Raw genomic sequence first — 57,671 nt, 5'->3', positions numbered from 1 at the left:
GCGCAGGCCTTCGAGTGCCGGGGCGCGGTGCGGCTCGACGACGGGCGGTTCGGTGACGCGGTGGACCTGCACAAGGCCCGCTTCGTGCTCGCCGACCGCGAGGAGCTGTCGCTGCGCCGGATCGTCACCCCCGAGCTGAGGTTCAACGCGGAGCGGCCGCGGGAGGGCCGGGTCGTCCTGAACGGCGCGAAGGTCGTGACGCTGATCGACGTGTCGACCAGCTGGCCCGGGCCGGGCGGTCTGGCCATGGGCGGCTTCGTGTACGAGAACCTCGTCCCGTACGGCCACTTCCCGCTGTCGCGACGCCTGGAGTGGGTGCTGGCCGCGACCCCGGAGTACGTCCCCGAGCCGTACGAGCGCCTCGCCGCGGTGCTCCGCAGCTGCGGTGAGGACGCGGACGCCCGCGAGGTACTGCTGGCCAAGCAGCGGCGGCGGCGCGAGACGCTGCCGCCCGCGGGGCGGATCTGGGGCTATCTCCAGGACTGGGCGGTGGCGTACGGCTACCGGCCGGGGCGGGCCCTGGTCTGGATGGCGGTGCTGTGGGCGGCGGGCGCGGTGGCCTTCTCGCAGTACCGCCCGGAGTCGATCAAGGGGGACGAGCATCCGCAGTGGAACCCCTCGCTGTACGCGCTGGACCTGCTGGTGCCGGTGATCGATCTCGGGCAGGACGGCTACTGGCTGCTGGAGGGGGGCTGGCAGTGGGTGGCGGCGGCGCTCGTGCTGCTGGGGTGGATATTGGCCACGACGGTGGCGGCGGGAGCGTCCCGGCTCCTGCGGCGCGGCTGACCCGAGGCCGGCGCGCCACCCGTCCGGTTCCCTGTCGGCACACTGGTCGAAAGGCCGGTCGAGGTCCGGCAGGGCGGACGGGATCCGGCGACGGGACGGTCGGATTCGAGCCGCTCACGGCCGCTTCCTTTGCCTTTTCTTGACCTCGCCCAGGGCAACCCTTCCACTCGCTACAGAAGCTTCACAGGGCTCCTCTGGCGCCGCCCCCACCTGGGCTTTTCAATGGTCTGCACCATGGCTTTCCTCCGTGCACTGCTGAGTTCCGCGCGCACGTTCCGGTACGGCCCCGGGCTGTCGGCCGGGTTGCCGGCGGACGACGCGGTGCTGCTCGACGCCCCCGACGCGTGGCTCTCCCCGGCGCTGGTGGCGGCGGCGCTGGGTGAGTTCGAACCCGCGGCCAAGCTCCTCGCCACCACCCGGGACGCGGCCGACTGGGAGACGCGCGACCGCACGCTGGCCAGGCTGGTCGCCTTCGCGCACGGCCGCGACGACTGGCTCACCGGCTGGCTGGCCGCCGCCCCGCGGGATCCGGACGCGCTGCTGGTCAAGGCCGCGCTGGCGGTGCGCCGCGCCTGGGCGTCCCCCGCCCACTCCGAGCTGCTGCGCGAGGTGGGCCCGCTGATCACGGCGGCGGCGGAGGCCGACCTCCGTGATCCGGTCCCGTGGCGGCTCGCGCTCGACCACGCCCGCGGCACGCACGCCCCGCACACGGTCTTCGAGTCGCTGTGGGAGCAGGCGGTACGCCGCTGCCCCCACCACTACGGCAGCCACGTCGCCGCGCTGCGGTACCTCTCGGCCGAGTGGTACGGCTCCCACCGCGAGTGCTTCGACTTCGCCGAGCGGGCGGCCGAGGACGCCGCAGGGGACTCCTTCGTGCAGGCGTTGCCCGTGCGGGCGGCGTTCGCCCTGCTGCGGGACGAGGAGGCCGCCGCCCGGGCGAACTCCGTGCAGGCCGACCGGGTCGACGCCGCCGCCGACCTCGCGATCGGTCTCTCGGCCGGATTCCCCGCCGGTGACCCCTGGCCCGCGGAGGTCCGCAACCTCCTCGCCTACGTCCTGGCGGCCAGGGGCCGCACGACCGAGGCCCTGGAGCAGTTCCGGCTGATCGGGCCCTGTGCGACCTCGTTCCCGTGGGCTTCGGTGACCGGGGACGCGCTCGGGGGATTCCTCGACGCGCGGGCGGACGTCCGGCTCCGGGTGGCCTCTTCCACACCTCTGTGCGGGAGGCCGGAACACGGCGGGCGCCGCGGCCATTAGGCTTGGCCGCTGTGACCACCGCTCGCCTGCCCCTCTTCCCGCTGAACGCGGTGCTGTTCCCCGGCCTCGTGCTGCCGCTCAACGTCTTCGAGGAGCGCTATCGCGCCATGATGCGCGGGCTGCTCGAGATCGACGAGGACGAGCCGCGCCGCTTCGTGGTGGTCGCGATCCGCGACGGCCGCGAGACCGCCCCCACGGCGACCGGGATGCCGGACACCGTGGCCTCCGCGCCTCCCGCCGAGCGGGCCCCGGCCGACGGCTTCGGGCCGGATCCCGTCCAGACCTTCCACCGGGTCGGCTGCGTCGCGGACGCGGCGAAGATCCGTGAGCGCGCCGACGGCAGCTACGAGGTCCTGGCGACCGGCACCACACGGGTCCGCCTGCTCTCCGTCGACGCGAGCGGTCCGTTCCTGACCGCCGAGGTCGAGGAGCTGCCCGAGGACCCGGGAGCCGCCGAGGGCGAGGACACGGCCACGGACGAGGCGGGAGCCCTGGCCGAGGGCGTCCTGCGTGCCTTCCGCAGCTACCAGAAGCGGCTCGCGGGAGCGAGCGAGCGTTCGCTGACGACCGGCGCGGATCTGCCGGACGACCCTTCCGTCGTCTCGTACCTGGTGGCCGCCGCCGCCGTCCTCGACATCCCGTCGAAGCAGCGGCTGCTCCAGGCCCCGGACACCGCGACCCGGCTGCGCGAGGAGCTGGCGCTCCTGCGCAAGGAGACCGCCGTCATCCGGCACCTGCCCTCGCTGCCCGCGGTCGACCTGACCCGCGACCCCACGCACCCCAACTGATCCGAGGACCTGCCCGGTGGCGAAGAAGTCCAGGAAGCAGCAGCCCGGCGGTACCCCGGCCACGGTCGCGCTGACCACGGCCGGCACCGCGTTCACGGTGCACTCGTACGACCACGATCCCGCCTCCCCCTCCTACGGCGAGGAGGCGGCCGAGGCACTCGGGGTGTCCGCCGACCGGGTGTTCAAGACCCTGGTCGCGGACGTCGACGGCGAACTGGTCGTCGCGGTCGTGCCGGTCGCGGGATCGCTGGACCTGAAGGCGCTGGCCTCGGCGGTGGGCGGCAAGCGGGCGGCCATGGCGGACCCGGCGGCGGCGGAGCGCACCACGGGGTACGTGAGGGGCGGCATCTCCCCCTTGGGCCAGCGCAGACGCCTCCGTACGGTGCTGGACGCGTCGGCCGGTTCGCATTCCACGATCTGCGTCTCGGCGGGCCGTCGCGGTCTGGAGGTCGAACTCTCCCCGTCCGACCTGGCGTCGCTGACGGAGGCGTCCCTGGCCCCGATCGGCCGGGCGTAGCGGAGCCCACAGGGCCCGGAATGCGGACCTCGGGTGAGGCCGTTGTCGCAGAGGTGAACACCTTCTACCCCACCGCGGGCGACCGTGCCTCCGTCCGCGGACGGCTGGACGCGGAACGCCGCGACACGGAATCCCGTATCGCGGCGCTGCACGGTGACTTCGACGCGATCGTCGAGGCGAACGCGCTGGTGGCGGTCGACGACGAGCACGATCCGGAGGGGGCGAGCACCGCCTTCGAGCGGGCTCACGTCGCCTCTCTGCTGGCTCGGGCGCGGGACCACCTCGCCGAGGTGGACCGGGCGCTTGAGCGGCTGGAGCGGGGCGACTACGGCCGCTGCGAGCGGTGCCGTGAGCCGATCCCACCGGGCCGTCTGGAGGTGCGTCCGGCGGCGACGGCCTGTGTGCGGTGCGCCACGGGCGCGGACCGCTGATCCTGGCCGCGCCGGTCCGGAAGAGCCTCTCCCCAGGCGTCCTTCAGTGTTTGAAGGCGTCCTTCGACTTCTCCTTGGTGTCCCGGCCCTTGCCCCGGGCCTCCAGCGCCGCGCCCTTGGCCGCCGTGGTCTCGTCACCCACCGCGTGGGCCACCTTGCGGACGGCCTTGCCGACGATCTGCTCGGTCTTGGCCTTGGTCTTCTCTCCGGCACTCATGTCGGTCCTTTCGTCGGTGCTCATCCACGCACCTGCCCTGGGCGACGCCGCGGAAACACACCGGCTACCACCGGCAGGGGGATGCCGGCCGCGGAGGACGGCCCGCTCAGGCGGAGGGCCGCGACGGACCCTGGCCGGTCCCGTCCGCAGGACCGTCCCCGGCCTCCGGTCCACCGGCGTGACCGGGCGCCGGACTCCCGCCGCCGCCGGACGCCTGCCCGGGCGCGCTGCCGGGCCCCTCGTCCTGCGTCCCGTACGGGAAGGCCCACTCCGGCTCGGGGTCCCGCGGCCCGAAGAGGGCCGTCAGGCCCAGGTGGACGATCATCGCAGCGATGGGCCAGGCCAGCACCGCCGCCCCGACCGCGTGCAGCTTCAGCGGCGCGTCGAAGGTGACTCCCTTGCCGACCTCCTTGGCATGGGCCACCACGTCGGACGTCGGCCCGAGCCAGGTACCGAGCCCCCACGCCAGCAGGGAACCGAGCAGCCCGCCCAGGGCGAGGCCCACCACCAGCGGGATGCCGCCGCGACGGCGGAGGAGGAAGACCGCGGCCGCCGAGACGAGACCGAAGGCGAGCGCCAGGAGCACGAAGGTGCCGTCGGCGCCTATGGCCTCCTCGCCCTCGCTGTTCTTGAGGAACACGGCGGTGTCGTCGGAGACGAGCGGTACGCGCGGCGCCAGCCACACCCAGAGGAGCCCGAGGAGGACTCCCGCGACCGTCAGGACCGCGGCGGTCAACGCGCCCTGCCGGAGTTCGGCCCGCCGTTCCTCAGCGTCCGGATCCTTGCCGGGCACGACGTGCGACCCGGACGGCGGGGCCTGCCACGGGTCGTTCGGCTGGGGCTGGTGCGGCGGCGTCAACGGTGCGGTCACGGTGCCATCGTGCCAGGCCGCCGCGATCACTGCCTCACCGGACCGCCGCACGCCGGTACGCCCAGGTGGCCACGGCCAGCGAGAGCACACCGACCGCCGCGCAGACCGCGAGGTCGAGGGCCACGACCGCCCAGTCGGGGTGGGCGTCGAAGGACCGGGACAGCGCCTCGACGCCGTAGGTCGACGGCAGCAGGTCACGTGCCCATCCGACGGGTCCGGGCAGCCGCTCGGCCGGGAGCACCCCGAGGAGCAGCGCGGCGGACATGCCCAGCTGTCCGAGCAGCGTCGCCAGCTCCTGCCGGGGCGCCAGCAGTCCCAGGGCGGCACCCAGCCCGGAGAGCGCGGCTCCGGAGAGCGGGATGACGGCGACGAGCACCCACAGATGCGTCATCGGAAGTCCGAACAGCGCGCTGCCCGCCACCGCCGTGACGATCGTGCCGGGCACGGTGAACGAGGCGTACGCCCCCGCCGCCCCCAGCACCACCGCGGCGGGCGGCACCGGCAGCGTCGCGTAGTGGTCGAGCCCGCCGCCCGCCCGGAGCTGGCCGAAGTACTGGGCGAGCAGATTGAGCGCCACGAACGCCACGACCAGCACGCTGGACCCGGCGACGACGGCCCGCGCCTCCGAACCGCCGTCGACGACCCCGCGCATCAGCACCATGATCCCGACGGACTGGAACGTCGCGACGAAGAGCAGTGGGATCCGCGCGACCCTCGCCCGGGACAGCTGGGCCCGGTACACGGCGGCGAGCGACGGCAGCAGCCTGGCCCTCGGCGCGAGCGCGGCGGGGGCGGTGCGGGCGGCCCGTACGGCTGCACTCGCGCCGGGGGCCCGGCCCTTCGGCGCCGTCTTCGCGGACTCGGTGGGAACGATGCTCGTCACCTGGCCGTGCTCCCGTTCGTCTCCGACACGTATCCCGACACGTTCACCGTCCTGATCACGCCTTCACCAGTCCCTCGGTGGCCCTGGCCGCGTCCCCGCCGAGCGCCAGGTAGACGTCCTCGAGGCTGGGGGTGGCCAGCGTGAAGTCGTCGAGCGAGGAGAAGGCGGCCCCGCCGGTCACCGCGGCCACGGCGGCCCGTGCCTCGTCGGGGCAGAGCCGCAGTACCCACCTGCGCCCCGATTCCTGGGCGGACTCGCGGAGCGCGGCCACCTCCGGGACGTCCAGCGGCGCCCTCTCGCGCCACACCAGCTCGACCCGCACCTCGCCGGCCACCTGTTCCTTGAGCCCTGCCGGGGTGTCGCAGGCGATCACCCTGCCGCCCTCCATGACGGCCACCCGGTCCAGGACCGTCTCCGCCTCGATGACGTTGTGGGTCACGAGCAGCACCGTCGCCCCGTGCTCGGCCCGCCGCCGGTCGACGGCGGACCAGACGGAGCGCCGGGCGACGGGATCCATCCCGGTCGTCGGCTCGTCGAGGACCAGGACGGGGCGTTCCCCGACGAGCGTCGCGGCGAAGCAGGCGAGGCGGCGCTGTCCGCCCGAGAGCTTCTTGATGGGACGCCCGGCGAGCCCGGTGAGGCCGAGCTCCTCCAGTACGTCGTCGCGGGCGGCGCGCGCCGCCCGCACCGGCAGGCCCCGCAGGCGCCCGGTGGTCTCCGCGGCGAGCGACACCGTCAGTTCGTCGAGGGCGGTGGACACCTGGCCGAGGTAGCCGATGAGCCGGGAGGCCCGCTCGGGATGGCGTACGAGATCGTGTCCCAGCACCTCGACGCTTCCGGAGTCGGGACGCATCAGTCCGGTGAGCTGGCGTACGAGGGTGGACTTGCCCGCGCCGTTGGGTCCGAGCAGCCCGAAGATCTCTCCGCGCCGGACGTCGAGGCGGACACCGTCGGTGGCGCGCACCTCCGGGGTGGCGGGGCGGCCGCGCCGGCCGCGCACGGCGGGGTAGGTCTTGACCAGGTCACGCACCGCGCACACGGTGCCGGTCTCCGCCTGTGCTGCGCCCGTAGCCTGTGCTGTGCCCGTACTCACGAGGAATGAGACTACGGGGTCGGATGCCCCGTATTGCGTCCGGGGCAGGGCAGTGCCGCCCCGCTCACTCCCCCGCGGGGGCGTGCTCGGCGGCGGCCCGTACGTCGATCTCACGCCAGAACCCGGCCCGGATGGCATAGCGGTCGTGCTCGTCGATCTGGTCGTCCTTGTGCGCGAGCAGCCCGAAGCGTGCCGCGTACCTGAGGAGTTCGCCGTCGATGCGGTGCGGGATGCGGGGGTACATCGTGGACAGCTTCTGCAGGTGGACCGTCTCCGGCAGCCGCTCCATCCAGCGCCGGGCGAAGACCTGGCCGACCTCGAAGGGGTCACCGCCGACGGTGGTGATGTCCTCCTCCCGGTCCGCCCAGCGCTGTTCGGCGCTGGTGAGCTGGGCGAGGGTCGGCAGGGAAGCGGTCTCGGCCGGCTCACCGAGCGGCCCTCCGCGCTCCACCCAGCCTCTGTCGGAGGACCAGCGCAGGGTCGCGTTGCCGAGGGGCTGCGGTACGGGCTGCTGCGCGGCCGGCGCCCCGGGCGCGCGCAGGCTCGCCAGGTCCTTGGGCGTGGGCACGCCCTTGTGGCCGGGGCCGGGCTGCGGGTGGGGGACGGACGCGCCGGCCGGTGTGACGGTGGCGTCGTCGCGGGCGACCGCGGCCTGTGCCTCGGACGCACGCTCGGCGGAGGCGGCGAGGGCGGCCTCGGGCAGAGGCGCCGAGAGGATCGCGGCGATCTCGGGCCGGGGGGCCGGCGGGGGCGGGCACACACCGCCCGTCTCCTTGGCCCGTACGGCCTGGGTGATCCAGGCACGGTCGAGCACCCGCCGCTCGTCGGCCTCCGCGACCAGGTCCTCGGACTGGTTGTAGTCGCCGTCGGCGGCCTGGACGGCCCACAGGTGGACGGCGACGCCGTGTTCCTTGGCGGACATGAGGCCGGGCAGCAGATCGCCGTCGCCGGTCACGAGCACCACGTCGGAGCAGGCCCGGTTCCTGGCCAGTTCGGTCAGCTCGGCGTGCATGGCGGCGTCGACGCCCTTCTGCGCCCACCGTCCGTCACTGCGGGTGAGTGCCCCGAGCCGGACGGTCACCCGCGGCATGACCCGCAGCCTGCGGTGCTCGGGCTGCGGTACGCGGTCGGGGGCGCCGTCGAACCAGTAGATGCGCAGCAGGGGCTGTTCCGTGTCGGCCTCGGCGCGCTCGCGCAGACCCTGGATCAGGGCGGCGTGGTCGACGGTGATGCGGGAACGGGCGGGCTCTCCGGCCAGCAGGCTCGCGGCTGCGCCCAGCAAGTAGCCGGCGTCCACCAGGACGACGCAACGGTCCACGCGTTCCACCCTCTTCCAATTCGGCGGCGGACCGGCGGGCCCGGACATGGGGGGCGGGTCCGCCGACCCGGGGTTGGCTCACTCAGGGTTTCCTTCGAGTCTGCCCGACGGCACCGGCCTTGAGGTCCGGAACTCGATCATCGGCGTGGCGGATCGGAGAGCCGCGCATGATACCTCCCCTACTACGCTCAGTAATGATCCAACATGCGTCCTTTGCGGTGCTATGTGAATCTGACAGCGGTTCTGGACCCCCAGATCTCCCACAGGAGGCATCACGATGGCGAAGAACAAGAACCGCAAGCAGGGCGGCCAGCACGACCGCGCATCCGCCGCGGAGCGTGGCGCGGAGGAGGCCAGGTCGACGGCGTACGAGTCGCAGACTCAGGCCCAGTCGCAGGCCCAGGGCAGCCCGGCCGACGTCGCGCGCAAGCACCAGAAGCGCTTCGGCCACAACTGACGGTTCGCACGGCCGACAGGCCGAGAGGGGCGCCCCGCCGATCGGCGGGGCGCCCCTCTCGCGGGTCCGGGTCCGGGTGTCAGCCGGCCAGGCAGGACGGGCCGAGCAGCACCTTGAGGTCGCCGAAGAGGGCGGGGTCCGGCTTGACGCGGTGCCGGTCCAGCCGGAGCACGGTGGTCTTGCGGGGGCCCTGGAGCCTGATGCGCACCTCGGTGTCGCCGCGGTGATGGCTGAGGACCTCGCCGAGCCTGCTGACCATGGGCGGGGTGACGCGGACCGTGGGGATGGTCAGGACGACGGGCGCGTTGGACCCGGCGTTCGAGATGTCGGGGACCTGCATCTCCATGGCGACCAGGCGCGGCACGTCCTCGCGCTTGTCGAGGCGTCCCTTGACGAAGACGACGGTGTCCTCGACGAGCTGGGTGGAGACCAGCTGGTAGGTCGCGGGGAAGAACATGCACTCGATGGAGCCCGCGAGGTCCTCCACGGTGGCGATGGCCCAGGCGTTGCCCTGCTTGGTCATCTTGCGCTGGAGGCCGGAGATGATCCCGCCCACGGTGACGATCGCGCCGTCGGAGTGCTCGCCGCCGGTGAGCTGCGAGATCGCCGCGTCCGACTTGTCGGACAGGACGTGCTCCAGGCCGAAGAGCGGGTGGTCGGAGACGTAGAGGCCGAGCATCTCGCGTTCCTGCGCGAGCAGGTAGGACTTCTCCCACTCGATGTCGGAGAACTCGACGTCCAGGCCGAAGCCCGGCTCGTCGCTCGCCTCGTCGCCCATGCCGCCGAAGAGGTCGAACTGCCCCTCGGCCTCCTTGCGCTTGACCTGCACCACGTTGTCGATCATCGGCTCGTGATGGGCGACGAGTCCCTTCCGGGTGTGCCCCATCTCGTCGAAGGCACCGGCCTTGATCAGCGACTCGACGGTGCGCTTGTTGCAGACGACCGCTTCGACCTTGTCGAGGAAGTCGGGGAAGGTGGAGTACTTCCCCTTGGCCTTGCGGCACCTGATGATCGAGTCGACCACGTTCTGTCCGACGTTGCGGACGGCGGTCAGCCCGAAGAGGATCACGTCGTCGCCCTGGGCGGCGAAGTTCGGCTCGGACTCGTTGACGTTCGGCGGGAGCACCTTGATGCCCATGCGCCGGCACTCGTTGAGGTAGACCGCGGACTTGTCCTTGTCGTCCTTGACGGACGTCAGCAGGGCGGCCATGTACTCGGCCGGGTAGTTCGCCTTGAGGTAGGCGGTCCAGTAGGTGACCAGGCCGTACGCGGAGGAGTGCGCCTTGTTGAAGGCGTATCCGGCGAACGGCACGAGGACGTCCCACAGGGCCTTGATCGCCGCGTCGGAGAAGCCGTTCTTCTTGGCACCGGCCTCGAAGAGGACGAAGTTCTTCGCCAGCTCGTCGGCCTTCTTCTTGCCCATCACGCGGCGCAGGATGTCGGCCTCGCCGAGCGAGTAGCCGGCGACGATCTGGGCGGCCTTCTGCACCTGCTCCTGGTACACGATCAGGCCGTAGGTGAGCCCGAGGACCTCCTTGAGGGGCTCCTCCAGCTCCGGGTGGATCGGGGTGATCTCCTGCCGGGCGTTCTTGCGCTCGGCGTAGTTCGTGTGCGAGTTCATGCCCATCGGGCCCGGCCGGTAGAGGGCCGAGACGGCGGAGATGTCCTCGAAGTTGTCGGGCTGCATCTGGCGGAGCAGTGAGCGCATGGGCCCGCCGTCGAACTGGAACACCCCGAGCGTGTCACCGCGGCACAGCAGCTCGTAGGTCTTGGGGTCGTCCAGGGGCAGGGAGAGCATCTCCAGGTCGACGCCCTTGTTGGCCTTCACCATCTTGATGGCGTCGTCCATGATCGTCAGGTTGCGCAGGCCCAGGAAGTCCATCTTCAGCAGGCCGAGCGACTCGCACTGGGGGTAGTCCCACTGCGTGATCGTCACGCCGTCGGTGTGCCGTACCCAGATCGGCGCGTGGTCGACGATGGGCTCGCTGGACATGATCACGCCGGCCGCGTGGACACCCATCTGCCGGACGAGGCCCTCCACGCCCTTGGCGGTGTCGATGACCTTCCGGACGTCGGGCTCGTTCTCGTACATCCCCCGGATCTCGCCCGCCTCGCTGTAGCGCGGGTGCTTCGGGTCGGTGATGCCGTTGAGGTCGATGCCCTTGCCGAGGACGTCCGCGGGCATGGCCTTGGTGAGCCGGTCGCCCATCGCGTAGGGGTAGCCCAGGACGCGCGCGGAGTCCTTGATCGCGTTCTTGGCCTTGATCTTGCCGTAGGTGCCGATCATGGCGACCTTGTCGGCGCCGTACTTCTCGGTGACGTACCTGATCACCTCGACGCGCCGGCGCTCGTCGAAGTCGATGTCGACGTCGGGCATGGAGACGCGCTCGGGGTTGAGGAAGCGCTCGAAGATCAGCCCGTGGGTGATCGGGTCGAGGTCGGTGATGCCCATGGCGTAGGCGACGATCGAGCCGGCGGCGGAGCCACGGCCGGGGCCGACCGCGATGCCGTTGTTCTTGGCCCACATGATGAAGTCGGCGACGACGAGGAAGTACCCCGGGAACCCCATCTGGATGATGATGTCCATCTCGTACTCGGCCTGCTTCTGCCGGTCCTCGGGGACGCCTCCGGGGTAGCGGCGGCCCATGCCGACCCGGACCTCCTCCTGGAACCAGGTGATCTCCGTGAAGCCGTCGGGGATGTCGAACTTCGGCATCAGGTCGCGCTTCTCGAACATGCCGGTCGTGTCGATCTGCTGTGCGACGAGGAGGGTGTTGGCGCAGCCCTCCTGCCAGGCGTCGGAGGAGTCGACGCCGTACATCTCGTCCGTCGTCTTGAGGTAGTAGCCCGTGCCGTCGAAGCGGAAGCGGTCGGGGTCGGAGAGGTTCTTGCCGGTCTGGATGCAGAGCAGGGCGTCGTGCGCGGTCGCCTCGTTGGCGTACGTGTAGTGCGAGTCGTTCGTCACGAGCGGCGGGATGTCCAGCTTCCGGCCGATCTCCAGGAGCCCGTCGCGGACCCGGCGCTCGATCTCGATGCCGTGGTCCATCAGCTCCAGGAAGTACCGGCCCTCACCGAAGATGTCCTTGTAGTCGGAGGCCGCCTGGACGGCCTCGTCGAACTGCCCGAGCCGCAGACGCGTCTGCACCTCGCCGGACGGGCACCCGGTGGAGGCGATGAGGCCCTCGGACCACTGGGAGATGGTCTCCTTGTCCATGCGGGGCCACTTCTGCAGCCAGCCCTCGGCGTACGCGTCCGAGGAGAGCTTGAAGAGGTTGTGCAGCCCGGTGCTGTTCGCCGCCCAGATCGTCTTGTGGGTGTAACCGCCGGAACCCGAGACGTCGTCCCGCTTCTGGTGCGGCTGGCCCCACTGGACCTTCCGCTTGTGCTTGCGGGACTCGGGGGCGACGTAGGCCTCGATCCCGATGATCGGCGTCACCCCGGCCTTCTTCGCGGAGTGGAAGAAGTCGTACGCCCCGTGGAGGTTGCCGTGGTCGGTCATCGCGATGTGCGACATGCCCATGTCGTTGCACGCCTCGAACATGTCCTTGAGCCGCGCGGCACCGTCCAGCAGCGAGTACTGGGTGTGGACGTGCAGGTGCGTGAAGGGCGGCTTGCTCACGGCGCTGTGCCTCCGGGGCGGTGTCTTCAGGGCGGCGCTGAGCGCCTCGATGAGGGGTGACGGTGGGACGACGGGTGGGAGATGGCGGGCTGGGGGGACAGCGTGGAAGTCTACGTCGCCGAGGTCACGGACGACGGGCACTCCACGGTACGGTCGCGCGTTGGAAGACCGGGGACGCCCGTCCCAAATGTCATGAACGCCATGTACCAGGAGGCACCCAGCGATGTCGGACACGCAGACCGGCGCAGAGCAGCGCGGGGAGCAGATCCTCGCCGTTTTCGACACCGCGTTCGGGCAGCTCCTGGCCGCCGACCCCGCAGCCTTCCGGGTGAAGTTCCGCAAGATGGCGGGCTCGGCCTTCGCGTTCTACCGGGGCTCGGCCGGTCTGTTCTACTCCGATCTCGACCGTGAGCAGCACACCGGTCCCTACCTGGACGAACGAACGAGCCGGGTGTGGATCCACGGTGACCTGCACGCCGAGAACTTCGGCACCTACATGGACGCCAACGGCCGGCTCGTGTTCAACGTCAACGACTTCGACGAGGCCTATGTGGGTCCCTTCACCTGGGACCTCAAGCGCTTCGCCGCGTCCGTCGCCCTGATCGGCTACGCGAAGGCCCTCGGCGACGACCAGATCACCGAGCTCGTGCGTGTCTACGCGGCCGCCTACCGGGAGCGGATCCACGCCCTGGCGACCGGCGCCAAGAACGACGAGGTGCCTCCGTTCACCCTGGACACCGCCGAGGGCCCGCTGCTCGGTGCCCTGCGTGACGCCCGCGCGCTGACCCGGTTCGGGCTGCTCGACTCGATGACGGAGATCCGGGACTTCGAGCGCCGGTTCACCGACGACGGCGGCGCGATCGACCTGGACGCGGCGACGCGCTACAAGGTGCTCGCGGCGTTCGACGGCTATCTGGAGACGCTGCCGGAGTCGAGCCTCACCCGGCCCGATTCGTACCGGGTGAAGGACGTCGTCGGCCGCCGGGGCATCGGGATCGGTTCGGCCGGTCTCCCGTCGTACAACATCCTCCTGGAGGGCAACAGCGACGCCCTGGAGAACGACGTGGTGATCTACCTCAAGCAGGCGCAGACGCCGGCGGTGTCCCGGCACATCAAGGACGCCGCCGTGCGGGACTACTTCCAGCACGAGGGGCACCGCACGGTGATCTCGCAGCGCGCGCTCCAGGCGCACGCGGACCCGTGGCTGGGCTGGACCGAGCTGGACGGGTCCGGCCAGCTGGTGGCCGAGGTCTCCCCCTACGCCGTCGATCTGGACTGGTCCGACATCGACGAGCCGGAGGAGATCGCGGCGGTGGTCGCCGATCTCGGCCGGGCCACGGCCACGATGCACGCGGCGGCGGACGACGAGAGCGGGCACTCGCTGGTGCCGTTCTCCACGGAACGCGCGATCGACGCGGCCATCGCCGCGGACGAGGAGGGCTTCGCCGGGCTGCTGGTCGACTTCGCGCACAGCTACGGCGCCCGGACCCGGGCCGACCACCAGATCTTCGTCGACCTCTTCCGCAACGGCCGCATCCCGGGCCTGTAGGACCGTCCGTGGGGCCCGGACACCGGGTCCCGCGGATCCTCACGGCTCGCTTACGGGAACGCATGACACACTCTCCGGCGATGGACGTATCAGCGACACGGATCAGAGCGGTACGCGCGGCGCTGTTCACCGCGCTCGTCGTCACGCTCTCCACCGCGTCCCATGTGCTGCTGTCCCGGGTCCCGCTGCCGCTGACCGTCGTCGCGCTGCTGGCCGGGGCGGTCTTCGCCGTGGCGTTCGCGCTGGCGGGCCGGGAGCGCGGCTTCGGGGCGATCGCCGGTCTGCTGGTTCCGCTGGAGCTGGCCGCCGACACGGTGTTCACCACCGGCCAGCACCTCTGCTACGGCGCCGCGGGCGGCCCGATCGCGGGCCCGCTGCGTTCCGTGGGCGTCGACGTGCTGTGCGGCGGCGAGGCCGGGTCCGGGGCCGACGGGCTCTCCGGCGTGGCCTCGGTCGGCGCCCCCCTGGCCGGGGTGACGGGGAACGGCGGCCATGCCGCCGCCCTGCTCGCCTCTCCGGGCCCCGCCGTCCCCTGGCTGCTGCTGGCCGCGCACGTGGCGGTCGGCCTGCTGGCCGCCGCCTGGCTGCGGCGGGGCGAGTCGGCGCTGGCGGGCCTGCTGTGCGCGGCGGCCGCCGTCGCGTTCCGCCCGCTGCTCACCGCGGTCGCCGTGACCGGCACGGCCCGGCGCCGTGGACGGCCCGGGGCCCTCCGCGCCGGCCGCCCGCACCCGCTCGCCCCCGTCCGCTTCCTGGTGCACTCCGTGGGACGGAGGGGTCCGCCGTACTCGGCCTTCACTCCTGCCTGAGTACGCGGTACGCCCCCTTTCGAGCCACCCCCACCTACGGAGCATCCCCATGAGCAAGCGCAACAGCCAGGCCAACAAGTCCGCCGCCCGCGAGCGGCTGCGCGCGGAGCGCGAGCGCCAGGCCAAGAAGGACAAGGCACGCAAGCAGGTCGTCGTCGGCGTCTCGGTCGTGGCCGTGCTGGCTGTCGCCGGCGCTGTCAGCTACGGCGTGATGCAGCTGAACAAGCCCTCCGCCTGGGAGGCCGCGGGGGACGCGAAGAACGTCACCGCGCCCAAGAACACGTCGGGGGACGACGGCACGACCGTCGTGATCGGTGAGTCGAGCGCCAAGAAGACCCTGGAACTCTACGAGGACTCGCGCTGCCCGATCTGCGCCACGTTCGAGCAGACGGTCGGCGAGACCGTGTCCAAGGACGTCGACGCCGGCAAGTACAAGATCAAGTACGTCGGTGCGACCTTCATCGACAACTCGGACAGCGGCGAGGGCTCGAAGAACGCCCTGAGCGCGCTGGGCGCGGCGCTCGACGTGAGCCCCGAGGCCTTCCTGGAGTACAAGACCGCGCTGTACTCCGCGAAGTACCACCCCGAGGAGACGAACGACAAGTTCGCCAAGGACAGCTACCTGATCGAGGTGGCGGACTCGGTGGACGCGCTGAAGGGCAACAAGGCCTTCCAGAAGGACGTCGAGGACGGCACGTTCGACGCCTGGGCGATCAAGATGTCCAAGGCGTTCGACAAGAGCGGGGTGCAGGGCACGCCGACGCTCAAGATGGACGGCAAGACACTCACCGCGGAGGGCAGCAAGAACGCCCCCATGACGGTGGCCGACTTCAACACCGCGATCACCAAGGCGCTGAAGGGCTGACGGGAAGCCTCCGGCCTCCGCGTGACCGGAGGCACGGCTTCGGGTAGCGGATCACCGACAGGCGGGCGAACCTCTCAGGTTCGCCCGCCTGTTCGCTCTGCGCGTCGGCAGGGCGCCGCCCCGGGGCCGTCGGTGGTTCCCGTGTCCCGGGGCCGTCGGTGGTTCCCGTGTCCCCGGTCCGCGCGGACCGCGGCGCAGCACAGCGGCATCCAGAAGGCCCCGACAGGCGCCCAGCGGGAGCTCGACCGATCAGTTTCAGCCATCGCCGAACTCGCGCAGAGCGGTAACACCGTCGACGGCGAACGGTGCCATCCATGGATCGAATCCGGACACACCACCCGTCCGGAAAGCGCCAGACGTTACGCATTCATCTCAACCCCTGGGACGCGCCGAGAATTTCGCCCCCCTTTGCCCTGGTTTACGGAAAGACCAATTGGCTTGATCAACTCTGCTCAGGCGTGACATGGCCACGTAATCTCCCGGCGGCGGGAGAGGAAGTTCCTCTCACCCACACGCCCGCTAGGAGTCACTGTGCGCGCTCTTGTCCGCATATCACCACGTCTGCGCCGTCACGCCCTGAGCACGGCCTTCCTGGCCGGAACTCTTGCCCTGGCTCCGCTCTCCGGCGCCCCCGGGGGCGCGGTCGCCGCGGCGTCGGCGTCACCGACCGCACAGGAGTGCGCCGATGCCCCCGAGGCAGGTGCGACGGCCCGTCAGACACGCCCGGGGGGCACCGGTCACGCGGCCGAGCCCAACGAGGTCAGTGCCGCCAAGGCCAAGGCCATGGACGCGGATCTGCGTGAGAGACTGGCCGACCGCCGGGTCGCGGGCTCGACAGCCGCTGCCGGAGCGAGCATTCCGGTCTACTTCCACGTGATCCACTCCGGGACGACCGGGAAGCTCTCCTCGACCGCCGTCGACAACCAGCTGAGCGTCCTCAACGCCGCCTACGGCGGACAGGGGACGGGCAACACCGACTCCGGCTTCCGCTTCACGCTCGCCGGCACGGACTACACGGACAACGCGTCCTGGTACAACCTGAGCTCCGGCTCCACCGCGGAGAAGGCCATGAAGTCCGCGCTCCGCCAGGGCGGCGCCGACGCGCTGAACGTCTACAGCGCCAACCTCGGCGGCGGCCTGCTGGGCTGGGCGACCTTCCCGAGTTCCTACGGCTCGAACCCGTCCATGGACGGCGTGGTCGTCCTCGACACGTCACTGCCGGGCGGCTCCGCCACCAACTACGCCGAGGGCGACACCGCCACGCACGAGGTCGGTCACTGGCTGGGGCTCTACCACACCTTCCAGGGCGGCTGCAACGGAAACGGCGACTACGTCGAGGACACCCCGGCCGAGAAGAGCGCCGCCTACGCCTGCCCGACGGGCCGCGACACGTGCGTCAACAAGCCGGGCGCCGACCCGGTCCACAACTTCATGGACTACACGTACGACGCGTGCATGTACCAGTTCACCGGCGGCCAGGTGCAGCGCATGAGCGACAGCTGGACCGCCTACCGGGCCGGCTGACCCCACAGCGGGGACGGACACGAGGGCCCGAACCCGTTCGGGCCCTCGTGTCGTGCGGGCGGCCTACAGGGTCGCCAGGAATCCGAGCGAGACCTTCCAGGTCAGTTCTGCCGCGTCCTGGTCGAAGTCGGGCAGATCCGCGTCGGTGAACAGGTGCCCGGCCCCCGGGTAGCGGTACACCTCGACGTCCGCGCCGGTCCGCTGCATCTGGAGGTACCAGCTGGTCTGCCAGTCGTGCGACTCGAACGGGTCGGGGTCGGCCACATGCAGCTGCACGGGCAGTTCGTCCACCGAGGCGTTCTCCGCGATGTCCGAGGTGCCGTGGAGAAGCAGCAGCCCGCGGGCCTTGGCGTCGCCGAGCGCGAGGGTCTGCGCGACCGACGCCCCGAACGAGAACCCCGCGTAGACGAGGCCCTGGTCGGAGTAGGGCGCGGCGGCCAGGACGGCACGCTTGAGCAACTCGTCCTTGCCCACCTGGTCCTTGAAGGCCATTCCCTCCTCGACGGTGTCGAAGGTGTGTCCCTCGAAGAGATCGGGCACGCGCACCTCGTGACCGGCTGCGCGCAGCCGGTCGGCAGCCGCGTGCACAGCGGGCCTCAGACCGTAGGTCGAGTGGAAAAGCATGATGTTCATGCGTCCCATGGTGCCAGCTGTGCCCCGATCACTTGGAGGACGACGGAATGGAGAACGTACTGCGGCCCATGCTCGTGGTGGGCGGGTCGCTGATCATCACGCTGCTGGTGGGCTGGCTGGTCGACCTGCTGCTACGCCGCGCCGACAGCCGCCACCACGAGACGCCGCTGTGGGGTCTGCTGCGGCTCTGCCGCCCACCCCTGCAGGTGGTGCTCTGCACCGCGCTGCTGAGGGCCAGCTTCGGCCAGATCCGGCTCGGGGTGGTCCGGGACCACCGGGCGGGGATCGGCCAGGTCCTGACCCTGGTGCTGATCGCGGCGTCGGCGTGGCTGGTGATCCGTGTCGCGGCCACCGTCGTGCAGTCCTCGTACGCCCGCTACGCGACCTCCACCCGCGATCCCGCCCGCGTCCGGCGGGTCCGCACCCAGGTCACCCTGATCCAGCGGGTGGTCACCGCGGTGGTGGCGACGGTCGCGGCCGCCGCGATGCTGCTCACCTTCCCGGCGATGCGCACGGTCGGCACCTCGATGCTGGCCTCCGCCGGTGTGATCGGCATCGTGGCCGGTGTCGCCGCCCAGTCGACCCTCGGCAATCTCTTCGCCGGCTTCCAGATCGCCTTCGGCGACATGGTGCGGATCGGCGACACCGTGGTGGTGGACGGGGAGTGGGGGACGGTCGAGGAGATCACCCTGACCTTCCTGGCCGTACGGACCTGGGACGAACGGCGGATCACGATGCCGGTGTCCTACTTCACGAGCAGGCCCTTCGAGAACTGGTCGCGCGGCGGGGTGCAGATGACCGGCACCGTCTTCCTGCAGCTCGACCATTCGGCCCCGGTCGCGGCGATGCGCGAGAAGCTGCGTGACCTCCTCGGCGAGTGCGCGGCCTGGGACGGCCGGGACTGGTCCCTGGCCGTCACGGACACCACCCCCACGACGATCGAGGTGCGGGCCGTGGTGACGGCGAAGGACGCCGACGACATCTGGACGGTGCGCTGCGCCGTGCGCGAGCAGATGATCGGCTGGCTCCGGGACCACCATCCGTACGCGCTGCCCCGCGTGGTCACGTCGCCCGCGGCACTGCCGCCCGGCGACCACTGGCGGGAACTGACGGGCGCGGAGTTGCGGACGCCGTCGCGCGGCGGGGTGCCCACACCGGACAAGGCCCCCCGCACGGGACGCGGCTGAACCTCCGTGACGGGTCCGTGCCTCAGCGCAGGCTGCGGACGTCGAGGTACCGCAGCACCCGGTCGACGACCTCCGGGTCCGAGCCGGGTTCGCTGCGGGCCGAGAGCACCTCGTGGCGGGCCGCCGACAGCAGCTCGCGCTGCACCCGGCCGAACGCCTTGAAGCGCTCGGCACGCTGTGCGTACGCCTCGCGCCGCTCGTCGTCGACCATGTCCGGGCTGATCCGCGCCCCGATGTCGTAGGCCGCGCGCTGGAGCCTCTCCAGGATCTCCTCCGGGAGGTCCTCGACGCCCTCGATCTCCGCGAGCCTGTGTTTGGCCGCCTTCGCCGCCCGGATCGCGAGGTCCCGTTCCAGGGCCTGTTCCGCGTCCGTGTCTGCCCGCACCCCGAGCTTGCGCACCAGCCACGGCAGGGTCAGGCCCTGGAACACGAGCGTGGCCATGATCACGGCGAACGCGACGAAGATGATCTCGTCCCTGCCGGGGAAGGGCTTCCCGTCATCCGTCTCCAGCGGGATCGCCAGGGCCAGTGCCACCGAGGCCACCCCGCGCATCCCCGCCCACCACATGACGACGGTCTCGCGCCAGCTGGTGGGGATCTCCTCGCTGTAGTCGCGGCGGGTGTGCAGCCGCTTGGCGAGCCAGGTGGCCGGCAGCAGCCACAGGAGCCGTACGCCGACGACGACCGCGACGATCGCCAGGCCCCAGCCGACGAACCGCAGCTCGCGTCCGTCGGCGGTGCCGAACACCGTGTGGAGCTCCAGCCCGATGAGGCCGAAGGCGACTCCCGTCACCAGGGTGTCGACGATCTCCCAGAAGGACCGGCCGGTGAGCCGCCCGAGGACGTCGTCGGCGTCCGCGGTGTGCTCGGCGAGGAAGAGCGCGGTGGTGAGGACGGCGAGGACGCCGGATCCCATCAGCTCCTCGGCGAGGACGTAGCTGACGAAGGGCACCAGCAGGGTCAGGCCGACCTGCAGCGTGGCGTCGCCCAGCAGGCCCATGAGTTTGATGGTCAGCCAGCCGAGCACCAGGCCGACGGCCACGGCGACGACCGCGGAGAGGACGAGGAGCCCGAACGCCTCGGGGAGCGAGAAGGTGCCGCTGACGGCGGCGGCGATCGCCACGTGGTACAGGACGATGGCCGTGACGTCGTTGAACAGCCCCTCCCCCTCCAGGATGGAGACGAGCCTGCGCGGCAGGCCGACCGAGCCCGCGACCGCCGTGGCGGCGACGGGGTCGGGCGGGGCGACGAGGGCGCCCAGTGCCACGGCGGCGGCGATGGGCAGTCCGGGCACCAGGGCGTTCGCGACCGTGGCCACGGCCGCAGTCGTGACGAAGACGAGGGCGACCGCCAGCAGGAAGATCGGCCGCTTGTTGGATGCGAACTGCCGCCAGGAGGTGCGCTGCACCGAGGCGTAGAGCAGCGTGGGCAGCAGGGCGGGCAGGATGATCTCCGGCGGGATGTCCACGTCGGGGACGAAGCTCGCGAAGGCCATGCCGACACCGGCGAGCGTCATCAGCACCGGCGCGGGGAGGCCCAGCCGCTCACCCAGCGGCACGGTGACCACCGCTCCCAGGAGAAGCAGGAGCAGGAGTGCCATCTGGTCCACGTCGTACCTTCCGCAGCGCGCCGGGCCCGGGGCTCGTTGGTCAGCCGGTCAAGGCTCCCAGCGTGCCATGCGGGCCCGTGGCACCCCCGCGCGGGCCGCTGTCAGAGTGCGCGGCGCATGGCCCGGTGCGGCATCCCTGCGTCCGGGAACTCGGGGCCGTACGCCGTGTAGCCGAGCCTCTCGTAGAAGCCGAGCGCGTGCGTCTGGGCGTGCAGGTCGACGGCGGCCAGGCCGAGCACACGGGCCTCGTCCTCGATCGCACGGACCAGTGCCGCCCCGACGCCCAGGCCGCGGGCCTCGCGCGTCACGGCGAGCCGTCCGAGCGACCCGAAGGTGTGGTCGCCGCCGGTCTTCCCCGCCGCCGCCTCACCGTGCAGCAGCCGTCCCGTACCGAGGGCGGAGCCGTCCGCGGCCACCGCGAGGACGTGCGTCGCCGTCGCGTCGTGGGTGTCGTACTCGATGTCCTCGGGCACCTGCTGCTCGCCGACGAAGACGTCCTTGCGCACCTGGAAGCAGGCGGCGAGGTCGGTCTCGTCGATGGCCCTGCGCGTGCTGTACGGGGTGGGCGCGGCGGTCACTGGCTCTCCGCCGCGATGGTGTCGAGGGCCTGGCGCAGGTCGTCCGGGTAGGTGCTCTCGAACTCCACCCAGCCGCCGTCTGCGGGGTGCTCGAAGCCGAGCCGGACCGCGTGCAGCCACTGGCGGGTCAGGCCGAGGCGCTTGGCCAGCGTGGGGTCGGCGCCGTAGGTGAGGTCGCCGACGCAGGGGTGGCGGTGCGCGGACATGTGCACGCGGATCTGGTGCGTGCGCCCGGTCTCCAGCTTGATGTCGAGCAGGCTGGCCGCACGGTGGGCCTCGATGAGGTCGTAGTGCGTCACGGAGGGCTTGCCCTCGGCGGTGACGGCCCACTTGTAGTCGTGCTGGGGGTGCCGGCCGATGGGGGCGTCGATGGTGCCGCTCATCGGGTCCGGGTGGCCCTGGACCAGCGCGTGGTACTTCTTCTCGACGACCCGGTCGCGGAACTGCGCCTTGAGCAGGGTGTAGGCCCGCTCGGACTTGGCCACGACCATCAGGCCGGAGGTGCCGACGTCCAGCCGGTGCACGACGCCCTGGCGCTCGGCGGCACCCGACGTCGAGATGCGGTAGCCGGCCGCGGCGAGGCCGCCGATGACGGTGGTGCCCGTCCAGCCGGGGCTGGGGTGGGCGGCGACACCGACCGGCTTCATGATGACGACGATGTCGTCGTCGTCATGGACGATCTCCATGCCCTCGACGGGCTCGGCGACGATCTGGACCGGTGCGGGTGCCTGGGGCATCTCCACTTCCATCCAGGCTCCGCCGTGCACGCGCTCGGACTTCCCGGCCACCGCGCCGTCCACCTGGACCTTCCCGGCGGCGGCCAGTTCGGCGGCCTTGGTGCGGGAGAAACCGAACATCCGGGAGATGGCGGCGTCGACGCGCTCACCCTCCAGGCCGTCGGGTACGGGCAGGGTGCGGACCTCGGGATACGTACTCACCAGTCGAGTATGCCTTGCGCCCGCTAGTCCTTGTGCACGGTGCCGTCGGGGTCCAGGCCCTTGAAGGAGAGGATCACGATGAGGATCCCGCCGCACACGATCGCTGAGTCGGCGAGGTTGAAGACGGCGAAGTGCGCCGGGGCGATGAAGTCGACCACCGCGCCCTTGAAGACGCCCGGCGCGCGGAAGACACGGTCGGTGAGGTTGCCGAGCGCCCCGCCGAGCAGGAGCCCCAGGGCGATGGCCCAGGGCAGGCTGTAGAGCTTGCGGGCCAGCCGCACGATCACGACGATCACGACGGCGGCGATGGCCGTGAAGATCACGGTGAACGCCTCACCGATCCCGAAGGCGGCACCCGCGTTGCGGATCGCGTCGAACTTCAGCCAGTCGCCGAAGATCTCGATGGGCTCCTCGTGCTCCAGCTTCGCGACCACGATCATCTTGCTGATCAGGTCGAGCAGGTAGGCGAGGACGGCCACCACGAGGAGGACGAGGACCTTCTTCCTGCCCCGGCCGCCGCCGGTGCCGCCGGTCCCGGTTGGGACCGGGCCCTCGGAGGGCTGCGGGGGCTGAGCCCCTTCGGCCCCCTCGGCATCGGGGATGTCCGGCGTACCGATGATGCGCTCCGCCTCTGCCACGTGAGTCCCTCAACCCTAGGTACCTGACTGAGGACGAGGGTACGACACGCCGCCGGGATCAGGGGCCTCAGGCCCGGACCACCTGCCCCGACGCGCCGTGCGCCCACGCCTCGGGGAGGCGCGGGCCCGGTACGGCCCCGCGGGGTGCGGACCGGGCCGGGTCCGGCTCCGCGGACTTCACTGGCCGCGCCGCTCCTGCTTCTGCTTGTCCTCCACGCAGAGCGTGGCCCGGGGGAAGGCCTGCATCCGCGCCTTGCCGATCGGCTTGCCGCAGACCTCGCAGAGGCCGTAGGTGCCGGCGTCGAGCCTGGCCAGGGCGCGCTCGGTCTGGTCCAGGGTCTCCTGGGCGTGGGCGGCGAGGGACAGCTCGTGCTCGCGGGTGATGTTCTTCGTGCCGGTGTCCGCGTCGTCGTCGCCCGCTCCGTCCCCGGAGTCACGCATCAGGCCGGCCAGGGCCTCTCCCGACGCCTCCAGCTCGCTGCGCAGCCGCAGGACCTCGCCGGTCAGCTCGGTCCGGGCCTCTTCGACCTCCTCAGGGGTCCAGGGGTCCTCCCCCGGCCTGACCGCCAGGTCCGCGGGCGCCGTGGCCACTCCGCCCCTGGCCGGGGGGACCGCCGTGGCGGTGCCCTCTTCCGCAGCTGTGGACCGGGCCGCGCTCTTCTTGGCTACCACCGTGTGGGCTCCTGTCTGCTCGGCGGCCTGAGCCGCCCCCGTGGCCTTCTTCGACGTCTTCCTGGCTGCGCTCTTCTTCGCCGTGCTCTTCTTCGCCGGCGGCTCGTCGTGCGCCGGGTCCTGGCCGGCCTGCTCCGGCTCCGGCGGACGTGACGCCGCCTTCTTCCCGGCGGCCGTCCTCCTCGCGGCCTTCCCCGCCGGCTTCTCCTCGCCCGTCTCCGCGCCGGCGCTCGCGGTCTCCTCCTCGGCAGCCGCAGCCGTGGATCCCTCGGACGCCGTTCTCGATACGGCGGTCTTCTTCGCCACCATGGCCGCGGCCCCTTCACATATTGTGATCTTGCACGCGAATCGTGCTGGGACGATAAATCGGCCCCGGCCCCGCGGCAACGGGGCACGCCGCCGTCCTGCCCCTCACGGCGACATGCTGGTGGCGCGCCTGCAACCGTTGTGCCCAGCTCCCCGCCCGGTAATCCGCCCCCGTTACGCGCTCCGGGACTCCGTCCGCCCCGACTGGCCATTCGGGTCAAGCCCCGCCCCCTGACAAACCGGTCGGCCGTCGCCCGTGTGGGCCCGTACACTGGCCGCAGCGAGAGGCATGGACGGGACGAGTAGCGTCGTACGCAGCCAGGAGCGACCCGGGGACGGTGGGAGCCCGGGGGCGAGCGCGTCGTGAAGATCACCCCGGAGCCGCCGGAAGAAAGCTTTGGACACATGGGCCCGCCCGTGTCGACAAGGTCACTAGACCCGGCGTCGCGACCCAATGAGGGGGCCATGGGTGCATGCCCGTGGCCAAGGAGGGTGGTACCGCGGGAGCAGATTCCGGCTCTCGTCCCTCCGACGGAAGTGGAAGACGTCCGCCGGAGGAAGCCCGCACATGACATCGCCGCAGTACCGCCAGGTACCCGCCCAGGTCGACCTGCCCGCCCTCGAGCACGCCGTGCTCGACTTCTGGCGCGACAGCAAGGTCTTCGCCAAGACCCTCGAACAGTCCGAGGGCCGCCCCGAGTGGGTCTTCTACGAGGGCCCGCCGACCGCCAACGGGATGCCCGGGGCCCACCACATCGAGGCCCGCGTCTTCAAGGACGTCTTCCCCCGCTTCCGCACCATGCAGGGCTACCACGTCGGCCGCAAGGCCGGCTGGGACTGCCACGGCCTGCCGGTCGAGCTCGCGGTGGAGAAGGAGCTGGGCTTCAACGGCAAGAAGGACATCGAGGCCTACGGCATCGCGGAGTTCAACGCGAAGTGCCGTGAGTCGGTCACCCGTCACACCGACGCGTTCACCGAGCTCACGACCCGCATGGGGTACTGGGTCGACCTCGAGGACGCCTACCGCACGATGGACCCGGAGTACGTCGACTCCGTGTGGTGGTCGCTGAAGGAGATCTTCAACAAGGACCTGCTGGTCCAGGACCACCGCGTCGCCCCCTGGTGCCCGCGCTGCGGCACCGGTCTCTCGGACCACGAGCTCGCCCAGGGGTACGAGACGGTCGTCGACCCGTCGGTCTTCGTCCGCTTCCCGCTGACGAGCGGCCCGCTGGCCGGCGAGGCCGCGCTGCTGGTCTGGACGACGACGCCCTGGACCCTGGTCTCCAACACCGCCGTCGCCGCGCACCCCGACGTCACCTACGTCGTCGCGACGGACGGCTCGGAGAAGCTGGTCGTGGCCCGGCCCCTGGTCGAGAAGGCGCTGGGCGAGGGCTGGGAGCTCACCGGCGAGACCTTCACCGGCCGGGAGATGGAGCGCTGGACGTACGAGCGCCCCTTCCAGCTGGTCGAGTTCCCGAGCGAGGCACACTTCGTCGTCAACGCCGAGTACGTCACGACCGAGGACGGCACGGGTCTGGTCCACCAGTCCCCCGCGTTCGGCGCCGACGACCTCCTGGTCTGCCGCTCCTACGGCCTGCCGGTGGTGAACCCGGTCCGCCCCGACGGCACATTCGAGGAGGACCTCCCGCTGGTCGGCGGCGTCTTCTTCAAGAAGGCGGACGAGGCCCTCACCGAGGACCTGGACGCGCGTGGCAAGCTCTTCCGCCACGTGCCGTACGAGCACAGCTACCCGCACTGCTGGCGCTGCCACACGGCCCTGCTGTACTACGCGCAGCCGTCCTGGTACATCCGCACGACGGCGGTCAAGGACCGGCTGCTCCAGGAGAACGAGAAGACCAACTGGTTCCCGGACTCCGTCAAGAACGGCCGTTTCGGCGACTGGCTGAACAACAACGTCGACTGGGCGCTGTCCCGCAACCGCTACTGGGGCACGCCGCTTCCCATCTGGCGCTGCGAGGACGACCACCTGACGTGCGTGGGCTCGCGCGCCGAGCTCTCCGAGCTGACAGGCCGCGACCAGTCGGACCTGGACCCGCACCGCCCGTTCATCGACGAGATCACGTTCACCTGCTCGCACGAGAACTGCCAGCTGGAGGCGTACCGCGTCCCGGAGGTCATCGACGCCTGGTACGACTCGGGTTCGATGCCGTTCGCGCAGTGGGGCTACCCGTACAAGAACAAGGAGATCTTCGAGAGCCGCTACCCGGCGCAGTTCATCTCGGAGGCCATCGACCAGACCCGGGGCTGGTTCTACACGCTGATGGCGGTCGGCACCCTGGTCTTCGACAAGTCCAGCTACGAGAACGTCGTCTGCCTGGGCCACATCCTCGCCGAGGACGGCCGGAAGATGTCCAAGCACCTGGGCAACATCCTCCAGCCGATCCCGCTGATGGACCAGCACGGCGCGGACGCCGTCCGCTGGTTCATGGCGGCCGGCGGTTCCCCGTGGGCGGCGCGCCGCGTGGGCCACGGCACGATCCAGGAGGTCGTCCGCAAGACGCTCCTCACGTACTGGAACACGGTGGCCTTCCAGGCCCTCTACGCCCGTACGTCGGGCTGGGCGCCGTCCGCGGCCGACCCGGCCCCCGCCGACCGCACCGTCCTGGACCGCTGGCTGCTGAGCGAGCTCGGCACCCTGGTCGAGGAGGTCACCAAGGCGCTGGAGGCGTACGACACCCAGCGCGCCGGCAAGCTGCTCTCGGCGTTCGTCGACGATCTGTCCAACTGGTACGTCCGCCGCTCGCGCCGCCGCTTCTGGCAGGGCGACAAGGCGGCGCTGCGCACCCTGCACGAGGTCGTGGAGACCGTCACCCGGCTGATGGCCCCGCTGACCCCGTTCATCACGGAGCGGGTCTGGCAGGACCTGGTCGTCCCGGTCGGCCCGGACGCCCCGGAGTCGGTCCACCTGTCCGAGTGGCCGAAGGCGGACCCGGCGTCGATCGACCCCGCGCTCTCCTCACAGATGGCGCTCGTACGCCGCCTGGTGGAGCTGGGCCGGGCCACGCGCGCCGAGTCGGGGGTCAAGACCCGGCAGCCGCTTTCGCGGGCCCTGGTCGCCGCCTCGGGCTTCGAGTCACTCACGCCCGAGCTGCGCGCCCAGATCACCGAGGAGCTGAACGTCTCCTCCCTGGCCTCCCTCTCCGAGGTCGGCGGCTCGCTGGTCGACACCACGGCCAAGGCCAACTTCCGCGCGCTGGGCAAGCGGTTCGGCAAGGGCGTCCAGGCGGTGGCCAAGGCCGTCGCGAACGCCGACGCCGCGGCGCTGAGCCTGGCTCTGCGCGAGGGGACGGCCTCGGTGGAGGTCGACGGCGAGCAGGTCACCCTCGCCCCCGACGAGGTCATCATCACGGAGACCCCGCGCGAGGGCTGGTCGGTGGCGTCCGACTCGGGTGCGACGGTCGCCCTGGACCTGGAGATCACGCCGGAGCTGCGGGCCGCCGGGCTGGCCCGTGACGCGATCCGGCTGATCCAGGAGGCCCGCAAGAACAGCGGCCTGGAGGTGTCCGACCGCATCGCGGTGCGCTGGACGTCTCCGTCCTCCGAGACCGCCGAGGCCCTGACCGCGCACGCGACCCTCATCGCGGACGAGGTCCTGGCGCTGGACTACGCGCGGGGCGAGGCGGACGACACGTACGGCACCCCGTTCGAGGACGAGGGCCTGTCCCTCACCTTCCGCCTCCGCAGGACCGAGCGGTAAGCACTCCGCCCGTGAAGGGGCCCGGCCGGACGACGCGTCCCGGCCGGGCCCCTTCGCGCACCCCGTTCCGCACCCCGGGTGTGGTGTGGTCGGGCTCCCGTGCCGCCCGGCCCGCGCACGGCCGTAGGCACCGGGCGCACCGCCGCGACGGCGGCCGCACACGACTCTGACGCCCACCCCGTGGAGGCCTCGCCCGCTTCCGCCCACGGCAGAGGGCCGGGCCCCGGGGAAAACCCCGGGGCCCGGCCCTCTGCCTGCCGACGGCTACGCGCTCAGCGAGCGCGAACCGATCAGTTGTCGTCCTCGTCGATCAGGAACCCGCGCATCGGCGACGGAGCCTGCTGCATCGGCTGAGGCGCCTGCGGCCGCACCGGTGCCATCGGCTGCGTCATCGCGGGCGACATCTGCTGCTGGCCGCCACCGTAGGACGGGCCACCGCCCATGGACTGGTTGCCGCTGCCCATCTGCTGGCTGCCGTGACCACCGTGGTTGCCGCCCATGGTGTGTCCCATCGCACCCGCACCGGCCGGAGCCAGCGAGGGCGACGGCGGCAGGGAGGCCGCGGCGGGGGTCCGCGGCGGAGCCAGCGAGTCGTCGGCCTGGGTCTCCAGCTGACGCAGCTGGCTCTCCAGGTAGGACTTCAGACGGGTCCGGTACTCGCGCTCGAAGCCACGCAGGTCCTCGACCTTGCGCTCCAGCGTCGCGCGGGCCGACTCCAGCGAGCCCATCGCCACGCGGTGCTTCTCCTGCGCGTCCCGCTCCAGGGCGTCCGCCTTGGCACGGGCGTCGCGCTCGAGGCCCTCGGCGCGGCTGCGTGCCTCACCGACGATCTTGTTGGCCTCGGAGCGTGCCTCCGCGATCGCCTGGTCGGCGGTCTGCTGGGCCAGGGAGAGGACACGGGCGGCGCTGTCGCCACCGGGGCCCTGACCGGGCTGCTGCATCTGCTGCTGCTGCATCTGCTGCTGCTGCTGCATCTGCTGCTGCTGCTGCTGCTGCTGCTGCTGAGCGTGACCGCCCATGGGGCCGCCCATCGGGCCACCCATGGGACCGCCCTGCATCGGGCCGGGGCCGTGCGGGCCCTGCGGACCGGGGCCGTGGCCGCCCTGAGGACCATGGCCGCTGGGACCGGCAGGCAGCTGCGGAGCACCACCGGGCAGCTGGGGGGGACCCATCTGCGGGGGCTGCTGCTGCTGTACCGGCGGACCAGATATGGCCGCCGGCACCGGGGCCCCTGGCCGCTCCTGCTGCTCCGGCGGTTTGCGCATTCCCTGCTGCTGCTGGTTCTGCGCGGCCGCGCGCGTGGCGGCGGCCAGCTTGGCGCGCAGGTCCTCGTTCTCACGGAGCAGGCGTGTCAGCTCCGACTCGACCTCGTCGAGGAAGGCATCGACCTCGTCCTCGTCATAGCCTTCTCGTAGACGGACGGTCGTGAACTGCTTGTTCCGCACGTCCTCAGGGGTCAGCGGCATCTCTTCTTCACCTCTACGTAGTCGTCGGCAGTCGGCAAGACCGTATCGTTCACACGCTGCTCGCAAGCTTGCCCACGAGGTTGAGCAGAATGTAGACGATGATCATCAGAACGAAGAAGGACAGGTCAAGTGCCACGCCCCCGAGACGCAACGGCGGTATGAACCGCCGCAAAAGCTTCAGCGGTGGATCGGTGACAGTGTAAGTGCCCTCGAGAACGACCACCATCGCCTTGCCTGGCTGCCATGAACGTGCGAACTGGAAGACGTAGTCCATGACCAGCCGGAAGATCAGCACGATGAGGAAACACATCAGCGCGATATAGACCACATCCAGTGCGACGCCCATGTTCCGCGCTTCCCTCTCCCCTGGCTTTCGTAGCCCCGGCCTCCCGGCCGGGTTGTTCCCGGTGTTCTCAGCTCTGGTTGAAGAACCCGCCCTCTGCGATGCGGGCCTTGTCCTCCGCCGTGACATCGACGTTAGCAGGAGACAACAGGAACACCTTCTGCGTCACACGCTCAATGCTGCCATGGAGACCGAAGACGAGTCCCGCGGCAAAGTCGACAAGTCGCTTCGCATCCGTGTCGTCCATCTCCGTCAGATTCATGATCACCGGAGTGCCCTCACGGAAGTGTTCCCCGATGGTACGGGCCTCGTTGTAGGTCCTGGGGTGCAGCGTGGTGATCCGGTAGGGCTCACGCTCGGACACGACCTTGGGCATGATCACCGGTGCGTTCTTCTCCAGGTTCGGACGGTCAGGTGTGATGGATGCCACGGGTGCGATTCGGGCGGGTCGTCCGCTTTCCGCCGGGAGCTGAACCGGTTCCCGTGGTGCGGGCGGTTGTACGGATCGCACCGGTTCGTCCCGTTCCCGCTCCACCGGATGCGCGGGCTGGTGCCGCCGCCGGTCGCGCTCGGGCTCCGGCTCGGGTTCGAATTCGTCGTCGGGGTCGAACCCCGGACCGTCGTACCCATCGTCCTCCACGAGGCCGAGGTAGACCGCCATCTTGCGCATCGCGCCGGCCATGCTCCGAGTCCTCCGCTCTGTGGTGGATCGGCATTCGTGTCACCAAGTGCCCGAGATCCACTCCGGCCAGTCCGCGTGAGCGGTAATGACCATATTTTCTGCTGTGGTCCGACTTGCTTCGCGACGTTACCCGAGCCGGGGTCGGACTCCGAGTACCGCCGTACCGACGCGTACATGTGTCGCCCCGGCCGCGATCGCGTCCTCGAGATCCGCGCTCATCCCAGCAGAGACCATGTTCGCAGCCGGATGGTTCCCGCGCAGGCGGGATGAGAATTCCACCAGGCGGTCGAACGCCGCCCGTTGCCGCCCGGCGTACGGGCCGGAGAGCGGTGCGACCGTCATCAGTCCGTCGAGCCTGAGACCCTCCGCCGCCTCCACCGCCGCCGCCAACTCCTCGATCGCGTCCGGTGCGACGCCGCCCCGGTCACCGCGCTCGCCGCTCTCCGCGTCGAGGGCGACCTGGATGAGGCAGCCGAGCTCACGTCCACCCTTCACCGCCGCCGCCGAGAGCGCGGTGACCAGCTTCACCCGGTCCACCGACTGCACGACATCGGCATAACCGGCCACGGAGCGGACCTTGTTGGTCTGCAACTGTCCGACAAAGTGCCATGTGAGCGACAGATCCGCACAAGCAGCGGCTTTTGGCGCCGCGTCCTGGTCACGGTTCTCCGCGACCTGACGTACGCCGAGTTCGTGAAGAATGCGCACGTCGCTCGCGGGGTAGGTCTTGGTGACCACGACGAGGGTCACTTCTTCCCGCCTGCGCCCGGCCGAGGCACAGGCGGAAGCAATGCGTTCCTCCACGTGTGCCAGGTTCGCGGCGAGTTGGGTCCTGCGATCCGTCATGCCCTATCAGTCCAACCAGACATAACCGGCGAGCCGCCCCGTGGTGCGGTCCCGGCGGTACGAGAAGTGGTCGCCGGACTCCAGGGTGCAGAACGGCGAGCTGTGCCGGTCGACGACGCCGAGCTCCTCGAGCTGGGCGTGGACCCCGGCCGTGACGTCCACCGCGGGGGTTCCCCAGCTGGTCTCCGACCACGAGGCCGGGACGGCCTCGGCCACCTCGGCCCGCATCCGCTCCGGAACCTCGTAGCACCGCCCGCAGACGGCCGGCCCGGTGTGCGCGGTGATCCGGGACGGTTCGGCGCCGAGCGCGATCATGGCCTCGACCGCGGCCGGGACCACCCCCGCGACCAGGCCCGGCCGTCCCGCGTGGGCGGCCGCGACGACCCCGGCCGCCGGATCGGCGAGCAGGACAGGGGTGCAGTCGGCGGTGAGCACCGCGAGCGGGAGCCCGCGCCGCGACGTCACCACCGCGTCCACGGCGGGGATGCCGGAGGCCGCGGAGGCGTCGTCCCAGGGCCCGTCGACCACGGCGACGTCCCGCCCGTGCACCTGGTTCATCCAGACCACGCGGGCCGGGTCGAGACCGAGGGAACGGGCGGCGCGCGCACGGTTCGTGAGGACGGCGGCGGGGTCGTCACCGACCGCGCCGCCGAGGTTGCGCTCCTCGTACGGAACGGCGCTCACTCCGCCCCACCGGTCGGTGAAGGCGAAGTGGGCGCCGTCCGCCGAAGACTCCGCGGCTCTCGCCGCGTGCTGCGGACCTATCACTTCAAGAAGTCCGGTACGTCCAGCTCTTCGGCCTGGGTGTCCTGGTAGGGACGGGCCGTCGGGACGTGCGGCGGGGTCACCGGCGGCAGCGAGGTCTCGTTCGCCACCGGCACCGGCTCGGCCGCCGGCGCCTGAGGCTCCTCGCGCGGGGGCACGGAACCGAGACCGCCGGTCTGGCGCGCCGGCTCGGCGGTACGGGCCGGCGGGGCCGGCTCCTCGCGCTTGCCGGCTCCCGCGCCGAGGACGTTCTCCCGGCGGGCCGGCGGCTGCCCGCCGTCGAAGCCCGCGGCGATGACGGTGACCCGCACCTCGTCGCCCAGGGCGTCGTCGATGACCGCGCCGAAGATGATGTTCGCCTCCGGGTGAGCCGCCTCGCTCACCAGCTGGGCGGCCTCGTTGATCTCGAAGAGACCGAGGTCGCTGCCGCCGGAGATGGAGAGCAGGACACCGCGGGCGCCGTCGATGGACGCCTCCAGGAGCGGCGAGGAGATCGCCATCTCCGCGGCGGCCACCGCGCGGTCGTCGCCGCGGGCGGATCCGATGCCCATGAGCGCGGATCCGGCCTCGGACATGACCGACTTGACGTCGGCGAAGTCGAGGTTGATCAGGCCCGGGGTGGTGATGAGGTCGGTGATGCCCTGGACACCCGAGAGCAGCACCTGGTCGGCCGACTTGAACGCGTCGAGCACGCTGACCTGGCGGTCCGAGATGGACAGCAGCCGGTCGTTGGGGATGACGATGAGGGTGTCGACCTCTTCGCGGAGCTCGGCGATGCCGTCCTCCGCCTGGTTCGCGCGCCGCCGGCCCTCGAAGGTGAACGGGCGGGTGACCACACCGATCGTCAGGGCGCCCAGCGAGCGCGCGATGTTGGCGACGACGGGTGCCCCGCCGGTGCCGGTGCCGCCGCCCTCTCCGGCGGTGACGAAGACCATGTCGGCCCCCTTGAGGACCTCCTCGATCTCCTCACGGTGGTCCTCTGCCGCCTTACGACCGACGGCCGGGTTCGCCCCGGCGCCGAGGCCGCGGGTCAGTTCACGGCCGACGTCGAGCTTGACGTCGGCGTCGCTCATCAACAGTGCTTGAGCATCGGTGTTGATGGCGATGAACTCGACGCCCTTGAGACCGACCTCGATCATTCGGTTGATGGCATTGACACCACCGCCGCCGACACCGATGACCTTGATGACTGCGAGGTAGTTCTGCGGTGCTGCCACGTCGAAGGCCTCTCGCCTCGAGTTACGTGTCGTCGCTTCGCGGTAGTCCCGCCGCGACGACGGATGCCGATTGGGTCGGTCCGGACGCCGACCCAAACCCTAACGCTGAAGTTTAGGGTTACCAGTGTGTCTGCTTCTTGGACTCTTCCGAACAGGACACTAAGTCGACAAGTGGCGCACGTTCAACGAACACGCCGAACCTCCCGTTTTTCTTTTCACCCTATGTGATCACCCGTAGCGCTGACCAACCAGGGGGCTGGCCAGGCGAAACGTGCGTCAACTCCTCGACACCGCAGGGGCGGTGGGAGCACTCACGTCGAAGTGTCCCGCTTTGGGGGACGCTTTCATGAGAGCGGTGAGAACCCGCGCCTTCGCGGGTCCCTCCTCGCTGCTACCCCACATCACGGTTCGTCCACGGGTCAGTTCCAGGACCGCGGAGTCGTACGACGTCACCCGTACGGTCCGGGTCTCCCCGGCCACCTTCTCCGGGAGGTCTCCCGCGACGCGGACCGCTTCCCGCAGCAGACGGTCACCGCCGAAGCGACGCACGCTCGCCGACCGGTCGGGCCTCATGTCCAGCAGCGGTACGTGCGGGGGCGCTTCGTCCACGGTGGCGAAACGCACGCCTTCAGCGTCCACTTCGACGAACTTCTCGCCCTTCGCGACCAACAGGACCGGCTTTCGCTCGGTCACTTTAAGGCTGACACCGTGCGGCCATGACCGTACGACATCCACGGAGTCGACACGAGGCAACTTCTGGCGCAACCGGTCCGCGATCACACCGGTGTCCACGGAGATCAGCGGAGACCCCAGAGGGGCCGCGGCCGCCGCCTCGACCTCGCTCGGGGTCAGGACGTCGGTGCCCGTGGTCGTCACCTTCTCCAGACGCAGCCAGGACGATCCGTAGAGGATCCAGACCGTGGCGGCGGCGGTCAGGACCGCGCCGGCCGCCGCCAGGACCAGCCGCGTCCGGCCGGTCAGCCGGCGCCCCCCGGGGCCGGTGTGCGGCGGGCGGGCCGGGGTGTCGGCCCGCTCGGCCTCGCCGCGCTGGGCGGTCGTCGGTCCGGCCACGCTCGCTCCTTCGCCGGGCCCGGGGCACACGCCCCGGGCCCGCCCGGCCTCACGCCTGTCGGCGTGCGGCGATCGCCTCGTACACCATGCCGACGAGCAGGTCGTCGGCGTCCCTGCGCCCGAACTCGGCGGCCGCGCGGGACATCTCGTACAGCCGGTGCGGATCCGAGAGCACCGGGAGGACGTTGCCCTGCACCCATTCCGGGGTCAGCGCCGCGTCGTCCACCAGCAGACCACCGCCGGCGTTGACCACCGGCTGGGCGTTCAGCCGCTGTTCGCCGTTGCCGATGGGCAACGGGACGTAGGCGGCGGGCAGTCCGACGGCGGAGAGCTCGGCGACGGTCATCGCACCCGCGCGGCAGAGCATCATGTCGGCCGCGGCGTACGCGAGATCCATCCGGTCCACGTACGGTACCGGGATGTAGGGCGGCATCCCGGGCATGTTGTCGATACGCGGCAATTCGTTCTTCGGCCCGACCACGTGGAGGATCTGGATTCCGGACCGCTGGAGCAGCGGTGCGATCCGCGTGACCACCTCGTTGAGGTGGCGGGCGCCCTGCGAGCCGCCGGAGACGAGCAGGGTCGGCAGGTTGGGGTCGAGCCCGAACGCGGCACGCGCCTCAGGACGGACCCGCGCCCGGTCGAGGGTGGCGATCGTCCGGCGGAGCGGGATACCGATGTAGCGGGCGCCGCGCAGCTTGCTGTCCGGGGTGGAGACGGCGACCCCGTGGGCGTACCGCGAACCGATCTTGTTGGCCAGGCCCGGCCTGGCGTTGGCCTCGTGGACGACGATCGGGACGCCGACGCGTTTGGCCGCCAGGTAGCCGGGCAGGGCGACGTAGCCGCCGAAGCCGACCACGCAGTCCGCCTTGGTCCGCTCCAGGATCTGCTCGGCGGCCTTGATGGTGCCGCGCAGCCGTCCCGGGACGGTGATCAGCTCGGGTGTGGGCTTGCGCGGCAGCGGCACGGCAGGGATCAGTGCCAGGTCGTACCCCCGCTCGGGTACGAGCCTGGTCTCGAGTCCGCGTTCCGTGCCGAGGGCAGTGATTCCCACGGTCGGGTCCTGCCTCCGCAGGGCGTCTGCGAGGGCAAGCGCGGGCTCGATGTGCCCGGCGGTCCCCCCGCCGGCGAGTACGACATGCACCGAAATTCACCGCTCTCCGGACGGACGCTTCATGACGCGCCGTCTCATCGTCTTCCATCTGACCCCGGGCCTCCGCATGGCCAGGGCCGCTCTCGCCGCAGGGTCCTCCCGCGCGAAGGCGATCATGAGCCCCACGGCGAACATGGTCGGCAGCAGGGCCGAGCCCCCGTAGGAGAACAGCGGCAGCGGGACACCGGCGATCGGCAACAGGCCGAGCACCGCACCGATGTTGATCACGGCCTGCGCCGTGATCCAGGTGGTCACGCCTCCCGCTGCGTACCTCACGAAGGGGTCCTCCGTGCGTCCGGCCACGCGGATACCCGCATAGCCTAGAGCCGCGAAGAGGGCCAGCACCGACAGCGTCCCCGCCAGGCCCAGTTCCTCCCCGGTGATGGCGAAGATGAAGTCGGTGTGCGGCTCGGGAAGTTGACCCCATTTTTCCACACTCGCGCCGAGCCCTGAACCGAACCATCCGCCGGACGCGAGCGCGTAGATTCCGTGCACCGCCTGCCAGCACGAGTCGCCGGGGCCCGGCTCGGACGCGCCGATGCAGGCCAGCCGGGACATCCGGTTGGGGCTGGTCTTGATGAGCAGGAATCCGATGAGTGCGGCGGAGGCGAGCACCCCGGCGAAGAGCCTGGTGGGGGCCCCGGCCAGCCAGAGCAGACCGAAGAGGATCGCGGTGAGGATGATCGCGGTGCCCATGTCGCCGCCGAGCATGATCAGTCCGAGCAGCATGAAGGCGACCGGCACCAGCGGCACCAGCATGTGCTTCCACTGGGTCAGGAGCCGCTTGTCCTGCTTCCGGGCGAGCAGGTCGGCGCCCCAGAGGATCAGGGCGAGCTTGCCGAACTCGCTGGGCTGGAGCTGGAACGGACCGCCCAGGTAGATCCAGTTCTGGTTGCCGTTGACCGACATCCCTATCCCGGGCACCTGGACCAGGACCATCAGGAAGACCGTGCCCGCGAGCAGGGGGTAGGCGAGCGCCCGGTGGAGCTTGAGGGGCATCCGGGAGGCCAGCAGCATCAGCCCGGCCCCGATCACGGCGGCGATGAACTGTTTGCGGAAGAAGTAGGTGCTGGGCCTGGACAGCTCCAGTGCCTTGATCATCGAGGCCGAGTAGACCATGACGAGGCCCAGGACGGTGATCAGCAGCCCTGCGCCGAGAATCAGGTAGTACGCCGTCAGAGGGCGGTCCCAGGCCCGTCGTGCCCGCTCGTACGCCCGTCGCACCCCGGCCCCGCGGCTCGGCCGGGGCGGTGTGCCCGCTCCCCGGCCGCCGCGCGGCGCGGGGGGCCGCCGGGAACCGGTGGCGGGCCGGCTCCGCAGGGCCAGCCCGGCGAGGGGTCCGGGTCCCGCGGGCAGCGGCCCGGCGAGCAGGGGCGGGGTGAGCGCCCGGCTGATCGCCGCGCCCGCCCGTGAGCGGTCGCTCCCGCTCGCGGCTGAGCTCTCGTCGGCCGGCATTGTCGCTGTCCCCTCTGTTCGTGCCCGGGGCTGCCGCGGGGGCTGGGCCCCGGCGGTGCTGCTCGTGACCGGGTCCCGGACGCTCCGGTCCCCGGCACGGTACGACGCGGGGGCCGGGCCCGTCAGGCGCTCTCGTCGGCGAGTCGGCGGACCGCGTCCGCGAACGCCTCGCCCCGCTTGTTGTAGTTGACGAACATGTCCATCGAGGCGCAGGCCGGGGCCAGCAGGACGGTGTCGCCCGGCCGGGCCAGGCGTGCCGCTTCGAGGACCGCGGCGGACATCGCCCCAGTGTCTGTCCGGTCGAGGTCGACCACCGGTACCTCGGGGGCGTGTCGCGCCAGGGCTTCGCCGATGAGTGCCCGGTCGGCGCCCATCAGCACGACGCCCCGCAGCCGCTTCGCGGCCCCCGTGACGAGTCCGTCGAAGGTGGCGCCCTTCGCCAGACCGCCGGCGATCCAGACGACCGGCTCGTAGGCGGCGAGGGAGGCCTCGGCGGCGTGGGTGTTGGTCGCCTTGGAGTCGTCGATGTACGTGACACCGGCCACGTCGGCGACGTGTTCGATGCGGTGGGCGTCGGGGCGGAAGGCACGGAGACCGTCGCGCACGGCGACGGGCTCCACTCCGAAGGCGCGGGCCAGCGCCGCCGCGGCCAGCGCGTTGGCGATGTTGTGGGGGGCCGGCGGATCGACGTCGCCGACCTCGGCGAGCTCCTGGGCCTGCTTCTGCCGGTTGGCGACGAAGGCCCGGTCGACGAGGATCCCGTCGACCACGCCGAGCTGCGAGGGACCCGGTGTGCCGAGGGTGAAGCCGATGGCCCGGCAGCCCTCCTCGACGTCGGCCTCGCGGACGAGGTCCTCGGTCGCCGCGTCCTGCGCGTTGTACACGCAGGCGACGCTGTTGCCCTCGTAGATCCGACCCTTGTCGGCGGCGTAACCGGCCATGGAGCCGTGCCAGTCGAGGTGGTCCGGGGCCAGGTTGAGGACGGCCCCGGAGTGCGCGCGCAGCGAGGGCGCCCAGTGGAGCTGGTAGCTGGAGAGCTCGACGGCGAGGACGTCGTACGTCTCGTCGCCGAGCACCGCGTCCAGCAGGGAGACCCCGATGTTCCCGACGGCCGCCGTGCGCAGGCCGGCCGCCTCGAGGATCGAGGCGAGCATCCGCACGGTCGTGGTCTTGCCGTTGGTTCCGGTGACCGCGAGCCACGGCGCGGCACCGGGCCCCCGCAGCCGCCAGGCGAGTTCGACGTCGCCCCAGACGGGTACGTCCGCCTCGGCGGCTGCCTGGAAGAGCGGCTTGCCGGGCTTCCAGCCGGGGGCCGTGACGACGAGCTCGGTGGACGCGGGCAGGGTGTCGCCGTCACCGAGGCGCACGGTGATGCCGAGCGCCTCCAGTTCGGCGGCCTGTGTGCGGGAGCGCTCGTCGTCGCCGTCGTTGACGACGGTGACGACGGCGCCCCGCTCGTGCAGGGCGCGGGCCGCGGGGATCCCGCTGACGCCGAGCCCGGCCACGGTGACGTGCTTGCCCTGCCAGTCCACGTTGCTCACTTCTTGGCTGCCCATCCCGCGTAGAAGAGGCCCAGTCCGACGATCACGCACATGCCCTGGATGATCCAGAAGCGGACCACGACAAGGACTTCGGACCACCCCTTGAGTTCGAAGTGGTGCTGGAGCGGGGCCATGCGGAAGACCCGCTTGCCGGTCATCTTGAACGAGCCGACCTGGATGACCACGGACATGGTGATCATCACGAAGAGGCCGCCGAGGATGGCCATCAGGAACTCGGTGCGGGAGCAGATCGCGAGGCCCGCGAGCGCGCCGCCGAGGGCGAGGGAACCGGTGTCACCCATGAAGATCTTCGCGGGCGAGGTGTTCCACCACAGGAATCCGAAGCAGGCGCCCATCAGGGCCGAGGCGACGACCGCGAGATCGAGTGGGTCGCGTACCTCGAAGCAGGCTTCGGGGTTGGTGAGTGTGGTGGCGTTGGCGCAGGACTCCTGGAACTGCCACAGCCCGATGAAGGTGTACGCGCCGAAGACCATCACCGACGCGCCGGTGGCCAGTCCGTCCAGACCGTCCGTCAGGTTCACGCCGTTGGACATGGCCAGGATCATGAACAGCGCCCAGACCACGAAGAGCACCGGTCCGATGGACCAGCCGAAGTCCTCGACGAAGGAGAGCCGGGTGGAGGCCGGGGTGTTGCCCCGGAGGTCGGCGAACTGGAGCGAGAGCACGGCGAACGCGATGCCGACGATCAGCTGGCCGGCCATCTTGGCCTTGGCACGCAGCCCGAGCGAGCGCTGCTTCACGATCTTGATGTAGTCGTCGAGGAAGCCGACGAGACCCATCCCGGCCATCAGGAAGAGGACGAGCACACCGGAGAAGCGCATCTCCTCGCCGGTGATCACCTTGGCCAGTACGTAAGCGATGATCGTGGCCAGGATGAAGGCGATGCCACCCATGGTGGGCGTGCCCTTTTTGCTGCCGTGGGTACGCGGGCCGTCGTCCCGGATGAACTGCCCGTAGCCCTTGCGGGCCAGAAGTTTGATCAGCAGCGGGGTTCCGACCAGGGTCAGGAAGAGCCCTATGGCCCCCGCGAAGAGGATCTGCCTCATCGGACGGCGACCTCGCCCTCGGTCGTCTCCAGCAGTGCCAGGGCGACCTTCTCCAGGCCGACCGACCGGGACGCCTTCACCAGCACGACGTCTCCCGGGCGCAGTTCACTGCGCAACAGGTCGACGGCCGCCTGTGCGTCGGACACGTGCACCGACTCCTCACCCCACGAACCCTCGTTATATGCGCCCAGTTGCAGCCAGGAGGCTTCTTGCCCTCCGACAGCGACGAGCTTGCTGACGTTGAGCCGGACGGCGAGCCGTCCGACCGCGTCGTGCTCGGCGAGCGACGCGTCACCGAGCTCGGCCATCTGACCGAGCACCGCCCACGTGCGCCCCCCGGCTGCCTGTCGGGCCTTGCCCATGGCGGCCAGCGCACGGAGTGCGGCCTTCATGGATTCGGGGTTCGCGTTGTAGGCGTCGTTGACGACCGTCACACCGTCCGGACGCTCGGTGACCTCCATGCGCCAGCGGGAGAGGGTGCCCGCCCCGGAGAGCGCATCGGCGATCTCGGTCACGGACATGCCCAACTCATGGGCGACGGCGGCCGCGGCGAGCGCGTTCGACACGTGGTGCTCACCGTACAGGCGCAAGGTCACGTCGCTGCACCCGGTGGGTGTGTGGAGGGCGAAAGCGGGCCGTCCGTCGTCCGTGAGCCGCACGTCTTCTCCCCGTACGTCCGCATCCGGGGCCTCTCCGAAGAGGAGCACCCGGGCTTTTGTACGGGACGCCATCGCGCGGACGAGCGGGTCGTCGGCGTTCAGGATCGCGGCGCCGTCCTCGGGGAGGACCTCGACGAGCTCTCCCTTGGCCTGGGCGATCGCCTCGCGGCTGCCGAACTCCCCGATGTGGGCGCTGCCCACGTTGAGGACCAGGCCGATCCGAGGCGGCGTCAGGCCGGCGAGGTACTGGATGTGACCGATGCCGCGCGCGCCCATCTCGAGCACGAGATGGCGGGTTTCCGCCGTGGCGCGCAGCGCGGTGAGCGGCAGTCCGATCTCGTTGTTGAGGGAGCCGGGTGTCCAGACCGTGGGCGCCTTGCGTTCCAGGATCTGGGCGATCAGGTCCTTCGTGGACGTCTTGCCCGCCGAGCCGGTCAGCGCGACGACGGTGGTGCCGAGGCGTTCGACGGCGGCGCGCGCGAGGGCGCCGAGGGCGGCCACGACGTCGTCGACGACGATCGCCGGGACGCCGACGGGGCGGGCCGCGAGCACGGCCGCGGCACCCGCCTCGACGGCGCGCTCCGCGTAGTCGTGGCCGTCGACCCGCTCGCCCGCGAACGCGGCGAACAGGGAGCCCTGCCGCACCTCCCTGGAGTCGATGACGACGGGGCCGGTGACGGTGGCGGACGGGTCCGGTACGTCGTGCGGCTGCCCGCCGACGATTCCGGCGATCTCGGCGAGGGAAAGGGCGATCACTTGGTCATCCCTGACTGTTGTTCTCGTGGGTGTGTACGCGGCCCGGTGAGGCGTGCCCGGCGCCTGTGCGTCCCGAGCGCTCGATGGCCTCGCGCAGGACCTTGCGGTCGTCGAAGGGACGTACCACGCCGTGGATGTCCTGCCCCTGTTCGTGTCCCTTTCCGGCCACCAGCACGGTGTCGCCGGGCTCGGCCCGGGCGACCGCGGCGGCGATGGCCGCCGCCCGGTCGGCGTCGACGAGCACGTCGCCGCGCTCGTGGACGGGTACCTCGGCGGCGCCGGAGAGCATCGCGGCGAGGATCGCGAGGGGGTCCTCGGAGCGGGGGTTGTCGGAGGTCAGTACGGCGGTGTCGGCCAGCCGGGCCGCGGCGGCGCCCATCGGGCCGCGCTTCGTCGTGTCCCGGTCGCCACCGCAGCCGAGCACGATGTGCACCCGGCCCTCGGTGACCTTCCGCAGGGACCGCAGGACGGACTCGACGGCGTCGGTCTTGTGCGCGTAGTCCACGACCGCGAGGTACGGCTGTCCGGCGTCGACCCGTTCCAGCCGGCCGGGGACACCGGGGACGGCCGCGACGCCGTCGGCGGCGGTCTGCGGGTCGACGCCCGCGACGGCCAGGGTGACGATGGCGGCGAGGGTGTTGGCGACGTTGAACGGGCCGGGCAGCGGGGCCCTGGCGGTGATGCGCTCGCCCTTGGGGCCGATCACGGTGAAGCTGCTGTCCCGGGGGCCGACCTCGACGTCCTCGGCGCGCCACTCGGCATCCGGGTGGCCCTCCGCGGAGAAGGTGACGACCGGGACGGACGCCTCCTTCACCAGCCTGCGGCCGTACTCGTCGTCGAAGTTGACGACGCCGATCCTGCTGCGCTCCGGGGTGAACAGCCGTGCCTTGGCCTGGAAGTAGTCCTCCATCCCGGAGTGGAACTCCATGTGCTCCGGGCTGAGGTTGTTGAACACGGCGACGTCGAAGACGCAGCCGTCGACCCGCCCGAGCACCAGGGCGTGGCTGGAGACCTCCATGGCCACGGCCTCGACACCGCGTTCGCGCATGACGGCGAACAGGGCCTGGAGGTCCGTGGCTTCCGGGGTGGTGCGCTCCGACTTGATGCGCTCGTCACCGATCCGCATCTCGACGGTGCCGATCAGCCCGGTGCTGCGGCCGGCGCCGCGCAGCCCGCCTTCGACGAGGTACGCGGTGGTGGTCTTGCCGGACGTTCCGGTGATCCCGATCTGGAGGAGACCGACGCCGGGCCGTCCGTAGATCTCGGCCGCGATGTCGCCCATCCGGCCGCGCGGGTCGTCGGTGACGAGGACCGGGAGTCCGGTGGCGGCGGCGCGCTCGGCGCCTGCCGGGTCGGTGAGGATCGCGGCGGCGCCGAGGCCTGCGGCCTGCGCGGAGAAGTCGGCGCCGTGGAGGCGGGCACCGGGCAGAGCCGCGTACACGTCCCCCGGGCGTACGGCCCGGGAGTCGTGGGTGATGCCGGTGACCTCACCGGCGTCCTGCGGTCCGGCACCGAGCCGGGCTGCCAGCTCTCCGAGCGGCGTCGGCCTGAGCCGGTCCGGTCGGGGCGCTCCCGGGTAGGTCACAGGCGCGTCCTTCTGAGTGGTTTGGAACTGATCGGCGTGGGGCACGGCGGTGAGCGTACCGGGCGGACCGGGCCTCTCGCTAAGTGAGGGGCCAGGGTGGCGGTACTCCTCGTTCCGGTTCCCGGGATCAGGGGTGATGGTCGTCACTGGGGATCCCCGGATCACTCGCCGGGCTTGAAGGACACCGGCAGCCGGGCTGGGGCGCTGCCGGACGGCGGTGTCTGGAGGGTCTTGAGGGCGAACTCCATGACCTTCTTGTAGATCGGGCCGCAGATCTGACCGCCGAAGTAGCTTCCCTCGGTGGGGTTCTGGATGGCGCAGTAGACGGTGACCTGCGGATCGTCGGCCGGTGCGAAGCCCGCGAAGGACGCGGTGTAGCCCTTGTAGACACCGCGCACCGGGTCGACCCGGTTGGCCGTGCCCGTCTTGCCCGCGACCCGGTAGCCCTGGATGTGGGCCTTCGTCCCGGTGCCTTCCCGGTCGTCCACGACGGACTCGAGCATCTTCGCCAGGGTCTTGGCCGTCTTCTCGCTGACCACCCGCGTCCGCTTCGGCGCGTCCGACGCGGTGTAGCGGTCGTCCGCCTCCTTGGTCCCGCGGACGAGGGTCGGCTCGATCCGGACCCCGCCGTTGGCGATGGTCTGGTAGACCGAGGCGGCCTGCATGGCGTTGAGGGAGAGCCCCTGCCCGAACGGGATCGTGTACTGCTGCGAGGTGGACCAGTCCTGGGGCTTGGCCACGATGCCGGGCGACTCACCCGGGTAGTCGAGTCCGGTGGTGCTGCCGAGGCCGAATTTGCGCAGGTAGGAGTACAGGACCTTGTTGGCCTCGGGCTGGGTCTTCCCCAGTTGCCCGGTGGCCAGGATGGTGCCGATGTTGCTCGACTTGGCGAGCACCCCGTTGAGGGTGAGGTACCAGGTGGGGTGGTCGATGTCGTCCCTGAAGAGCCGGTCGCCGCGGTGCAGCCGGTTGGGGACGGTGACGTGCGTACCGGGCGTGGCCGCGCCCTCCTCCAGCACGGCGGCCATGGACATGACCTTGCTGGTGGAGCCGGGTTCGTACACGTCCTGGAGGGCCGCGTTTCCCAGGGCGGCGGAATTGCTCTGCGCGAGGTCGTTCGGGTCGTAGCCCGGGGCGTTGGCCATGGCCAGCACCTCGCCGGTCTTCGTGTTCTGGACGATCACGTAGCCGCGGTCCGCCTCGGACTTCTCGACCTGGTCGGCGATCGCGCGCTGGGCCGCCCACTGGATGTCGCGGTCGATCGTCAGCTCGACGTCGGTGCCGGCGACGGCCGGGATCTCCGTGGAACCGGCCGTCGGCACGGGGCGGCCGCCGGCCTGGGCGTAGCGGATCTTGCCGTCCTCGCCCTGGAGCTCCTTGTTCAGCTGTGCCTCGAGGCCGCCGCCGCCTTTCCCCTCGGCGTTGACGAATCCCAGTATCCCGGCGGCGAGGTTGCCGTTGGGGTACACGCGCCTGGTGGTCGGCTCCTGGAGGACCCCGGCCAGTACGTTGGCCCCGGCGCCGCCGTTCGCCTTGTCCTCGGCCGCCTTCTCCGCGAAGACGGACTTGAGGTCCTTGATCTGCTTCCAGACCTGCGGGGTCTGCCGTCGCGCCAGGACCGTGTAGCGGCTCTTCGGGGTGGCCAGCTTCTTCGCCAGCTCGGCCTCGTCCTTGCCGAGGATCGGGGCGAGCAGGGCCGCCGCCTGCTGCGGGGCGTCCGGCGCCTTGCTGTCCTCGGGGGTGAACAGCTTGGGGTCGGCGGTGATGTCGTGCGCGTCGACGCTGGTGGCCAGGGAGATTCCGCTGCGGTCGGTGATCTCTCCGCGTTCGGCGGCGATCGTGTACTCCAGGTAGCGGTTCTTCTCGGCCTTGGCGGTGTACGCGTTGGCGTCGACCGCCTGGACCTGGAGCAGCCGGACGACGAACGCCAGCATGACGAGGGTCAGGCAGAGGCTGATGAGGCGCAGCCGGGGGCGCGGGCTGCCCAGGCGGATGGACTGCGGTGAGCTGCCGCGGCGTTTCCCCGCCGTCGTCGCCGGGCGCCGTGGGCGGCGGTCCTCGGCACGGGCGGCGGGCCGGGCACGTCCCGGTCCGCCCGCCGCGTTCCGGGATCGCGCGGGGCCGGGGACGCGGCGGCGCGGCGGTTCCTTGGACGGCACTGCGTCACCTGCCGGTACTGGTCGGGGCTGGGGTGGACGGAGTCGTGGGGGAGACGGAGGGGGACGCGGAACCGGACGGGAACGCCTGCCCGGCGGGCGCTGTCTCGCTCGCCGGGGGCGCCGGAACCGCGGTGGGGGAAGAGGGCTGCGCGGTGGCACGTTCGGGCACCCCGCTGACCGTGCCGTCCTGGTTCAGGAAGGCGGGGCTGCCTCCGGGCACCATGCCGAGCTCCCTCGCCCGGCGTTCCAGGGCGTCGGGCTCGGAGTAGCTGTCCACGTCCCGCTGGAGGGCCTGCTGCTCGTCGGTGAGCTCGGTGGTCTCACGCTTCAGCTTGCTCAGCCTGAACGATCCTTCATTGAGCGCCGAGTTCAGCAGCAGGAGCGAGATCAGGCCACCCGCGAGGAGCAGCACGACCAGCAGGACGAAGGGGGTGCGGGCGGCGGTGCTCGGCCCGGACGGCATCAGCCGGGCGAGCCGGCCGGCCCTCCCCTTCATCTGCTCGGCCGTCCTGGTCACCGGGTCCCCACCGTCCTCCTCCGTGCCGGGACCGCCCGGCGGGACGCGCTCACCGCTCCTCCTCACGGATGCGCTGGGCGCCGCGCAGCCTGGCGGGGGCGGCACGCCGGTTCTCGGCGACCTCCTCCTCGGTGGGCAGTTCGGCGCCTCGGGTCAGCAGCTTCAGCCGGGGCTGGTACCGCTCGGGGACGACGGGCAGTCCGGGCGGCGCCGTGTTGGCCGCACCGGCCGCGAAGACCTGCTTGACCAGACGGTCCTCGAGGGAGTGGTACGAGAGAACCGCGATCCGGCCACCGACGGCGAGGCTGCGGACGGCGGCCGGAACGGCCCGCTCCAGGACGGTGAGTTCACCGTTGACCTCGATGCGCAGGGCCTGGAAGGTGCGCTTGGCCGGGTTGCCGCCGGTGCGCTTGGCCGCCTGCGGCAGGGAGTCGCGGATCAGCTCGACGAGGCGGGCGCTGTTGCTGAAGGGTTCCTTCTCGCGTTCGCGCACGACGGCCGAGACGATGCGCTTGGCCTGCTTCTCCTCGCCGTACGCGCGCAGGATCCGCACGAGTTCGCCCGGCGGGTAGGTATTGAGCACCTCGGCCGCGCCGATGCCGGTGGTCTGGTCCATGCGCATGTCGAGCGGCGCGTCCTGGGCGTAGGCGAAGCCGCGGTCGGCCTCGTCCAGTTGCATGGAGGAGACGCCGAGGTCGAACAGCACGCCCTGGACCTTGGGGATCCCCAGCCGGTCGAGGACCTCGGGGAGTTCGTCGTAGACGGCGTGCACCAGGGTGGCGCGGTCGCCGTACGGTGCGAGGCGCTCGCCGGACAGCCTCAGCGCCTCCTTGTCCCGGTCCAGGGCGACCAGCCGGGCCTCGGGGAAGGCCGCGAGCAGGGCTTCGCTGTGACCTCCGAGCCCGAGGGTGCAGTCGACGACGACCGGGGGCTGCGGTCCTGGCGCCTCCAGAGCCGGGGCCAGCAGGTCCAGGCATCGCTGGAGCATCACCGGGACGTGTCGGGTCTGGCTCAAAGCGCCCTCTCAGGCTCTGCCCCGTGTGGCCGTACATGCGGTCTGGTCCCCGCCCGCCCGGAAGGGGAGGTCGGCCGGCGCCGGGGAAGGGGCGTCGGCCGGCCGTCGAGCGGGAGAGGGCCGGGCCGCATGTACGCCGCACATCACGGGGAACTCGAAACATGTACAAATATGCGGAATGTGCAGGCGTGTCGGTAACTTCGGGTCACTTTAGTCCACCCTGCCATTCGATCCATTCCCGATCAACGAACCGCGCAGCGCGTCGGAGCGTCGCGGCGGCGCCCGGGAACCTCATCCGGCCGGAGGTCCGATCGTAAGGCTTGTGGGTTACCTCACAACAACCCACGTTGACGTTCTTTGTCCCCTTCCACTGCACGCCCGGGGCGGTCGCGAAGGTTAACGTCGTAGCCATGTCGACTTCTGCGCATTCTTCCGCCGAGACCGATTCCCCCACCACCTCCGGTACTCCCGCCGGAGAGACGGTCACCGACCGTCTGGTCGGCCTGAACACGCGTTACGCGGAGGCCTTCACCGATCCGGGCATGGACGCCCGCCCCGTGCTGAAGGTCGCCGTCGTCGCCTGCATGGACGCCCGCCTCGACCTCCACCGGGCGCTCGGCCTGGAGCTCGGCGACTGCCACACCATCCGCAACGCCGGCGGCGTGGTCACCGACGACGTGCTCCGCTCCCTGACGATCAGCCAGCGGGCCCTCGGCACCCGCAGCATCATCCTCATCCACCACACGAACTGCGGCATGGAGTCGCTGACCGAGGGATTCCGCCAGGAGCTGGAGCTCGAGGTCGGCCAGCGCCCGGCCTGGGCGGTGGAGGCCTACTCGGACGCCGACCAGGACGTCCGGCAGTCGATGCAGCGCGTGCGCACCTCGCCTTTCCTCCTGCACAAGGACGACGTCCGCGGCTTCGTCTTCGACGTGACCACGGGCAAGCTGCGCGAGATCCTTCCCGCCTCCTGAAGCACCCCCGACATACGGACCACACCCGGCATTTCGCGCTCACTTGCCGGGAGGCGAGTGACACGACGCGGTGACGGCAACAAGAATGCGGGTGTGACATCTCTCCGGGTCCCCCGGAGAGTGTCCGTATTTCGGGGCGGCCGGGCAGTCTTCTGCGCGGGCCCGAGCACAAGGGGCCGAGGAGGGCCGGGTGACGACCTATGACGATCGAGCGAGCCTCACAGATCTGACCACCACAACCGAGCGGGTACGCAGGTCGGTCGAGGGTGTGATCGAGGGCAAGCCTGAGGTCGTACGGCTTTCGCTGACCGTACTGCTCGCGGAGGGACACCTCCTGATCGAGGACGTGCCCGGCGTCGGCAAGACGATGCTGGCCAAGGCACTGGCGCGGTCCATCGACTGCTCCGTACGGCGCATCCAGTTCACGCCGGACCTGCTGCCGTCGGACATCACCGGGGTGTCGATCTTCGATCAGCAGCGGCGGGACTTCGAGTTCAAGCCCGGCGCGATCTTCGCCCAGATCGTGATCGGCGACGAGATCAACCGGGCCTCGCCCAAGACCCAGTCGGCGTTGCTGGAGTCGATGGAGGAGCGCCAGGTCACGATCGACGGGCAGACCTACGAACTCCCCGACCCGTTCATGGTGGTGGCCACCCAGAACCCTGTGGAGATGGAGGGCACCTACCCCCTCCCCGAGGCGCAGCGCGACCGGTTCATGGCCCGCGTGTCCATGGGCTACCCGAGTGCCGAGGCAGAGCTCCGGATGCTCGACGTGCACGGCGGGCCGTCACCGCTGGACGACCTTCAGCCGGTGGCGCACGCCCACGACATCGTGAAGCTGATCGAAGCGGTGCGCACGGTCCACGTGGCCGAGGCAGTCCGGCGGTACGCGGTGGAACTGGTGTCCGCCACCCGTCAGCACCCGGACCTCAGACTGGGTGCCTCGCCCCGTGCGACCCTCCACCTGCTGCGGGCCGCCAAGGCGTCGGCCGCGCTGAGCGGGCGGGACTACGCCCTGCCGGACGACGTCCAGGCCCTCGCGGCCGCGGTGCTGGCCCACCGGCTGCTTCCGACCGCGCAGGCACAGCTCAACCGGCGCACGGCCGAGCAGGTCGTGCTGGACATCCTGCAGCGCACACCCGTGCCGACCTCGGGCGGCGGCGCCACCGCTTCCGCGCAGCCCCAGCACCGGCCCGGCGGCCCGGTGTACGGCGGGCAGCCCGGCGCCCGGCGCCTGTGATGACGTCCGGGGCACCGGGCCCCGTGGACGACAGCGACGACAAGGGCGGCCTGCGGGCGGCTCTGGGCGGTCTGACGACACGGGGGCGGTCGTTCCTGGCCGCCGGTGTGGCGGCGGCGGCCTGCGCCTTCGTGCTGGGCCAGGGCGACCTGCTCCGGGTCGGCCTGCTGCTGGCGGTGCTGCCGCTGGTCTGCGTCACCGTCCTCTACCGCACCCGCTACCGGGTGGTCGGCAGCCGGCGGCTGTCGCCGTCGCGCGTGCCGGCGGGCACGGAGGCGCGGGTCCATCTGCGCATGGACAACGTGTCCCGGCTGCACACGGGCCTCCTCATGCTCCAGGACCGCGTTCCGTACGTCCTCGGCCCCCGGCCCCGGTTCGTCCTGGACCGGGTGGAGCCGGGCGGCGTACGGGAGGTGTCCTACCGGGTCCGCTCCGATCTGCGCGGACGCTACCCGCTGGGGCCCCTGCAGCTGCAGCTGAGCGATCCGTTCGGGATGTGCGAGCTGACGCGTTCGTTCAGCGCCTACGACACCCTCGTCGTCATCCCCCGCACCGAGCCGCTCCCCGCGCTGCGGCTGGCCGGGGAGGCCTCCGGATACGGCGACGGCAGGCAGCGGTCACTGGCACTGGCGGGCGAGGACGACATCATCCCGCGCGGCTACCGCCACGGTGACGACCTGCGACGGGTGCACTGGCGCTCCACCGCGCGCTACGGCGAGCTGATGGTGCGGCGCGAGGAGCAGCCGCGGCGGGCGGGGTGCACGGTGCTGCTGGACACCCGGCGGATCGCCTACCAGGGCGCCGGGCCGGGATCGGCGTTCGAGTGGGCGGTGTCCGGGGCGGCGTCCGCACTGGTGCACATGCTGGAGCGAGGCTTCGCGGTCCGGCTGCTCACGGACGAGGGGAGCGCCGCGCCGGACGGGAGCACCGACGGCTTCTCGGGGGTGGTCCAGGAGTCCGCGGAGTCGGCGGGCCTGATGATGGACGCCCTCGCGGTCGTCGATCACTCCGACGGGGGCGGGCTCTCCCGCGCGCACGACGTGCTGCGCGGCGGCGACGAGGGGTTGCTGGTGGCGTTCTTCGGCGACCTCGACGAGGAGCAGGCGGCGGTGGCGGCCAGGATGCGGCAGCGCAGTCGCGGGGCCGTCGCGTTCGTGCTGGACAGCGACGAATGGGCGCGCGGCGGCGAGGGCACCGGAGCTCCCGCTGCTGCCTCCGAGCGCCTGCGGCTGCTGCGCGAGGCGGGCTGGACGGCGCTGTCGGTGTCCCCCGGCGCGCAGCTCGCCCGGCTCTGGCAGCAGGCGGGCCAGGAGGGCCCCGGGGGACACTCCTCCGCGGCCGGAACGACGACAGGGCTCTTCGGGGGTTGGTCATGAGCGGGCGTACCCGACTGGCGCTGTGCGGCTTCGTGGCCACGATGACGGCGGCGGGAGCACTGCTGCCCCTGGTCGAGACGTCGACGTGGGTGCTGCGGGCCGCGTTCCTGCTGGCCGTGCAGACCGGGGTGGGCGTGCTCGCCCGCCGGATGCGTGCGGCACGGGTCCTGACGGTCTCCCTCCAGGTGCTCGTCACACTGCTGACGCTGACCGTGGCGTTCGCCGCGGAGCACGCCCTGTTCGGCGTACTGCCAGGCCCCCAGGCGGTCCAGCACCTCGCCGACCTGCTGACCGCGGGCGCCGACGACGTCGGCAGGTACGCCATCCCCGCGCCGGCGACGGACGGCATCCGACTGATGCTGATCGGCGGGGTGCTGCTGATCGGGCTCGCCGTGGACGTCCTCGCGGTGACCTTCCGCGCCGCCGCTCCGGCCGGCCTTCCGCTGCTCGCGCTCTACTCGGTGGCCGCGGGGCTCTCCGACGGAGGGGCGGGCTGGCTCTGGTTCCTGCTCGCGGCGTGCGGCTATCTGCTCCTCCTGCTGGCCGAGGGCCGGGACAGGCTGTCCCGGTGGGGACGGGTCTTCGGTGGTGTGTCCCGCACCTCGGGCGGTCTGGCGGCCGGCCTGGAGGGGTCGGGGCGCGCGTCGGCGTCGGTGCGTACGGGGCGGCGTATCGGCGCCGTGGCGCTGGGCATCGCGGTTGCCGTGCCCGCTGCCCTGCCCGCACTGGACGGCGGACTGCTGGGCGGCACGGGCGGCGGGTCGGGCCGGGGGAGCGGCGGGGGCACGATCTCCGCGGTGAACCCGCTGGTCTCGTTGCAGAACAACCTCAACCAGCCGGAGAACCGGGAGGTGTTGACGTATCGCACCAACTCCGCGAACCCGCAGGACTTCTATCTGCGCATCCTGGCCCTGGACCAGTTCGACGGCAGCGAGTGGCGTCCGTCGACCCGCCGGCTGAAGGACGTCCCGGACCGGTTGCCCGAGCCGGCCGGGCTCGGCGGGGACGTCTCCGTCACCGAGATCCGGACGAACATCTCGGCGTCCCGCTCCTACCAGCAGACCTATCTGCCGCTCCCCTACCCGGCGAGCGAGGTGGGTGTCGAGGGCCGCTGGCGTTACGAGCCCGAGGGGCGCACCCTCGTCGGCGACGACGGTCAGACGACGCGCGGCGCACGGTACGAGGTCAGCAGTCTGGTGGTGGAGCCGACGGCCGAGCAGCTCGCCGGGGCGATGGCACCGCCTTCGGGCCTGGCCCGTGAGTACACGCGGGTGCCCCCGTCACTACCCGATGTGGTCGAGAAGACCGCGGACCGGGTGACCGAGGGCGCGTCCGACGACTACGAGCGGGCGGTGAAGCTGCAGGACTGGTTCGCGTCGGAGGGCGGTTTCCGCTACGACACGACGGTGACGTCCGGCACCGGCACGGCGGCGATCGAGCGGTTCCTCAAGGACAAGGAGGGCTTCTGCGTCCACTTCTCCTTCACCATGGCGGCGATGGCCAGGACCCTGGGCATTCCCGCACGGGTCGCGGTGGGCTTCACCCCGGGCACGGTCCAGGCGGACGGTTCGGTGTCGGTCGGGCTGCGGGACGCGCATGCCTGGCCCGAGCTGTACTTCGAGGGCGTCGGCTGGACCCGTTTCGAGCCGACGCCGTCCCGGGGCAGCACCCCGTCGTACACCCGGCCCGACACGCCCTCGCAGGACCCCAGCGATCCCGCGCTGCCGACGGACGGCGCATCGGCCGCGCCCACGGCGGCCCCCTCCGTCACGGAGTCCTGCCCCGCGCAGATGCGCAGGCAGGGTGAGTGCGGCGCGTCCGCGGCTCCCGGCGCCGTGGACTCCACCGATCAGGGGACCCCGACGGGCACGCTCGTCCTGTGGGTGCTCGGTTCCCTGTTGGTCGTCGCGCTCCCGCTGCTTCCCATGCTCTGTCGGATCCGGGCCCGGAACCGACGGCTCGGCTCCTCAGGCGGGCGGACGCCCGCGGACGCGGCGGCACGGGTGATGGCCGCCTGGCGGGAGATCACCGACTCGGCCTGGGACCACGGCTTCCCGCCGGACGACTCGCAGACCCCTCGCAAGGCCGCGGCACGTGTCGTACGGCTGGGTGGCCTCCAGGGCACTGCGTCCGCCGCGATCCACCGGGTGGCGGGAGCGGTGGAGCGGGTGCTGTACGCGCCCGAGCCGGGAGCGGCGTCCGCACCGGCCGAGGATGTGCGGGCCGTGCGGGCGGGGCTGTGGGCCTCGGCCGGCCGCTGGGGCAAGCTGCGGGCGACACTCGCGCCGCGTTCGGCCGTTCGGGTGATCTGGGCTTTCTCGGAACGCCGGGCGGACCTAGGCCGCCGCTGGTCGGCCCGCGCGGGACGCGAGCGCTGGGCGGCCCGGCTGCGCCGCCCGTCGCGTCAGCAGGGCTGACCGCGCTGCCCCCGGGGGGCGTCCTCGGTTCCGGGGACGCCCAGCGGGGCCCTGGGACGGTTCCCGGGACGTCCGGCTGGGCCCCGGGGCGATTCCGGGGACGTGAGTCCGGCGGGCCCCCGGGGCGGTTCGGTTCCGGGGGCGTCCGGATGGGCCCCGAGGCGGGGCATGGAGCGCACCCCGCCGCTGGGCCGTGAGGGAGAACGCGTGAGGGGCGGTCGCTGTGAAGCGACCGCCCCTCATGTGTGAGGTCCGGCATGGTCCCGGCGTCAGGTCCCGGTGCGTCGGGTCCGTGTCCGGGGCCGGTGCGGTCACCGCCCGCCGGGACGCGGAAGGCTCACTGGCCCTGTTCGTCGCGGCGGCGCTGCCACCGCTGTTCGATCCGGTTCATCATCGACCGGCGCTGCCTGGGGTGTCGGCCTTCGCCTCCGCCCCCGCTCGCACTCCCCGCCGGCTGCTGCTCACCGGGCTTCGGCGCCTTGCGCCATCCGGTGACCGCCAGCACGGCACAGCCCAGCATGACGAGGAAACCCGCCACGCTGACCCAGGTCTGCTGGAAAACCATTCCGGCCATGAGGAGCGCGATACCCACCAGAAAACCGGCCACCGCCTGGTAGACCCGTCGCCGGGTGTACCTGCGCAGCCCGCTTCCCTCAAGCGCTGTAGCGAACTTGGGATCTTCGGCGTACAGCGCTCGCTCCATCTGCTCGAGCATTCGCTGCTCGTGCTCCGAGAGCGGCACGGAGTCCTCCTCGTCGTCGGCCGCGGGGGCGACCGGTATGCGGCCCTTCCAGGATAGGCAGGGATTCGCCCCCGTGAAACCCGCCCTCTAGCCATAGCCAGTCCGGACCGCCATTTCGGCTCGGCTGCTGAGGCGTAGATTCCCCGACCTCCGATCCGTCATGCCGGACGGTGTCACCCGATCATACGGGGCTCGCGGCCCGATCGGGTGTTCCGGGCGGTACTCCGTCTGCAGCTGCGTTGCTGATCAGCCGGGCTCCCGCCGCATTCCCGGCTCCGGTCCGACGGTCTCGGCGTCACCGTCAGGCGCGCTTCTCCCCCAGAACGTGCAGCTGGGTCGCCACGGAGTGGAAGGACGGCAGTTCCGAGACGGCCGCCTCCAGCCTGAGCAGCTCCTCCATGGCACCCGGTTCGGTGTCCACGAGAACACCCGGAACCAGGTCGGCGAAGACCCGTACACCGTGGACCGCGCCGACCTCGACGCCCGCGGCGTCGACGAGTCCGGTGAGCTGGTCCGCGGTGAACCTGCGGGGCACCGGGTCTCCGGCGCCCCAGCGTCCCGCGGGGTCCGTCAGCGCCTGCCGGGCCTCGGCGAAGTGCCCGGCGAGGGCCCTGGCCAGGACGGCTCCGCCGAGGCCGGCGCCGAGCAGGCTGAGCGCACCGGACGGGCGGAGCGCGTCGACCGCGTTGCGCACGCCCTCGGCGGGGTCGTCCACGTACTCCAGGACGCCGTGGCACAGGACCGCGTCGTATCCGGCGCGGTCCACCACCTCGAACAGGCCGAGGATGTCGCCCTGGACACCGCGGACCCGGTCGGCGACGCCTGCCTCGTCCGCACGGCGCTCCAGCGCGAACAGGGCGTTCGGGCTGGGGTCGACGACGGTGACCCGGTGGCCGAGCCGGGCGACGGGCACGGCGAAGTTGCCGGTGCCGCCGCCGGTGTCGAGCACGTCCAGCGCTTCCCTGCCGGTCGCCTTGACCCGGCGCTCGAGAGCGTCCTTGAGGACCTCCCAGACCACGGCGGTACGGAGGGAGGCGCGGGGGCGCAGCTGGTCCGACACGGCAGTTGACTCCTCGGCACGGTGCCGCCACGGACGGCGGAGCGTGAACGGTGCAGGTGGTACGGGTGGTCTCCACCCTATTGCCTCGCACCGTCCTCGCGGTCACTCCGCGTCGGGCCGCTGTCCGGGGCCGTCCTTCCGGGGCCGCGGGAGGACGGGCCGGAGGGCCAGCAGCCGCTCGACCAGACGCAGGAACATGGCCGCGTCACGCAGCAGGTCGTCGGCGTCGCGGCTGCCTGCCGCGCCGGGTATGCCCGCCTCGGCGCGCGCCCTGCGCGGGGCTCCCGACGCGAACAGCGCGCTCCATTCGGTGAGTTCGGGCGCGATGTCGGGGAGGACCTCCCAGGCGCTGCGGATCCGCTCACGGCGGCGCCCGCCGGTCTCCGGACGGCCGCGGGCGGCGAGCACGGCGGCGGCGGTGCGCAGCGCGGCGAGGTGGGCGGTGGCGTACCGCTCGTTGGGCACGTCGAGCCCGGCGGCCTCGTCGAGGCCCGCGTGGGCCTGGGCGAGCAGGTCGAGGGCGGCGGGCGGCGCGGTGGTGCGGCGCAGCACGGGGTGCACGTCGGTTGCCGGACCGGTCAGTGAGGGTGCAGGGCTGACGGCGCGGCGCCGCGGGGCGGCGGCTGCGGACGAGCTGGCCATGACGAACCTCCTGTCGTCGTGTGACGGCTCGGTGGCCGTCTGTGTCCATCGTGAGGGGCGGCACTGACAATCCCTCAGTACCCGCCTCTGACCTGGCACTTTGCTTCGAGCGCGAAAGAGGGCTAACTTTTTGCACTGACCAGTCAGTCTAAAAATGGGGGTGGGGTCGTGGAAAGCCCGCACGGGGCGGCGCTGTGCGCCGAGGACTTCGGACTGAAGGGTCCGCGCGGCTGGGCCTTCCAGGGGGTGGGGTTCACCGCCGGGCCGGGGTCGCTCGTCGCGGTCGAGGGCCCGTCCGGTTCGGGGCGCACCTGTCTGCTGCTCGCGCTCACCGGCCGGATGCGGTCCACGCGGGGCCACGCCGAGGTCGGCGGCGAGCGCCTGCCCGGACGACTGGCCGCGGTGCGCGGGTTCAGCGCGCTGGGCCCGGTCCCCGGGGTGAGTGAGCTGGACCCCTCCCTCACCGTCGCCGAGCACCTGCGGGAGCGGGCCCTGCTGCGGCGCCGCTTCGACGGTTCGCCGCGCTCCCTGCTGCGTCCCCGCTCCGAACGCGCGGCCACGGCCCGGGACACCGTCGACACCGCCCTGCAGGACGCGGGGCTCGACCTCGCGGCGCTGCCGAAGGCCGAACGGACCTCCGTGCGGGACCTGGAGCGGCTGGAGGCCCTGCGCCTGTCCGTCGCCCTCGCCCTGATGGGCCGTCCCCGGCTCCTCGCCGTGGACGACACCGACCTCAGACTCTCCGCCGCCGACCGCAACCTGGCCTGGGAGCTGCTGCGCGCCCTCGCCGCCGGCGGGACGACGGTGCTGGCCGTGTGCAGCGAGGCCCCGGAGGACGCGCTCACGGTGCGGACCCGCCCGGCGGCCGGGACGGACGCGGCCCGCGACGACACGACGACCGGGAAGGAAACGGCAGATGCGATCGCCGAGACTGGCAGCGCTTGAGCTGCGGCGGTTCGGCAGGGGCCGGATGCCCCGTGCCGCACTCGTGGCTCTCCTCCTGCTGCCCCTGCTGTACGGAGCGCTCTACCTCTGGTCGTTCTGGGACCCGTACGGGCGGCTCGACCGCATACCCGTGGCGCTCGTCAACGAGGACAAGGGCGCGAGCACCGGGGGTGAACGCCTCGCTGCCGGGGACGAGATCACCGGCGGGCTGCTCGACTCCAAGGTCTTCGACTGGCACGAGGTCGGCTCCGCCGAGGCCGAGCGGGGCGTCGAGGACGGGACGTACTACCTCTCGCTGACCATGCCGTCGGACTTCAGCGAGCGGATCGCCTCGAGTGCCGGCGACTCCCCCGCCACCGGCGCCCTGCGGGTGCGCACGAACGACGCGAACAACTACATCGTCGGGCAGATCTCCAGAACGGTCTTCGCCGAGGTCCGCGGCGCGGCGTCGACGAAGGCGTCCCGCGGCTTCCTGGACCGGATCTTCGTCGACTTCTCGGGCCTGCACGACGCGACCGCGAAGGCGGCCGAGGGCGCCGACGACCTCGAGAGCGGGCTCACGAAGGCGAAGAAGGGCTCCAAGGACCTCGCGGACGGCCTCAAGGACGCCAAGTCGGGCAGTGGCACCCTCTCCACGGGCATCACGAAGCTGAACAAGGGCGCGGGCGACCTGGAGACGGGCTCCCGGCAGGTCGCCGGCGGCACCCAGGCACTCGCCGACAAGGTCGACGCCGTCGCCGGGGACGTACGCCCCTTCCTGAAGGACAACGGCAAGGCCATCGGCGACACCGCCCGGCTGGTCGCCGACTCCTCGAAGGCCGTGCGGGACAACCTCGACCTGCTCGCGGAAGCGGCGCCCGTCGCCTCGGCCGCCGCCCACACGGCCTCGGACGACCTGACGGAGGTCTACCGGATCCGGTGCGAGGACCAGCCCCTTCCCGACCCGGGTGTCTGCCCGCAACTGAAGCGCGCCGAAACCGCGGCGGAGGACGTCTCCGAGGTGTCCGACGACGTCGACGCCCTGGTGAGGAACCAGAACGGCGACCTCACGAAGCTGCGCACCCGGCTCACCGACCTGGAGAAGCAGGCCGACGCCCTGGCGAAGCGGTCACCGCGTCTGGACACGGACCTGGAGTCGGCCGTGGCGAAGATCGACGCGCTCAACACCGGCGCACACGAGGTCGCCAAGGGCGCCGACGCGCTCCACACCGGTCTCGGCACCGCGAAGACGGGGGCCGGGAGTCTGAACACCGGCCTCAAGAAGCTCGACACGGGCGCCAAGGACCTCAAGAGCGGTCTGTACCGCCTGGGCGACGGCTCCGCGACCCTCGCCCAGGGGCTCAACGACGGGGTCGGCAAGATCCCTGACTACGACAAGGACGAGCGGGACGCCCGCACCGGCGTGATGGCGGACCCGGTGCGGCTGGCCTCCTCCTCACTGCACGCGGCGCCCAACTACGGCACCGGCTTCGCCCCGTACTTCATCCCGCTCTCGCTGTGGGTGGGTGCGATGGTGGCGTACATGCTGATCCAGCCGCTCAGCCGGAGGGCCCTCGCGGCAGGGGCGCCTGCCTGGCGCATCGCCTTCGCGGGCTGGCTCCCGGTGGCCGCGATCGGCCTGCTGCAGGTCGCCGCACTGATGTCGGTGCTGCACTGGCAGCTCGGTCTGCGGATGACGCACGCCGCCGGGACGATCGGCTTCCTGGCCCTGGTGACGTGCTGCTTCGCCGCGATCGTGCAGTGGCTCAACGCCCGCTTCGGCGCCGCGGGGAGGATCCTCGTCCTGGCGGTGCTGATGCTCCAGCTGACCTCGGCCGGCGGCACCTACCCCGTCCAGACCAGCCCGGGGTTCTTCGGGGCGATCCACCCCTACCTGCCGATGACGTACGTCGTGGACGGGCTGCGCCGGCTGATCACGGGCGGTGGGCTCGGGCCGGTCTGGCAGGGCTGCGCCGTGCTGCTCGCCTTCACGGCCGGGGCGCTCGCGCTGACCGCGCTCTCCGCCCGCCGCAAACAGGTGTGGACCCTGGACCGGCTCCATCCGGAGCTGAGTCTGTGACGGCGCCCGCACCTGTGAGAATCGTCCGTATGGACAGCAGTAGCACCACACGCCGCCAGGTCACCCGGCAGAAGCTCTACGAGGCGGCGGTGACCCTCATCGCGGAGAAGGGGTTCTCCGCGACGACGGTGGACGAGATCGCCGAGCGCGCCGGGGTCGCCAAGGGCACGGTCTACTACAACTTCAAGAGCAAGACCGAGCTCTTCGAGGAGTTGCTGCGGCACGGAGTCGGGCTGCTCACGCGGTCGCTGCGGTCGGCCGCCGAATCGACGGAGGCGCGCGGCGGCACGCGCGTGGAGGCGCTGGACGCGATGATCAGGGCCGGCCTGGTCTTCATCGACCGCTACCCGGCCTTCACCCAGCTGTACGTCGCCGAGCTCTGGCGCACCAACCGCGCCTGGCAGTCGACCCTCCTGGTGCTGCGTCAGGAGGCGGTCGCCGTCGTCGAGGGCGTCCTGCGGGAAGGTGTCGCGGGCGGTGAGCTCAGCGAGGAGATCGACATCCAGCTGACGGCCGCCGCACTGGTCGGGATGGTCCTGGTGGCCGCGCTCGACTGGCAGGCGTTCCAGCCCGAGCGGACGATCGACGACGTGCACTCCGCCCTGTCCCTGCTGCTGCACGGCCGGGTCAGCGGACGCTGAGGCCCTGACGGCCCGCGG

General features: G+C 71.5%; 50 protein-coding genes (1 of these 50 running past the window's edge). 19 read left to right on the top strand and 31 right to left on the bottom strand.

All coding sequences use genetic code 11. The annotated features are described in order from the left end of the window. The 5 genes from LWJ43_RS25035 to LWJ43_RS25015 form a co-directional block, all read left to right on the top strand. Positions 1 to 786, top strand: the 3' portion of a protein-coding gene (locus LWJ43_RS25035) for an oxidoreductase (protein ID WP_277334460.1). 816 nt of this gene lie to the left of the window's left edge; 786 of the gene's 1,602 nt are visible here — the last part of the coding sequence; the start codon falls outside the window, past its left edge; it ends in the stop codon at positions 784 to 786. A gap of 222 nt (positions 787 to 1,008) precedes the next feature. Further along, on the top strand, positions 1,009 to 2,043 hold the full coding sequence (locus LWJ43_RS25030) for a hypothetical protein (protein ID WP_277334459.1): 1,035 nt from the start codon (positions 1,009 to 1,011) through the stop codon (positions 2,041 to 2,043). Between the two features lie 11 nt (positions 2,044 to 2,054). After that, the gene (locus tag LWJ43_RS25025) at positions 2,055 to 2,831 is read left to right on the top strand and encodes an LON peptidase substrate-binding domain-containing protein (RefSeq protein WP_277334458.1); all 777 of its coding nucleotides are present in this window, start codon (positions 2,055 to 2,057) and stop codon (positions 2,829 to 2,831) included. Between the two features lie 16 nt (positions 2,832 to 2,847). Next, positions 2,848 to 3,348 (top strand): Cys-tRNA(Pro) deacylase, encoded by a 501-nt coding sequence (gene ybaK, locus LWJ43_RS25020; protein WP_277334457.1) that lies wholly within the window; start codon positions 2,848 to 2,850, stop codon positions 3,346 to 3,348. 20 nt (positions 3,349 to 3,368) lie between these two features. Continuing rightward, the gene (locus tag LWJ43_RS25015) at positions 3,369 to 3,779 is read left to right on the top strand and encodes a TraR/DksA family transcriptional regulator (RefSeq protein WP_277334456.1); all 411 of its coding nucleotides are present in this window, start codon (positions 3,369 to 3,371) and stop codon (positions 3,777 to 3,779) included. A 43-nt stretch (positions 3,780 to 3,822) separates the two neighbouring features. On the opposite strand, the gene LWJ43_RS25010 is transcribed toward LWJ43_RS25015, so the two are convergent. The 5 genes from LWJ43_RS25010 to LWJ43_RS24990 all read right to left on the bottom strand — a co-directional run bounded on the left by LWJ43_RS25010 (position 3,823) and on the right by LWJ43_RS24990 (position 8,170). Next, on the bottom strand, positions 3,823 to 4,020 hold the full coding sequence (locus LWJ43_RS25010; RefSeq protein ID WP_277336076.1) for a hypothetical protein: 198 nt from the start codon (positions 4,018 to 4,020) through the stop codon (positions 3,823 to 3,825). An 82-nt stretch (positions 4,021 to 4,102) separates the two neighbouring features. Further along, positions 4,103 to 4,867 carry an ABC transporter permease gene (locus LWJ43_RS25005; RefSeq protein ID WP_277334455.1) on the bottom strand — a complete coding sequence of 255 codons (765 nt, stop codon included), beginning with the start codon at positions 4,865 to 4,867 and terminating at the stop codon, positions 4,103 to 4,105. A 34-nt stretch (positions 4,868 to 4,901) separates the two neighbouring features. After that, the gene (locus LWJ43_RS25000; protein WP_277334454.1) at positions 4,902 to 5,750 is read right to left on the bottom strand and encodes an ABC transporter permease; all 849 of its coding nucleotides are present in this window, start codon (positions 5,748 to 5,750) and stop codon (positions 4,902 to 4,904) included. A gap of 55 nt (positions 5,751 to 5,805) precedes the next feature. After that, entirely contained in the window at positions 5,806 to 6,789 is a 984-nt protein-coding gene (locus tag LWJ43_RS24995; protein WP_277335981.1) for an ABC transporter ATP-binding protein, read from the bottom strand. A gap of 118 nt (positions 6,790 to 6,907) precedes the next feature. Continuing rightward, positions 6,908 to 8,170, bottom strand: a complete 1,263-nt coding sequence (locus LWJ43_RS24990) for an NYN domain-containing protein (RefSeq protein WP_277334453.1) — start codon at positions 8,168 to 8,170, stop codon at positions 6,908 to 6,910. 268 nt (positions 8,171 to 8,438) lie between these two features. Here LWJ43_RS24990 and LWJ43_RS24985 point away from each other — a divergent pair, with 268 nt between their 5' ends. After that, entirely contained in the window at positions 8,439 to 8,618 is a 180-nt protein-coding gene (locus LWJ43_RS24985) for a hypothetical protein (protein WP_277334452.1), read from the top strand. Between the two features lie 79 nt (positions 8,619 to 8,697). Here LWJ43_RS24985 and dnaE read toward each other — a convergent pair whose 3' ends face one another. Next, positions 8,698 to 12,237: a DNA polymerase III subunit alpha gene (dnaE, locus tag LWJ43_RS24980; protein WP_277334451.1), complete on the bottom strand. Its 3,540-nt coding sequence runs from the start codon at positions 12,235 to 12,237 to the stop codon at positions 8,698 to 8,700. Between the two features lie 223 nt (positions 12,238 to 12,460). Between dnaE and LWJ43_RS24975 the strand changes: the two genes are divergently transcribed. From LWJ43_RS24975 to LWJ43_RS24960, 4 genes are all read left to right on the top strand, one after another. Further along, a complete protein-coding gene (locus LWJ43_RS24975; RefSeq protein ID WP_277334450.1) occupies positions 12,461 to 13,786 on the top strand; it encodes a DUF2252 domain-containing protein in 1,326 nt (441 codons plus the stop codon). 80 nt (positions 13,787 to 13,866) lie between these two features. Further along, complete coding sequence (locus LWJ43_RS24970; RefSeq protein WP_277334449.1) at positions 13,867 to 14,592, top strand: hypothetical protein; 726 nt, start codon at positions 13,867 to 13,869, stop codon at positions 14,590 to 14,592. Between the two features lie 49 nt (positions 14,593 to 14,641). Next, positions 14,642 to 15,457 (top strand): DsbA family protein, encoded by an 816-nt coding sequence (locus LWJ43_RS24965; RefSeq protein WP_277334448.1) that lies wholly within the window; start codon positions 14,642 to 14,644, stop codon positions 15,455 to 15,457. 531 nt (positions 15,458 to 15,988) lie between these two features. After that, positions 15,989 to 16,981, top strand: a complete 993-nt coding sequence (locus tag LWJ43_RS24960; protein WP_277334447.1) for a zinc metalloprotease — start codon at positions 15,989 to 15,991, stop codon at positions 16,979 to 16,981. 63 nt (positions 16,982 to 17,044) lie between these two features. Here LWJ43_RS24960 and LWJ43_RS24955 read toward each other — a convergent pair whose 3' ends face one another. Continuing rightward, positions 17,045 to 17,623 (bottom strand): dienelactone hydrolase family protein, encoded by a 579-nt coding sequence (locus LWJ43_RS24955; protein ID WP_277334446.1) that lies wholly within the window; start codon positions 17,621 to 17,623, stop codon positions 17,045 to 17,047. Between the two features lie 38 nt (positions 17,624 to 17,661). On the opposite strand from LWJ43_RS24955, the gene LWJ43_RS24950 reads away from it, so the two are divergent. Further along, on the top strand, positions 17,662 to 18,801 hold the full coding sequence (locus LWJ43_RS24950; protein ID WP_277334445.1) for a mechanosensitive ion channel family protein: 1,140 nt from the start codon (positions 17,662 to 17,664) through the stop codon (positions 18,799 to 18,801). A 22-nt stretch (positions 18,802 to 18,823) separates the two neighbouring features. On the opposite strand, the gene LWJ43_RS24945 is transcribed toward LWJ43_RS24950, so the two are convergent. The 5 genes from LWJ43_RS24945 to LWJ43_RS24925 form a co-directional block, all read right to left on the bottom strand. After that, positions 18,824 to 20,410, bottom strand: coding sequence for a Na+/H+ antiporter (locus tag LWJ43_RS24945; protein WP_277334444.1), 1,587 nt, complete (start codon positions 20,408 to 20,410; stop codon positions 18,824 to 18,826). 101 nt (positions 20,411 to 20,511) lie between these two features. After that, entirely contained in the window at positions 20,512 to 20,988 is a 477-nt protein-coding gene (locus tag LWJ43_RS24940) for a GNAT family N-acetyltransferase (protein ID WP_277334443.1), read from the bottom strand. After that, positions 20,985 to 21,926: an RluA family pseudouridine synthase gene (locus LWJ43_RS24935; RefSeq protein WP_277334442.1), complete on the bottom strand. Its 942-nt coding sequence runs from the start codon at positions 21,924 to 21,926 to the stop codon at positions 20,985 to 20,987. The genes LWJ43_RS24940 and LWJ43_RS24935 overlap by 4 nt, the downstream gene beginning before the upstream one ends. Before the next feature lie 23 nt (positions 21,927 to 21,949). Then, a complete protein-coding gene (gene lspA / locus LWJ43_RS24930) occupies positions 21,950 to 22,564 on the bottom strand; it encodes a signal peptidase II (protein WP_277334441.1) in 615 nt (204 codons plus the stop codon). 177 nt (positions 22,565 to 22,741) lie between these two features. Beyond that, the gene (locus LWJ43_RS24925; RefSeq protein WP_277334440.1) at positions 22,742 to 23,545 is read right to left on the bottom strand and encodes a TraR/DksA family transcriptional regulator; all 804 of its coding nucleotides are present in this window, start codon (positions 23,543 to 23,545) and stop codon (positions 22,742 to 22,744) included. 565 nt (positions 23,546 to 24,110) lie between these two features. On the opposite strand from LWJ43_RS24925, the gene ileS reads away from it, so the two are divergent. After that, entirely contained in the window at positions 24,111 to 27,260 is a 3,150-nt protein-coding gene (gene ileS, locus LWJ43_RS24920) for an isoleucine--tRNA ligase (protein WP_277334439.1), read from the top strand. 290 nt (positions 27,261 to 27,550) lie between these two features. Here ileS and LWJ43_RS24915 read toward each other — a convergent pair whose 3' ends face one another. The 16 genes from LWJ43_RS24915 to rsmH form a co-directional block, all read right to left on the bottom strand. Beyond that, positions 27,551 to 28,726 carry a DivIVA domain-containing protein gene (locus LWJ43_RS24915; RefSeq protein WP_277334438.1) on the bottom strand — a complete coding sequence of 392 codons (1,176 nt, stop codon included), beginning with the start codon at positions 28,724 to 28,726 and terminating at the stop codon, positions 27,551 to 27,553. A 49-nt stretch (positions 28,727 to 28,775) separates the two neighbouring features. After that, positions 28,776 to 29,072, bottom strand: coding sequence for a YggT family protein (locus tag LWJ43_RS24910; protein WP_031098947.1), 297 nt, complete (start codon positions 29,070 to 29,072; stop codon positions 28,776 to 28,778). Positions 29,073 to 29,139: 67 nt separating this feature from the next. After that, positions 29,140 to 29,751, bottom strand: a complete 612-nt coding sequence (locus LWJ43_RS24905; RefSeq protein ID WP_014156753.1) for a cell division protein SepF — start codon at positions 29,749 to 29,751, stop codon at positions 29,140 to 29,142. A 126-nt stretch (positions 29,752 to 29,877) separates the two neighbouring features. Then, complete coding sequence (locus LWJ43_RS24900; protein ID WP_277334437.1) at positions 29,878 to 30,597, bottom strand: YggS family pyridoxal phosphate-dependent enzyme; 720 nt, start codon at positions 30,595 to 30,597, stop codon at positions 29,878 to 29,880. 6 nt (positions 30,598 to 30,603) lie between these two features. Next, entirely contained in the window at positions 30,604 to 31,365 is a 762-nt protein-coding gene (pgeF, locus tag LWJ43_RS24895) for a peptidoglycan editing factor PgeF (protein ID WP_277334436.1), read from the bottom strand. After that, positions 31,362 to 32,579, bottom strand: a complete 1,218-nt coding sequence (gene ftsZ, locus LWJ43_RS24890; RefSeq protein ID WP_277334435.1) for a cell division protein FtsZ — start codon at positions 32,577 to 32,579, stop codon at positions 31,362 to 31,364. The genes pgeF and ftsZ overlap by 4 nt, the downstream gene beginning before the upstream one ends. 276 nt (positions 32,580 to 32,855) lie before the next feature. Further along, complete coding sequence (locus tag LWJ43_RS24885) at positions 32,856 to 33,650, bottom strand: cell division protein FtsQ/DivIB (RefSeq protein WP_277334434.1); 795 nt, start codon at positions 33,648 to 33,650, stop codon at positions 32,856 to 32,858. 49 nt (positions 33,651 to 33,699) lie between these two features. Next, complete coding sequence (gene murG, locus LWJ43_RS24880) at positions 33,700 to 34,794, bottom strand: undecaprenyldiphospho-muramoylpentapeptide beta-N-acetylglucosaminyltransferase (protein ID WP_014156748.1); 1,095 nt, start codon at positions 34,792 to 34,794, stop codon at positions 33,700 to 33,702. A 6-nt stretch (positions 34,795 to 34,800) separates the two neighbouring features. Next, positions 34,801 to 36,258 (bottom strand): putative lipid II flippase FtsW, encoded by a 1,458-nt coding sequence (ftsW, locus tag LWJ43_RS24875; RefSeq protein ID WP_277334433.1) that lies wholly within the window; start codon positions 36,256 to 36,258, stop codon positions 34,801 to 34,803. A 122-nt stretch (positions 36,259 to 36,380) separates the two neighbouring features. Then, the gene (murD, locus tag LWJ43_RS24870; protein WP_277334432.1) at positions 36,381 to 37,814 is read right to left on the bottom strand and encodes a UDP-N-acetylmuramoyl-L-alanine--D-glutamate ligase; all 1,434 of its coding nucleotides are present in this window, start codon (positions 37,812 to 37,814) and stop codon (positions 36,381 to 36,383) included. Continuing rightward, a complete protein-coding gene (mraY, locus tag LWJ43_RS24865) occupies positions 37,796 to 38,866 on the bottom strand; it encodes a phospho-N-acetylmuramoyl-pentapeptide-transferase (protein WP_104789809.1) in 1,071 nt (356 codons plus the stop codon). Before mraY ends, murD begins: the two co-directional genes overlap by 19 nt. After that, the gene (locus tag LWJ43_RS24860; RefSeq protein ID WP_277334431.1) at positions 38,863 to 40,281 is read right to left on the bottom strand and encodes a UDP-N-acetylmuramoyl-tripeptide--D-alanyl-D-alanine ligase; all 1,419 of its coding nucleotides are present in this window, start codon (positions 40,279 to 40,281) and stop codon (positions 38,863 to 38,865) included. Before LWJ43_RS24860 ends, mraY begins: the two co-directional genes overlap by 4 nt. Positions 40,282 to 40,285: 4 nt before the next feature. Further along, positions 40,286 to 42,013 carry a UDP-N-acetylmuramoyl-L-alanyl-D-glutamate--2,6-diaminopimelate ligase gene (locus LWJ43_RS24855; RefSeq protein WP_462100908.1) on the bottom strand — a complete coding sequence of 576 codons (1,728 nt, stop codon included), beginning with the start codon at positions 42,011 to 42,013 and terminating at the stop codon, positions 40,286 to 40,288. Between the two features lie 14 nt (positions 42,014 to 42,027). After that, on the bottom strand, positions 42,028 to 44,025 hold the full coding sequence (locus LWJ43_RS24850) for a peptidoglycan D,D-transpeptidase FtsI family protein (RefSeq protein WP_277334429.1): 1,998 nt from the start codon (positions 44,023 to 44,025) through the stop codon (positions 42,028 to 42,030). A gap of 4 nt (positions 44,026 to 44,029) precedes the next feature. Beyond that, on the bottom strand, positions 44,030 to 44,542 hold the full coding sequence (gene ftsL / locus LWJ43_RS24845) for a cell division protein FtsL (RefSeq protein WP_277334428.1): 513 nt from the start codon (positions 44,540 to 44,542) through the stop codon (positions 44,030 to 44,032). Between the two features lie 49 nt (positions 44,543 to 44,591). Then, the gene (gene rsmH, locus LWJ43_RS24840) at positions 44,592 to 45,557 is read right to left on the bottom strand and encodes a 16S rRNA (cytosine(1402)-N(4))-methyltransferase RsmH (RefSeq protein WP_277334427.1); all 966 of its coding nucleotides are present in this window, start codon (positions 45,555 to 45,557) and stop codon (positions 44,592 to 44,594) included. 410 nt (positions 45,558 to 45,967) lie between these two features. Between rsmH and LWJ43_RS24835 the strand changes: the two genes are divergently transcribed. From LWJ43_RS24835 to LWJ43_RS24820, 4 genes are all read left to right on the top strand, one after another. After that, entirely contained in the window at positions 45,968 to 46,531 is a 564-nt protein-coding gene (locus tag LWJ43_RS24835) for a beta-class carbonic anhydrase (RefSeq protein ID WP_277334426.1), read from the top strand. 190 nt (positions 46,532 to 46,721) lie between these two features. Further along, positions 46,722 to 47,771: an AAA family ATPase gene (locus tag LWJ43_RS24830; RefSeq protein ID WP_277334425.1), complete on the top strand. Its 1,050-nt coding sequence runs from the start codon at positions 46,722 to 46,724 to the stop codon at positions 47,769 to 47,771. Beyond that, entirely contained in the window at positions 47,771 to 49,147 is a 1,377-nt protein-coding gene (locus LWJ43_RS24825; protein ID WP_277334424.1) for a DUF58 domain-containing protein, read from the top strand. Before LWJ43_RS24830 ends, LWJ43_RS24825 begins: the two co-directional genes overlap by 1 nt. Next, entirely contained in the window at positions 49,144 to 51,564 is a 2,421-nt protein-coding gene (locus LWJ43_RS24820) for a transglutaminase TgpA family protein (protein ID WP_277334423.1), read from the top strand. Before LWJ43_RS24825 ends, LWJ43_RS24820 begins: the two co-directional genes overlap by 4 nt. A 337-nt stretch (positions 51,565 to 51,901) precedes the next feature. On the opposite strand, the gene LWJ43_RS24815 is transcribed toward LWJ43_RS24820, so the two are convergent. From LWJ43_RS24815 to LWJ43_RS24805, 3 genes are all read right to left on the bottom strand, one after another. After that, complete coding sequence (locus tag LWJ43_RS24815; protein WP_277334422.1) at positions 51,902 to 52,306, bottom strand: DUF3040 domain-containing protein; 405 nt, start codon at positions 52,304 to 52,306, stop codon at positions 51,902 to 51,904. 301 nt (positions 52,307 to 52,607) lie between these two features. After that, entirely contained in the window at positions 52,608 to 53,366 is a 759-nt protein-coding gene (locus LWJ43_RS24810; RefSeq protein WP_277334420.1) for a class I SAM-dependent methyltransferase, read from the bottom strand. A gap of 102 nt (positions 53,367 to 53,468) precedes the next feature. Continuing rightward, on the bottom strand, positions 53,469 to 54,008 hold the full coding sequence (locus LWJ43_RS24805) for an SAV_6107 family HEPN domain-containing protein (RefSeq protein WP_277334419.1): 540 nt from the start codon (positions 54,006 to 54,008) through the stop codon (positions 53,469 to 53,471). 168 nt (positions 54,009 to 54,176) lie between these two features. Between LWJ43_RS24805 and LWJ43_RS24800 the strand changes: the two genes are divergently transcribed. Genes LWJ43_RS24800 through LWJ43_RS24790 form a run of 3 tightly spaced genes read left to right on the top strand, consistent with a single transcriptional unit; the run spans position 54,177 to position 57,653 of the window. Further along, positions 54,177 to 54,953 carry an ATP-binding cassette domain-containing protein gene (locus tag LWJ43_RS24800; protein WP_277334418.1) on the top strand — a complete coding sequence of 259 codons (777 nt, stop codon included), beginning with the start codon at positions 54,177 to 54,179 and terminating at the stop codon, positions 54,951 to 54,953. Next, positions 54,925 to 57,012: a YhgE/Pip domain-containing protein gene (locus LWJ43_RS24795; protein WP_277334417.1), complete on the top strand. Its 2,088-nt coding sequence runs from the start codon at positions 54,925 to 54,927 to the stop codon at positions 57,010 to 57,012. The genes LWJ43_RS24800 and LWJ43_RS24795 overlap by 29 nt, the downstream gene beginning before the upstream one ends. A 29-nt stretch (positions 57,013 to 57,041) precedes the next feature. Further along, complete coding sequence (locus tag LWJ43_RS24790; protein ID WP_277334416.1) at positions 57,042 to 57,653, top strand: TetR/AcrR family transcriptional regulator; 612 nt, start codon at positions 57,042 to 57,044, stop codon at positions 57,651 to 57,653. The last annotated feature ends 18 nt before the right edge of the window (positions 57,654 to 57,671 follow it).

Origin of the sequence: Streptomyces sp. JH34 (assembly GCF_029428875.1) — a bacterium.
Taxonomy (GTDB): domain Bacteria; phylum Actinomycetota; class Actinomycetes; order Streptomycetales; family Streptomycetaceae; genus Streptomyces.
This window is presented reverse-complemented; position numbering and strand designations above follow the sequence as displayed.

Excerpts from the sequence above, each read along its gene's own strand:
- LWJ43_RS25030 (WP_277334459.1), top strand. The coding sequence starts at position 1,009 with ATGGTCTGCACCATGGCTTTCCTCCGTGCACTGCTGAGTTCCGCGCGC.
- LWJ43_RS25015 (WP_277334456.1), top strand. The coding sequence starts at position 3,369 with ATGCGGACCTCGGGTGAGGCCGTTGTCGCAGAGGTGAACACCTTCTAC.
- LWJ43_RS25010 (WP_277336076.1), bottom strand. The coding sequence starts at position 4,020 with ATGAGCACCGACGAAAGGACCGACATGAGTGCCGGAGAGAAGACCAAG.
- LWJ43_RS24985 (WP_277334452.1), top strand. The coding sequence starts at position 8,439 with ATGGCGAAGAACAAGAACCGCAAGCAGGGCGGCCAGCACGACCGCGCA.
- LWJ43_RS24975 (WP_277334450.1), top strand. The coding sequence starts at position 12,461 with ATGTCGGACACGCAGACCGGCGCAGAGCAGCGCGGGGAGCAGATCCTC.
- LWJ43_RS24970 (WP_277334449.1), top strand. The coding sequence starts at position 13,867 with ATGGACGTATCAGCGACACGGATCAGAGCGGTACGCGCGGCGCTGTTC.
- LWJ43_RS24965 (WP_277334448.1), top strand. The coding sequence starts at position 14,642 with ATGAGCAAGCGCAACAGCCAGGCCAACAAGTCCGCCGCCCGCGAGCGG.
- LWJ43_RS24955 (WP_277334446.1), bottom strand. The coding sequence starts at position 17,623 with ATGGGACGCATGAACATCATGCTTTTCCACTCGACCTACGGTCTGAGG.
- LWJ43_RS24950 (WP_277334445.1), top strand. The coding sequence starts at position 17,662 with ATGGAGAACGTACTGCGGCCCATGCTCGTGGTGGGCGGGTCGCTGATC.
- LWJ43_RS24925 (WP_277334440.1), bottom strand. The coding sequence starts at position 23,545 with ATGGTGGCGAAGAAGACCGCCGTATCGAGAACGGCGTCCGAGGGATCC.
- ileS (WP_277334439.1), top strand. The coding sequence starts at position 24,111 with ATGACATCGCCGCAGTACCGCCAGGTACCCGCCCAGGTCGACCTGCCC.
- LWJ43_RS24915 (WP_277334438.1), bottom strand. The coding sequence starts at position 28,726 with ATGCCGCTGACCCCTGAGGACGTGCGGAACAAGCAGTTCACGACCGTC.
- LWJ43_RS24910 (WP_031098947.1), bottom strand. The coding sequence starts at position 29,072 with ATGGGCGTCGCACTGGATGTGGTCTATATCGCGCTGATGTGTTTCCTC.
- LWJ43_RS24905 (WP_014156753.1), bottom strand. The coding sequence starts at position 29,751 with ATGGCCGGCGCGATGCGCAAGATGGCGGTCTACCTCGGCCTCGTGGAG.
- LWJ43_RS24900 (WP_277334437.1), bottom strand. The coding sequence starts at position 30,597 with ATGACGGATCGCAGGACCCAACTCGCCGCGAACCTGGCACACGTGGAG.
- ftsW (WP_277334433.1), bottom strand. The coding sequence starts at position 36,258 with ATGCCGGCCGACGAGAGCTCAGCCGCGAGCGGGAGCGACCGCTCACGG.
- murD (WP_277334432.1), bottom strand. The coding sequence starts at position 37,814 with ATGGGCAGCCAAGAAGTGAGCAACGTGGACTGGCAGGGCAAGCACGTC.
- mraY (WP_104789809.1), bottom strand. The coding sequence starts at position 38,866 with ATGAGGCAGATCCTCTTCGCGGGGGCCATAGGGCTCTTCCTGACCCTG.
- LWJ43_RS24835 (WP_277334426.1), top strand. The coding sequence starts at position 45,968 with ATGTCGACTTCTGCGCATTCTTCCGCCGAGACCGATTCCCCCACCACC.
- LWJ43_RS24825 (WP_277334424.1), top strand. The coding sequence starts at position 47,771 with ATGACGTCCGGGGCACCGGGCCCCGTGGACGACAGCGACGACAAGGGC.
- LWJ43_RS24820 (WP_277334423.1), top strand. The coding sequence starts at position 49,144 with ATGAGCGGGCGTACCCGACTGGCGCTGTGCGGCTTCGTGGCCACGATG.
- LWJ43_RS24805 (WP_277334419.1), bottom strand. The coding sequence starts at position 54,008 with ATGGCCAGCTCGTCCGCAGCCGCCGCCCCGCGGCGCCGCGCCGTCAGC.
- LWJ43_RS24795 (WP_277334417.1), top strand. The coding sequence starts at position 54,925 with ATGCGATCGCCGAGACTGGCAGCGCTTGAGCTGCGGCGGTTCGGCAGG.
- LWJ43_RS24790 (WP_277334416.1), top strand. The coding sequence starts at position 57,042 with ATGGACAGCAGTAGCACCACACGCCGCCAGGTCACCCGGCAGAAGCTC.